Annotated in this window: 52 protein-coding genes (2 of these 52 running past the window's edge); 25 read left to right on the forward strand and 27 right to left on the reverse strand. The window is 72.6% G+C overall.

What is annotated here, in order from left to right; genetic code table 11:
* Positions 1–599, reverse strand: partial view of an ArsR/SmtB family transcription factor gene (locus tag ACGFI7_RS04545; RefSeq protein WP_393398983.1) — the 5' portion only. 190 nt of this gene lie to the left of the window's left edge; the window shows 599 of its 789 coding nt (coding positions 1–599); the start codon lies at positions 597–599; its stop codon lies off the left edge, out of view.
* Between the two features lie 146 nt (positions 600–745).
* On the opposite strand from ACGFI7_RS04545, the gene ACGFI7_RS04550 reads away from it, so the two are divergent.
* Both ACGFI7_RS04550 and ACGFI7_RS04555 read left to right on the forward strand, forming a co-directional pair.
* Positions 746–1324, forward strand: coding sequence for a TOPRIM nucleotidyl transferase/hydrolase domain-containing protein (locus ACGFI7_RS04550; protein WP_393398985.1), 579 nt, complete (start codon positions 746–748; stop codon positions 1322–1324).
* A gap of 113 nt (positions 1325–1437) precedes the next feature.
* The gene (locus ACGFI7_RS04555; protein ID WP_393398988.1) at positions 1438–2679 is read left to right on the forward strand and encodes an erythromycin esterase family protein; all 1242 of its coding nucleotides are present in this window, start codon (positions 1438–1440) and stop codon (positions 2677–2679) included.
* Between the two features lie 149 nt (positions 2680–2828).
* On the opposite strand, the gene ACGFI7_RS04560 is transcribed toward ACGFI7_RS04555, so the two are convergent.
* Positions 2829–3518, reverse strand: a complete 690-nt coding sequence (locus ACGFI7_RS04560; RefSeq protein WP_393398990.1) for a DUF899 domain-containing protein — start codon at positions 3516–3518, stop codon at positions 2829–2831.
* 199 nt (positions 3519–3717) lie between these two features.
* Here ACGFI7_RS04560 and ACGFI7_RS04565 point away from each other — a divergent pair, with 199 nt between their 5' ends.
* The 4 genes from ACGFI7_RS04565 (at position 3718) to ACGFI7_RS04580 (ending at position 12057) form a co-directional block, all read left to right on the forward strand.
* A complete protein-coding gene (locus tag ACGFI7_RS04565; RefSeq protein ID WP_393398992.1) occupies positions 3718–4863 on the forward strand; it encodes a serine hydrolase domain-containing protein in 1146 nt (381 codons plus the stop codon).
* A gap of 87 nt (positions 4864–4950) precedes the next feature.
* On the forward strand, positions 4951–7785 hold the full coding sequence (locus tag ACGFI7_RS04570; protein WP_393398994.1) for an AAA family ATPase: 2835 nt from the start codon (positions 4951–4953) through the stop codon (positions 7783–7785).
* Positions 7786–7859: 74 nt separating this feature from the next.
* Positions 7860–7985, forward strand: coding sequence for a hypothetical protein (locus ACGFI7_RS04575; protein WP_393398996.1), 126 nt, complete (start codon positions 7860–7862; stop codon positions 7983–7985).
* Between the two features lie 70 nt (positions 7986–8055).
* Complete coding sequence (locus tag ACGFI7_RS04580; protein WP_393398998.1) at positions 8056–12057, forward strand: S8 family serine peptidase; 4002 nt, start codon at positions 8056–8058, stop codon at positions 12055–12057.
* Between the two features lie 44 nt (positions 12058–12101).
* On the opposite strand, the gene ACGFI7_RS04585 is transcribed toward ACGFI7_RS04580, so the two are convergent.
* A complete protein-coding gene (locus tag ACGFI7_RS04585) occupies positions 12102–13505 on the reverse strand; it encodes a M1 family metallopeptidase (protein WP_393399000.1) in 1404 nt (467 codons plus the stop codon).
* 242 nt (positions 13506–13747) lie between these two features.
* On the opposite strand from ACGFI7_RS04585, the gene ACGFI7_RS04590 reads away from it, so the two are divergent.
* Complete coding sequence (locus ACGFI7_RS04590) at positions 13748–14758, forward strand: glycoside hydrolase family 11 protein (RefSeq protein ID WP_393399003.1); 1011 nt, start codon at positions 13748–13750, stop codon at positions 14756–14758.
* A gap of 58 nt (positions 14759–14816) precedes the next feature.
* Here ACGFI7_RS04590 and ACGFI7_RS04595 read toward each other — a convergent pair whose 3' ends face one another.
* Both ACGFI7_RS04595 and ACGFI7_RS04600 read right to left on the reverse strand, forming a co-directional pair.
* Positions 14817–15416 (reverse strand): dihydrofolate reductase family protein, encoded by a 600-nt coding sequence (locus ACGFI7_RS04595; RefSeq protein ID WP_393399005.1) that lies wholly within the window; start codon positions 15414–15416, stop codon positions 14817–14819.
* 36 nt (positions 15417–15452) lie between these two features.
* Entirely contained in the window at positions 15453–16013 is a 561-nt protein-coding gene (locus ACGFI7_RS04600; RefSeq protein WP_393399008.1) for a hypothetical protein, read from the reverse strand.
* A gap of 96 nt (positions 16014–16109) precedes the next feature.
* On the opposite strand from ACGFI7_RS04600, the gene ACGFI7_RS04605 reads away from it, so the two are divergent.
* From ACGFI7_RS04605 to ACGFI7_RS04620, 4 genes are all read left to right on the forward strand, one after another.
* Positions 16110–18827, forward strand: a complete 2718-nt coding sequence (locus tag ACGFI7_RS04605; RefSeq protein WP_393399010.1) for an AAA family ATPase — start codon at positions 16110–16112, stop codon at positions 18825–18827.
* 35 nt (positions 18828–18862) lie between these two features.
* Positions 18863–20218, forward strand: coding sequence for a DJ-1/PfpI family protein (locus ACGFI7_RS04610; RefSeq protein ID WP_393399012.1), 1356 nt, complete (start codon positions 18863–18865; stop codon positions 20216–20218).
* 104 nt (positions 20219–20322) lie between these two features.
* Entirely contained in the window at positions 20323–20817 is a 495-nt protein-coding gene (locus tag ACGFI7_RS04615) for a hypothetical protein (RefSeq protein ID WP_393399014.1), read from the forward strand.
* 32 nt (positions 20818–20849) lie between these two features.
* Positions 20850–21449 carry a TetR/AcrR family transcriptional regulator gene (locus tag ACGFI7_RS04620; RefSeq protein WP_393399017.1) on the forward strand — a complete coding sequence of 200 codons (600 nt, stop codon included), beginning with the start codon at positions 20850–20852 and terminating at the stop codon, positions 21447–21449.
* A 4-nt stretch (positions 21450–21453) separates the two neighbouring features.
* Here the strand turns inward: ACGFI7_RS04620 and ACGFI7_RS04625 are convergent, their stop codons facing one another.
* The 3 genes from ACGFI7_RS04625 to ACGFI7_RS04635 are packed head-to-tail and all read right to left on the reverse strand — an operon-like array spanning position 21454 to position 24675.
* Positions 21454–22644 (reverse strand): CoA transferase, encoded by a 1191-nt coding sequence (locus ACGFI7_RS04625; RefSeq protein ID WP_393399020.1) that lies wholly within the window; start codon positions 22642–22644, stop codon positions 21454–21456.
* Positions 22645–22696: 52 nt separating this feature from the next.
* Entirely contained in the window at positions 22697–23848 is a 1152-nt protein-coding gene (locus ACGFI7_RS04630; protein ID WP_393399023.1) for an acyl-CoA dehydrogenase family protein, read from the reverse strand.
* A 32-nt stretch (positions 23849–23880) separates the two neighbouring features.
* Positions 23881–24675 (reverse strand): enoyl-CoA hydratase/isomerase family protein, encoded by a 795-nt coding sequence (locus ACGFI7_RS04635; RefSeq protein ID WP_393399026.1) that lies wholly within the window; start codon positions 24673–24675, stop codon positions 23881–23883.
* Positions 24676–24770: 95 nt separating this feature from the next.
* On the opposite strand from ACGFI7_RS04635, the gene ACGFI7_RS04640 reads away from it, so the two are divergent.
* Positions 24771–25568 (forward strand): acyl-CoA thioesterase, encoded by a 798-nt coding sequence (locus tag ACGFI7_RS04640; protein ID WP_393399029.1) that lies wholly within the window; start codon positions 24771–24773, stop codon positions 25566–25568.
* Here ACGFI7_RS04640 and ACGFI7_RS04645 read toward each other — a convergent pair.
* On the reverse strand, positions 25552–26100 hold the full coding sequence (locus ACGFI7_RS04645) for a YceI family protein (RefSeq protein ID WP_393399032.1): 549 nt from the start codon (positions 26098–26100) through the stop codon (positions 25552–25554). The two genes, ACGFI7_RS04640 and ACGFI7_RS04645, sit on opposite strands and share 17 nt — an antisense overlap.
* A gap of 49 nt (positions 26101–26149) precedes the next feature.
* On the opposite strand from ACGFI7_RS04645, the gene ACGFI7_RS04650 reads away from it, so the two are divergent.
* The 4 genes from ACGFI7_RS04650 to ACGFI7_RS04665 all read left to right on the forward strand — a co-directional run bounded on the left by ACGFI7_RS04650 (position 26150) and on the right by ACGFI7_RS04665 (position 29026).
* Positions 26150–26575, forward strand: a complete 426-nt coding sequence (locus ACGFI7_RS04650) for a GNAT family N-acetyltransferase (RefSeq protein WP_393399034.1) — start codon at positions 26150–26152, stop codon at positions 26573–26575.
* A gap of 94 nt (positions 26576–26669) precedes the next feature.
* Positions 26670–27485 (forward strand): SDR family NAD(P)-dependent oxidoreductase, encoded by an 816-nt coding sequence (locus ACGFI7_RS04655; RefSeq protein WP_393399037.1) that lies wholly within the window; start codon positions 26670–26672, stop codon positions 27483–27485.
* Between the two features lie 18 nt (positions 27486–27503).
* Complete coding sequence (locus ACGFI7_RS04660) at positions 27504–27833, forward strand: hypothetical protein (RefSeq protein ID WP_393399039.1); 330 nt, start codon at positions 27504–27506, stop codon at positions 27831–27833.
* Between the two features lie 26 nt (positions 27834–27859).
* On the forward strand, positions 27860–29026 hold the full coding sequence (locus ACGFI7_RS04665) for an OmpA family protein (protein ID WP_393399041.1): 1167 nt from the start codon (positions 27860–27862) through the stop codon (positions 29024–29026).
* 10 nt (positions 29027–29036) lie between these two features.
* On the opposite strand, the gene ACGFI7_RS04670 is transcribed toward ACGFI7_RS04665, so the two are convergent.
* Together ACGFI7_RS04670 and ACGFI7_RS04675 are read right to left on the reverse strand one after the other, a co-directional pair.
* Positions 29037–29468 (reverse strand): hypothetical protein, encoded by a 432-nt coding sequence (locus ACGFI7_RS04670; protein ID WP_393399043.1) that lies wholly within the window; start codon positions 29466–29468, stop codon positions 29037–29039.
* Positions 29465–29917, reverse strand: coding sequence for a hypothetical protein (locus ACGFI7_RS04675; protein ID WP_393399046.1), 453 nt, complete (start codon positions 29915–29917; stop codon positions 29465–29467). Before ACGFI7_RS04675 ends, ACGFI7_RS04670 begins: the two co-directional genes overlap by 4 nt.
* A 116-nt stretch (positions 29918–30033) precedes the next feature.
* Between ACGFI7_RS04675 and ACGFI7_RS04680 the strand changes: the two genes are divergently transcribed.
* Positions 30034–30441, forward strand: coding sequence for a DUF2267 domain-containing protein (locus tag ACGFI7_RS04680; RefSeq protein WP_393399048.1), 408 nt, complete (start codon positions 30034–30036; stop codon positions 30439–30441).
* 94 nt (positions 30442–30535) lie between these two features.
* On the opposite strand, the gene ACGFI7_RS04685 is transcribed toward ACGFI7_RS04680, so the two are convergent.
* The 4 genes from ACGFI7_RS04685 to ACGFI7_RS04700 form a co-directional block, all read right to left on the reverse strand.
* The gene (locus ACGFI7_RS04685) at positions 30536–31669 is read right to left on the reverse strand and encodes a mandelate racemase/muconate lactonizing enzyme family protein (protein ID WP_393399050.1); all 1134 of its coding nucleotides are present in this window, start codon (positions 31667–31669) and stop codon (positions 30536–30538) included.
* A gap of 24 nt (positions 31670–31693) precedes the next feature.
* Positions 31694–32338: a class I SAM-dependent methyltransferase gene (locus ACGFI7_RS04690; protein ID WP_393399052.1), complete on the reverse strand. Its 645-nt coding sequence runs from the start codon at positions 32336–32338 to the stop codon at positions 31694–31696.
* A gap of 63 nt (positions 32339–32401) precedes the next feature.
* Positions 32402–33118 carry an NAD-dependent deacetylase gene (locus ACGFI7_RS04695; RefSeq protein WP_393399055.1) on the reverse strand — a complete coding sequence of 239 codons (717 nt, stop codon included), beginning with the start codon at positions 33116–33118 and terminating at the stop codon, positions 32402–32404.
* Positions 33119–33406: 288 nt separating this feature from the next.
* On the reverse strand, positions 33407–33970 hold the full coding sequence (locus ACGFI7_RS04700) for a hypothetical protein (protein WP_393399057.1): 564 nt from the start codon (positions 33968–33970) through the stop codon (positions 33407–33409).
* 159 nt (positions 33971–34129) lie between these two features.
* Between ACGFI7_RS04700 and ACGFI7_RS04705 the strand changes: the two genes are divergently transcribed.
* From ACGFI7_RS04705 to ACGFI7_RS04725, 5 genes are read left to right on the forward strand one after another with little or no spacing between them, the layout of a single operon-like run.
* Positions 34130–35218 (forward strand): serine hydrolase domain-containing protein, encoded by a 1089-nt coding sequence (locus ACGFI7_RS04705; RefSeq protein WP_393399060.1) that lies wholly within the window; start codon positions 34130–34132, stop codon positions 35216–35218.
* Between the two features lie 9 nt (positions 35219–35227).
* The gene (locus ACGFI7_RS04710; protein ID WP_393399062.1) at positions 35228–35593 is read left to right on the forward strand and encodes an iron chaperone; all 366 of its coding nucleotides are present in this window, start codon (positions 35228–35230) and stop codon (positions 35591–35593) included.
* Between the two features lie 3 nt (positions 35594–35596).
* Positions 35597–36328 (forward strand): class I SAM-dependent methyltransferase, encoded by a 732-nt coding sequence (locus tag ACGFI7_RS04715; RefSeq protein WP_393399065.1) that lies wholly within the window; start codon positions 35597–35599, stop codon positions 36326–36328.
* Positions 36329–36361: 33 nt separating this feature from the next.
* On the forward strand, positions 36362–37111 hold the full coding sequence (locus ACGFI7_RS04720; protein WP_393399067.1) for a MerR family transcriptional regulator: 750 nt from the start codon (positions 36362–36364) through the stop codon (positions 37109–37111).
* Entirely contained in the window at positions 37108–37713 is a 606-nt protein-coding gene (locus ACGFI7_RS04725) for a hypothetical protein (RefSeq protein ID WP_393399069.1), read from the forward strand. Before ACGFI7_RS04720 ends, ACGFI7_RS04725 begins: the two co-directional genes overlap by 4 nt.
* A gap of 72 nt (positions 37714–37785) precedes the next feature.
* Here ACGFI7_RS04725 and ACGFI7_RS04730 read toward each other — a convergent pair whose 3' ends face one another.
* The 10 genes from ACGFI7_RS04730 to ACGFI7_RS04775 form a co-directional block, all read right to left on the reverse strand.
* Positions 37786–40299 (reverse strand): glycoside hydrolase family 9 protein, encoded by a 2514-nt coding sequence (locus ACGFI7_RS04730; protein WP_393399071.1) that lies wholly within the window; start codon positions 40297–40299, stop codon positions 37786–37788.
* Positions 40300–40408: 109 nt separating this feature from the next.
* Positions 40409–41569, reverse strand: a complete 1161-nt coding sequence (locus ACGFI7_RS04735; protein WP_393399073.1) for a macrolide family glycosyltransferase — start codon at positions 41567–41569, stop codon at positions 40409–40411.
* Between the two features lie 9 nt (positions 41570–41578).
* Positions 41579–42193 carry a hypothetical protein gene (locus tag ACGFI7_RS04740; RefSeq protein ID WP_393399077.1) on the reverse strand — a complete coding sequence of 205 codons (615 nt, stop codon included), beginning with the start codon at positions 42191–42193 and terminating at the stop codon, positions 41579–41581.
* 32 nt (positions 42194–42225) lie between these two features.
* Positions 42226–43215: a hypothetical protein gene (locus ACGFI7_RS04745; RefSeq protein ID WP_393399079.1), complete on the reverse strand. Its 990-nt coding sequence runs from the start codon at positions 43213–43215 to the stop codon at positions 42226–42228.
* A 113-nt stretch (positions 43216–43328) separates the two neighbouring features.
* Complete coding sequence (locus tag ACGFI7_RS04750) at positions 43329–43736, reverse strand: NUDIX hydrolase (RefSeq protein ID WP_393399081.1); 408 nt, start codon at positions 43734–43736, stop codon at positions 43329–43331.
* A 151-nt stretch (positions 43737–43887) separates the two neighbouring features.
* Positions 43888–45111, reverse strand: a complete 1224-nt coding sequence (locus ACGFI7_RS04755) for an acyl-CoA dehydrogenase family protein (RefSeq protein ID WP_393399083.1) — start codon at positions 45109–45111, stop codon at positions 43888–43890.
* Between the two features lie 11 nt (positions 45112–45122).
* Positions 45123–46100, reverse strand: coding sequence for an ABC transporter ATP-binding protein (locus tag ACGFI7_RS04760; RefSeq protein ID WP_393399086.1), 978 nt, complete (start codon positions 46098–46100; stop codon positions 45123–45125).
* On the reverse strand, positions 46090–47973 hold the full coding sequence (locus ACGFI7_RS04765; protein ID WP_393399089.1) for a dipeptide/oligopeptide/nickel ABC transporter permease/ATP-binding protein: 1884 nt from the start codon (positions 47971–47973) through the stop codon (positions 46090–46092). The genes ACGFI7_RS04760 and ACGFI7_RS04765 overlap by 11 nt, the downstream gene beginning before the upstream one ends.
* On the reverse strand, positions 47966–48907 hold the full coding sequence (locus ACGFI7_RS04770; RefSeq protein ID WP_393399092.1) for an ABC transporter permease: 942 nt from the start codon (positions 48905–48907) through the stop codon (positions 47966–47968). Before ACGFI7_RS04770 ends, ACGFI7_RS04765 begins: the two co-directional genes overlap by 8 nt.
* Entirely contained in the window at positions 48904–50532 is a 1629-nt protein-coding gene (locus tag ACGFI7_RS04775; RefSeq protein ID WP_393399095.1) for an ABC transporter substrate-binding protein, read from the reverse strand. The genes ACGFI7_RS04770 and ACGFI7_RS04775 overlap by 4 nt, the downstream gene beginning before the upstream one ends.
* Before the next feature lie 140 nt (positions 50533–50672).
* Between ACGFI7_RS04775 and ACGFI7_RS04780 the strand changes: the two genes are divergently transcribed.
* Positions 50673–51311, forward strand: a complete 639-nt coding sequence (locus ACGFI7_RS04780) for a TetR family transcriptional regulator (protein ID WP_393399098.1) — start codon at positions 50673–50675, stop codon at positions 51309–51311.
* Here ACGFI7_RS04780 and ACGFI7_RS04785 read toward each other — a convergent pair whose 3' ends face one another.
* Both ACGFI7_RS04785 and ACGFI7_RS04790 read right to left on the reverse strand, forming a co-directional pair.
* Positions 51312–52835, reverse strand: a complete 1524-nt coding sequence (locus tag ACGFI7_RS04785) for a long-chain fatty acid--CoA ligase (protein ID WP_393399100.1) — start codon at positions 52833–52835, stop codon at positions 51312–51314.
* Positions 52832–54217, reverse strand: coding sequence for a PucR family transcriptional regulator (locus ACGFI7_RS04790; protein WP_393399103.1), 1386 nt, complete (start codon positions 54215–54217; stop codon positions 52832–52834). The genes ACGFI7_RS04785 and ACGFI7_RS04790 overlap by 4 nt, the downstream gene beginning before the upstream one ends.
* Before the next feature lie 191 nt (positions 54218–54408).
* Here ACGFI7_RS04790 and ACGFI7_RS04795 point away from each other — a divergent pair, with 191 nt between their 5' ends.
* Both ACGFI7_RS04795 and ACGFI7_RS04800 read left to right on the forward strand, forming a co-directional pair.
* Positions 54409–55167 carry an ABC transporter ATP-binding protein gene (locus tag ACGFI7_RS04795; RefSeq protein WP_393399105.1) on the forward strand — a complete coding sequence of 253 codons (759 nt, stop codon included), beginning with the start codon at positions 54409–54411 and terminating at the stop codon, positions 55165–55167.
* Positions 55164–55793 carry the 5' portion of an ABC transporter ATP-binding protein gene (locus tag ACGFI7_RS04800; RefSeq protein WP_393399108.1) on the forward strand. 81 nt of this gene lie beyond the right edge of the window, so only the first 630 of its 711 coding nucleotides appear in the window; it begins with the start codon at positions 55164–55166; its stop codon lies beyond the right edge, outside the window. The genes ACGFI7_RS04795 and ACGFI7_RS04800 overlap by 4 nt, the downstream gene beginning before the upstream one ends.

Genomic DNA, 55793 nt, shown 5'->3' on the forward strand with positions numbered 1-55793 from the left:
AGCCGGGTGCGGAGCTCCTCGTCCCAGTCGAAGCGCTTGGCGAGCTCGGGGGTGATCGCGTGCCAGCTGTAGGAGAGCCGGCTGTACGGGTCGGACTCCAGCACGACCTGCTCCGGGTCCTCGAGCACCACGCCGTGGTTGTCCCAGGTCATCGGGGAGCCGACGGACCAGTCCGTGGTGAGCTCCGTGGACCAGTAGCGGCGGGTGAAGGCGGGCTCGGTCAGCGCCTGCCAGAGCTTCTGCGGGGTGGTGCGGATATAGGTGGTGTAGACGAAGGTCGGCGCGTCCATCGGGGTCTCCTCCAGGGCGAGTTTCAGGTCCGCCAGGGCTTGGACCCTGGCCCGGTCGTAGCGGCTGATCCACCGGTGGGCGATCTCGTGCACCGGGGCGGCGTTGAGGTAGTGGAGCTTCTCCCGGCCCCGCCGCACGGTGGTGACGAGCCCGGCCTCCTCCAGCACGCCGAGGTGCTTGCTGACGGACTGCCTGGCCATGTCGAGGCCGGCGCAGAGCTCGCGCAGCGTCTGCCCGTTGCGGGCGTTGAGCGAGTCGAGCAGCGCGCGCCGGCTCGGATCGGCCAGCGCCTTGAACACCTCGTCCATGCTCGTCCTCAGGTCTCGGTTCCGGTGGTGATATGCAGCCTTCCGGCTGCCTTTTACGATAGGCAGCCGTATGGCTGCCTGTCAAGGAGTGAGCGGGCCGATCAAATAGGGATGATTCTTCGCGGCCCGGGTGCGAGGCTGGGCTGGTGAGTGACGTGCGAACCGTGGTCCTGGTCGAGGGCGCGAGTGACAAGTCGGCCGTGGAGGCGCTGGCCGAGCGCCGGGGCTGCGACCTGGCCGAGGAGGGCGTCGCCGTGCTGGCGATGGGCGGCGCCACGAACATCAGGGCGTACATCGGCCGGTTCGGCCCTGACGGCGGCGATCTGCGGCTGGCCGGGCTGTGCGACGCCGGCGAGGAGGAGGACTTCCGCAGGGAGCTCGAACGGGCCGGTCTCGGCTCCGACCTGCGCCGGAGCGACATGGAGGAACTCGGGTTCTTCGTGTGCGAGGCCGACCTGGAGGACGAGCTGATCCGCGCGCTCGGCACCGCCGAGGTCGAGGCCGTCGTCGACGCCGAAGGGGAGCTCGGCTCGTTCCGCACGCTGCAGAGGCAGCCCGCGTGGCGCGGGCGCGACACCCACGACCAGCTGCGCCGGTTCATGGGATCGGGGTCCGGTCGTAAGATCCGCTACTCCCGCCTGCTCGTCGAGGCGCTCGACCTGGCGCGCGTGCCGAGACCGCTGGACCTGTTGCTGACCCATCTGCGGGGCAGCCGCACCTGGTGATCACCGGCGCTACTCCGACGGGCGTAGCGCACGATGGGACGCCCGGCGGACGCGCCGGGGCCGGGCCGCGCGTGACTCTGGGCTCACCGTCACTACCAGAACGGGGAGCCATCATGATGCGTCTGTTCATGGCCGGAGTCCTGGCCACCACGACGATCGCCGACCCGCGGATCGTCGACTGGATCGAGAGGAACGCCCAGCCGCAGGTCACCAGGGAGATGATCGGCGACGCCGCCGTCGTCGGCCTGGGCGAGTCCAGCCACGGCACGCACGACGAGGCCGTGATCAAGTTCGGCGTGCTGCGGTTCCTCGTGGAGGAGATGGGGTTCCGCTCGATCGCGTGGGAGGAGGACTGGACGACGAGCGTGCGGGTCAACCGGTACGTCCTCACCGGCGAGGGCGACCTCGACGCGCTCATGGGCGAGCTGACGACGACGTGGCGGCACCGCGAGGTGCGCGACGTGCTCGCCTGGCTGCGGGCCTACAACGCGGGCCACGACGACAAGGTGCGGTTCGTCGGCGTGGAGTACTACGCCACCCGCTCACTCGCGTACGACGCCGTCTCCTCGTACGTGGCCGCGGCCGCCCCGGCGCGGCTCCGCGAGCTGCAGCGTCACCTGCGGCCCATCCGCCCCCGGCACGAGAACACCCGGGACAACCTGACCTGGTACATGGGCGTGACCGACAAGCGGCCCTTCGTCCGCCACGCCCGCGCGGTGCACGAGCTGGTCGGACGGCTGCCGCGGAACGACGCGCAGCGGCTCGCGCTGCACCACGCGCGCCAGATCCTCTCCTGGTACGAGGCCTTCAGCCTGCCGTACGAGGACATCCACGGCTACCGCGACGCCCGTGCGGCCGAGAACCTGCGCTGGTGGCAGCGGCGCACCGGCGACAAGGTGGCCTACTGGGCGGCGAGCGCGCACACGGCGGTCGCGCCGGGCCTGCGGCTGATGTTCGGCGACGAGCGGTTCGGCTTCGACAGCGCGGGCTCCTACCTGCGGCGCTGGTACGGCGACCGGTACCGCTCGATCGGCGTGCGGTTCGACCACGGGACGCTGAGCACCGGTGACGACTGCGGTGTGGCCCCGGCGCCGGTCCCGCGCCCGGACCCCGGCTTCGCCGGCCGCGTCTTCGGCGAGACCGGCCGGGCCCAGTACGTGGTGGACCTGCGCGCCAGGGCGCCGAAGGCCGTGCGGGAGTGGCTGCGCGCCCCGGCGAAGCTGCGCGCCTACGCCGGCTACGTCCCGGAGCTCGCGCAGCGGTCATACATGGAAGGCGGGTCACTGGCACAGTGGTTCGACGTGATCATCCACCGGCAGATGATCACGCCGTGCACGCCCCTCGGCGCGAACTGATCGACGGGGGTATTCGCCCCCGATCCCGCCCTGGGCCGGCCGGTCGGCGCCCCCGGGGGCCGACCGGAGGACCTGAGCGTGAACCGCCTCCTGCACAGCCTCTTCGCGGCCGCGGCGTTCCTGGAGCACCTCGGCCGATGCGGCAGGCTTCAGGCCTTCTCCGGGCCGTAGGCCGCCGCGATGTCCTGGGAGCTGGGCCACCGGGAGTAGGTGGGTGACTGCGGCCAGCCTTCTGGCGAGTCCTGCCACTCCTCCTGGCGTCCGTACGGCAGCAGGTCGATCAGCGGGAAGGTGTGGGTGAGCTGTTCGGTGCCCCGGCCGTTGGTGTGCCAGGTGCGGTACACCGTGTCGCCGTCGCGCAGGAACACGTTGACGGCGAAGCCCGCGCCGGGCGGTGCGTCGACGTCGGCGCCGAACGGGCTGTTGGCGGTGGAGTACCAGGTCATCTTGTTGCCCACCCGGCGCTTGTAGTCGAGCGCCTCGTCGATCGGGCCCTGGGTGACGATGACGAAGCGGGCGTCGTAGGCGTCCAGGAACTCCAGCCGGGTGAACTGGGAGGTGAACCCCGTGCATCCCGGGCAGTGCCATTCCTTGCCGGCGAACCACATGTGGTTGTAGACGATCAGCTGGCTCTTGCCCTCGAAGACGTCGGCCAGCCGGACCGGCCCGTCCGCGCCTTCCAGCGTGTAGTCGGGCATCCGGACCATCGGCAGGCGGCGGCGCTGGGCGGCGATGGCGTCGAGCTCCCGGGTCGCGGCCTTCTCGCGGACGCGCAGGGCGTCCAGCTCGCGGCGCCAGGTGTCGGCGTCGACGACGGGCGGGAGTGGGTTGGTGCTCATGGTCCCTCACAGGTGATGAGTGACGTTTCCTGTCCAGGGATAGACCTGCCCCGCACGCGGAAATCATCGGTCGGGCCACCGGCTCGGTAGTGCCTGCTGTACTGCAAGCCTCCAGCGTGCGGGATCGATCATCAGGGGCTCCCGGCGGGAGTCTTGCACCCGTCACCACGACCACCGATTCCGACGGGGAATGACCACCATGTTCACCAAGATCACCACCGGTGCGGTCGCCGCGCTGGCCGCGCTCACGCTGACCGCCACCGCCGCGCCCGCCGCCGCGCGGGAGGCCGCGGCCGGCCGCGCCGACGCCCTGCAGAAGGAGCTGGACCAGCTCGTCAAGAAGCACGGCTTCCCCGGCGCCCTCGGCACGGTGCGCGAGCGGAGCGGCCGGGTCCGCCACTACACGGCCGGGGTCGCCGACCTCAGGACCAAGGCGAAGATCCCGGCCGACGCGTACGTGCGCATCGCCAGCAACACCAAGACCTACACGGCGGTGGTCGCGCTGCAGCTCGCCGGCGAGGGCAAGATCGACCTGGACGCGCCGGTGGAGAAGTATCTCCCCAAGGTCATCCGCGGCAACGGCAACGACGGTCGCAAGATCACCACCCGGCAGCTGCTGAACCACACCAGCGGCCTGCCGAACTACACCCAGGACATGCCTTCCATCCTGGAGCTGCGCGACACGTACCAGGAGCCGTACGAGCTGCTCCACCAGGGGCTCAAGCGCAAGCGCACCTTCCCCCCGGGCAAGGGCTGGGCCTACAGCAACACCGGCTACGTCGCACTCGGCCTGCTCATCCAGAGGGTCACCGGCCGCCCGGTCCAGGAGGAGATCACCAAGCGCATCATCAAGCCGCTCGGGCTCAAGCACACCTACTGGCCCGGCCCCGGCGTGCAGACCATCCGCGACCCGCACCCGCAGGGCTACTACTTCGCCAAGCCCGGCGCGAAGCCGGTCGACGTCACGGAGCTGGACCCGAGCTGGGGCTGGGCGGCCGGGCAGCTCATCGCCACGCCGAGCGACGTCAACCGGTTCTTCCTCGCGCTCCTCGACGGCGAGCTGCTCAAGCCCGAGCAGCTCAAGGAGATGAAGACGACGGTCAAGCCGAAGAACTTCCTGCCGGGCTTCGAGTACGGGCTCGGCATGTTCCGGGTCAAGCTGTCCTGCGGCGGCTACGCCTGGGGCCACGGTGGCGACATCGACGGCTACGAGACCCGCAACGGCGTCACCGAGGACGGCCGCGCCGTCTCGTTCGCGGTCACCGCCCTGCCTCCGGCCGGGGACGAGAAGGCCGCGCTGGCCACGTTCGAGTCGCTCGGCCGCGTCATCTGCGCCACCAAGTGATTACTTGGGCCCTGACGTGCCGTTCTGCCCCTGATGTTTGATATGTGAATACGCGTGCAGTTGAATGATCGCGTGCAGGCGGGCCGTGTGATCTCTCCGGTTCTGGTGGGCCGGGAGAAGGAACTCGCCCGGCTCCTGGCCCTGATGGCCGGCGCGCCCGCCGTGGCGGTCATCGAGGGCGAGGCCGGCATCGGCAAGTCTCGCCTGGTCGCCGAGCTGCTCGCGGACCAGGCCGTGGCGGGGATGCGGGTGCTGAGCGGGGCCTGCGTCCAGATCAGGGAGCCGTTCCCGCTCGGGCCGATCGTCGAGGCGCTGCGCGGGCGCGCGCCCGAGCTGGCCGGGGCGGAGCTGACCCCCGTCGCCGGAGCCCTGCGTGACCTGCTGCCCGAGCTCGCCGGGGTGCTGCCGGAGACGCCGCGGCTGGCCGACGACCGGGCGGCCGAGCGTCACCGGCTCTTCCGCGGCCTGGCAGAGGTCCTGGGCGCCCTCGGCCCCGCCGTCCTGCTGGTGGAGGACCTGCACTGGGCGGACGGGCAGACTGTCGAGTTCCTCACGTACCTGATGTCCGTGCTGCCCGGCACGCTCCGCGTGGTGCTCACGTACCGGGGGGAGGAGGCGCCGGCGGCGGTGCGCGCGATCACCGCGCGGACCGGCGACGCGATCAGCGTCGCCCACCTGGATCTGCCCCCGCTCGACACCGCCCAGACCCAGGCCATGGCGTCGGCGATCCTCGAAGCCGACCATGTGACGGCCGAGTTCGCCGAGCACCTGCGCGCGCGGGCGTCCGGGCTGCCGCTCGCCGTGCAGGAGCTGCTGGCCCTGCTGCGCGGGCGGGGGACGCTCATCAGGTGGGAGGGTGGATGGGCGCGGCGCGCGCTCAACGAGCTGGACGTGCCGAGCGGCGTCCGCGTCACCGTGCGCGAACGGGTCGCGCAGCTCTCCGACGGGGCCAAGGAGGTCGCCGAGCGGGCCGCCGTGCTGCGGGCGCCGGTGCCCGTCGAGGCGCTCGCCGCGGGCGACCCGGGGGCGATCGACGAGGTGCTCGGCTCGGGGCTGCTCGCCGAGACGGGCGGCGCGGTCGGGTTCCGGCACGTGCTGGCGGCCCAGGCGGTCTACGAGGCGATCCCGCCCGGCCGACGCCGGGCGCTGCACGCCGCCGCCGCGGACGTCGTGCGCGGGCTGCGGCCGGTGCCGCTGGGCCGGCTGGCCCACCACCTGCGGCACGCGGGACGGGCCGAGCAGTGGGTGGAGACCGCCATCGAGGCGGCCGAGCAGGCGGCGCGGCTGGGCGACGACGCCGAGTCGGCCCGTCTGCTGGAGGACGTGCTGCGCGACACCGACCTGCCGGCGGCCCGGCGGGCCGAGCTCACGGTGCGGCTGGGCTGGGCCGCGCTGGAACTGCTGCACCCGCCGCCGGTCGCCGGCCTCATCACCGGCGCGCTGGACCAGGCGGCCGGCGAGCCGGGCGTGCCGCGCCTGCTCCGCGGCAAGCTCCTGCTGCTGCTCGCCCTGCATCTGGACCGTACGCGTACGGACATCGCCCGGATCGGGGACGCCTTCGCCGCCGCGGTCGAGGACCTGGCCGAGGAGCCGGGGCTGGCGGCCTGGGCCATGGTCGGGGTGGGCCGCCCGCCCAACGACCTGCCGCCTGGGGAGGGCACCCGCTGGCTGGAACGGGCGCTCGCCACCCTGCCCGCGGTCGACGACCCCGCGATGCGGATGCTGGTGCTCGGCAAGATCGCCATGATCTTCGTGGTGATCGGCGACCCGCGCTGGGCCGGTCTGGCGGAGGACCTGGTGCGGGAGACCGGCGGGCGTGGGCTGCTGCGCCGCGAGGTCAACGCCTACCGGTCGATCGGGGGCGCGGCCCTGTTCAGCGGCCATCACCGCGAGGCCCGCCGCCTGCTGCACGCGGCCATCGAGGACGGGGCAGAGCCTGATCTCCGCGGCCGGCTGGAGCTGCGCGGCCTGGTGAACCTGGCGCTCGCCGACTACGTCAGCGGCTCGTGGGACGGGCTGGCCGCGCGGCTGGACGAGCTGCGCGACCAGTTCGGCGAAGAGCCGAACGAGCGCATCCTGGTCGACATCGCCGCCGCCTGCCTGGGCGCGGTGCTCGGCCGTCCGGAGGCGGCGCTGCCGCCCCTGCTCGACGCCGTCGCCACGGCCCAGTCGCGCGGGCAGTTCGACGACCTCGTCCTGCCCAGCACCATGCTGCTCAGGCTGTCCACCGCCCGGGGAGAGCCGGGCCCGGCGATCGCGACGGCGGTCGAGGCGGCGGCCCACTGGGAGGCGAGCGGTCTGTGGCCGGTCGCCGTCCGCGCCCTGCCCGCGCTGACGGAGGCGCTGCTGGCGGACGGCCGCGCCGGTGAGGCCGCGGACGTGATCGAGAGGTACGCCTCGCGGCTGGCCGGGCTCGACGCGCCGCTGGCCGGGCCGGCTCTGGGCCACGCCCGCGGCCTGCTGGCCGCGAGCGCGGGACAGCTGAAGGAGGCCGCGCGGGAGTTCGCCGCGGCGGCCGAGGCGTTCGAGCGGATTCCCGCGCTGTACGAGGCCGCGCAGGCGAGCGAGCAGGCCGCGGCCTGCCTGTTCGCCCTGGACGACCCCGCCGCGGCCGCCCATCTGGGCCGGGCCGTCACTTGGTACGGCGGCCTGGGCGCGCGCTGGGACCTGGACCGCGCCGCGGGGCTCGGCCGCCGGTGGGGGATCCGCCCGTCCGTGCCCGCGCGGAACGGGAGCGACCAGGCGCTGTCGGCCCGCCAGGAGCAGGTGGCCCGGCTGGCGGCCGAGGGGCTGACCAACCAGGAGATCGCCAAGGAGCTGTTCCTGTCGCCGAAGACGGTGGACAAGCACGTCAGCGCCGCCATGCGGAAGGTCGGCGCACGGTCGCGGACCGAGCTGGCGCGGCACCTCCCCGGGAGCTGAATCCCCAGATTGGGGATTTTTCCCCATAGGGCTCCCCATACCCCCTCCCATGCGCTGTGGCGAACACTTACGGCATGTCCGAAACCGTGTCGGAACCCGAACAGCAGGACACGGGCACCGCCGACCCCGACGACCACCAGGAAGGGCCACCGGAACCGCCCGAGCCGCTCCCGCCCCCCGACGGCTTCGAGCCTGCTTAGCCCGCCTGACCACCCCGCCAGAAAGGCCACCATGGCACTGCCCCGCCCCCCGTTAGCCCGCCGCGCAGGCATGCTCCTGACCGCCGGCGCGATGCTGGCCGCCGCGCTCGCCGCCACCCCGGCCGCCGCCGATCCGGCCTCCCCCGCACCCGCCGCCACCCAGACCGCCCAGGCCACCCAGCCCGCCCAGGAGCGGAGCGTCGACCTGCGGGGCGTGCGCGCCGGCGAGGTCGTCATCACGCTGATCACCGGTGACAAGGTGCGGCTGAGCCGCGCCGAAGCCGGCAAGTACCGCGTGGAGACCGCGCCGGGGACGCGGCAGGAAGGCCGCCGCGTCAACCTGTTCACCCAGTTCACGCCCGACGGCGTGTTCGTGTTCCCGGACGACGCCGTCCCCGCCGTCCGGGCGGGGCTGCTCGACAAGCGGTTGTTCGACGTCAAGTACCTGGCCGAGAACGGCTACGCCGACGACGTGACCAAGCGGGTGCCGGTCATCGTCCAGTACGCGCCCGACCAGCCCGAGGCGTCGGTCAAGCGCTCGGCCGCGGCCATCCCCGCCAGTGAGCCGACCCAGACGCTGGAGAGCATCCACGCCTCCGCCCTCGACGTCACCAAGGACGAGACCGCCGCGTTCTGGCAGGCCGTGCGCGCCCAGCAGGGCGCCGAGCGGGGACTGGCCAAATCCGCCCCGCTGAGCGGCGGGATCGCCAGGATCTGGCTGGACGGCAAGGTCAAGGCCGACCTGTCCGAGAGCGTGCCGATGGTCGGCGCGCCCCAGGCGTGGGCCCGGGGCCATGACGGCACCGGCGTGAAGATCGCCGTGCTCGACACCGGCGCCGATCCCGCCCACCCCGACCTCGCCGGGCAGATCGCCGACAGCAGGTCGTTCGTCCCCGACGAGGCCGTCCAGGACGGTCACGGGCACGGCACCCACGTCGCCGCCACCATCTCCGGCACCGGCGCCGCCTCCGACGGCCGGCACAAGGGCGTCGCCCCCGGCGCGCGACTCGTCGTCGGCAAGGTGCTCGACAACACGGGCTCCGGCCAGGAGTCGTGGATCATCGAGGGCATGGAGTGGGCCGCGCGCAGCGGCGTCAAGGCCGTCAGCATGAGCCTCGGCGGCGCGCCCACCGACGGCACCGACCCGCTCAGCCAGGCCGTCGACGACCTGACCGCCGAGACCGGCACCCTGTTCGTGATCGCCGCGGGCAACCTGGGCGCCGAGGAGACCGTGAGCGCCCCCGGCGCGGCGACCGAGGCCCTGACCGTGGCCGCGGTCGACAAGAGCGACCGGCTCGCCGGCTTCTCCAGCCGCGGCCCCCGCGTCGGCGACGCGGGACTCAAGCCGGACATCGCGGCCCCCGGCGTGGACATCGTGGCCGCGCGGGCGGCGGGCACCATCATGGGCACTCCCGTCGACGAGCACTACACCAGCGCCAACGGCACCTCGATGGCCACGCCGCACGTGGCGGGCGCCGTCGCGATCATGGCGCAGCGGCACCCGGACTGGACGGGCAAGCAGCTCAAGGCCGCCCTGGTGTCGACCGCCAAGGACGACGGCTTCACCGTGTACGAGCAGGGCGCCGGCCGGCTCGACCTGGACCGCGCGACCGGCCAGCAGGTCTTCGCCACCGGCAGCGGCGTCGACTTCGGCGCCGTCGAGGAGGCCGGCGGGCCGAAGACCGGCGAGGTCGCGTACACCAACCTGGGCGACCAGCCGGTCACGCTCACCTTGAAGGCGGCGATGAGCGGCGGGGCGGAGCTGAGCCTCGCGGACGCGACGCTGACCGTGCCCGCAGGCGGCACGGCCGGCACCACCGTCACCTTCGACCCCGCCGGGCTGGCGCTGGGCAAGTACAGCGGGGCCGTGGTCGCCGAGGCCGACGGCGTCCGCCTCACCACCCCCGTGGGCGCGGTGCGCGAGGTGCCCAGGTTCGACCTCACGGTCCGCACCCTGGACCGGGACGGCAAGCCGCGCAACCCGACCGCCATGAGCCTCGTCGACGTCGACGGCGCCAAGGGAGAGATCAGCGGCACCTACACCCTGGTCGACACCGGCGTGGTCGTGGTCCGGGTGCCCGCGGGCACCCTCAGCCTGGCACAGGTGCTCGACTGGATCGACGGCGACGACCGCGCCAACCGCGCCTGGCTGTTCGACCCCGAGCTCACCGTCACCGGCGACACCGAGATCACCCTCGACGCCCGCAAGGCCACGCAGATCCGCTTCACCGCACCGAAGGCGGCGGAGCCGCTGAACAACTCGCACGAGGTCTTCTACCAGCGGACCCTCCCCAGCGGCCAGGTGTACGGCGGCAGCATGATCAACGGGGCGCCCTTGGGGGCGTGGGAGAAGATGTGGGCGCTGCCGACCAAGAAGGTCACCAAGGGCGGGTTCCGCTTCACCGGGCAGTGGGAGCTCGGCCAGTCCGAGGTCGCCATGACCATGCGGACGCCCAAGCGCACCACCCTGCACCCGGTCACCCGGGTCCACATCCTCGACAGGGCGGAGCTCCATCCCGGGTACGTCCGCTTCGAGGGCACCCGTGACCTGCGGGTCGTCGACGCCGGCAAGGGGCTGCCCGAGGACCTCGCGGGCAAGGACCTGCGCGGCGCCCTCGTCCTGATCGACGCCGAACCGGTGGAGGGGATGTTCGGCACCGCGTGCGGGCTCCAGATCGAGCGCGTCGGGCCGATCAGGGACGCCGGAGCCGCTGCCATCCTCGCCTTCAACGAGCGGCAGGGCGCCTGCCCGATGCCGCTGGCCATCACGCAGAAGCCGTTCACCGGACCGATGCTGCCGGTGAACATCCCGATCGCGTACGTCTCGTACGCCGAGGGCATGAAGGTGCGCGAGGCGGCCGGCCGCGGCCCCGTCACCATCCGGGTGGAGGGCACGCCGTTCACCCCGCACTCCTACGTGTTCCGGCCGTACGAGGACGGCCGCATTCCGAAGTCGATGCACTACAAGGTCACCGGAAGCCGGCTCCACCGCTTCGACCTCGAGGTGCCCGCCGGGAAGTACACGGGAACCTCGATCTGGCGGCACACGTGGCGTACCGACGACGTCACCTATGCGGCCACCGGCATCGACGCCGTGAACTGGTCCCTGTCGCTGCCCCAGCGCAGGTCGCAGTGGTTCTGGCCGGTCGACCCGACGCTGGTGCACTCCGTCGGCATGTCCGCGCTGACCACGCCGAACCCCGCCGACGAGATCCAGGAGACCCGCTACCGCGTCGGCGTCGTCGACAAGCCGGGCAGCACGCGCCAGCGGTGGTTCACCGCACCGAGCACGCCGGGCGCCGCGACCGCCTCCGACAAGCTGTTCGACCTCGCCGACAAGAAGGCCCCGCCGCTGGAGAAGCTGGTGGTCGGGGTGCCGTGCGCGATCTGCGTGCACCAGGGAAGCCTGTGGGTGACCCCGTCGATGGTGAGCGGGGTCGGGGAACGGCGTGACGCCGGCATCGGGTTCGGGGATCTGTTCCCGCAGTACGAGATCCACCTGTACCGCGACGGCGAGGAGGTCCCCAACTCGCCCGTCGAATACCTCCCCGACCTGCCGCGTTTCCGGCTGCCGGAGGGCCGGGCCGCCTACCGGCTGACGGCCAGGGACGACCTGCAGGACATCGAGTGGACGTTCTCCGCCCCGCCGGGGCCGGAGCACGCCCAACGCGGGCTCAGCTGCTTCGCCTGGGGGGTCGAGACCCCCGGTCCGCTGGAACACTGCCGCACCGTCCCGGCGGTGTACGTCAGCTACGACCTCACGGACAGCCTGTCCATCGAGAACAAGGTGGCCGCAGGCCGCAAGCACACCTTCCAGCTGGAGGCCTACCACGGGCCCTCGCCCGCGAAGATGCCCGCCATCGCCGGGGTCAAGCTCTGGACGAGCACCGACGACGGCGCCACCTGGAAGCCCGCGGACCTGCGGCGGGGCAGGGACGGCAGCTACACCGTCTCCGTCACCTACCCCGCCTACCGCGCCACCAAGGGCGCGGTCAGCCTGAAGGCGGAGGCGTGGGACGCGGCGGGCAACCGCGTCAAGCAGACCACGCTGCGCGCGTTCGAGCTGCGCTGACGGACACCGGCGCCCGCCCCGTCACCCGGCGGGGCGGGCGCCGCTCAGCTCTCGGGGCTCGTCCGCGAGTCCAGCCAGGCGTCGATCAGCTCCGTGAGGTCCTCACCGGTGTGCTCGTTGATCCAGGCGGTGAAGGACGCCCGGTCCTGGCTGGTGTGGCGGTGCTCCTGGGCCCAGGCGCGGGTCATGGCGAAGAACCGGTCGTCGCCGATGCGCTTCCTGATCTCGTGCAGCATCAGCGCGGGGCTGTAGTAGACGTTGCTCGCCGCGAAATAGTCCCGCCGGTAGTCGCCCGGCGGGCCCGCCTCCGCGCGGACGAGCCTCTCCTGCCGGCGCAGGTCGGCCATGAGGCTGTCCATGGTGCCGGGGCCGTGGTCGGCGCTCCACTGGATCTGGAAGTACATGGCGAAGCCCTCGTTCAGCCACACGTCCTTCCAGGTGCGCGGGCCGACGCTGTTGCCGAACCAGTGGTGGGCGAGCTCATGCAGCACCACCTCGGGGGTCAGGTACGGGCCGCCGAGGGTGATCATCTGCTGGGTCTCCATGCCGGAATCGCTGGTCGCCACCAGGCCGGCGCTGGGGAACGGGTACCGCCCGGCCTTCTTCTCCATCCAGCGGATCAGCTCGGGCATCCGGCGGACCGTCGGCAGGGCCCACCGGTCCCCGGGACGCACCCAGTAGGTGATCGGGATGCCGCGCGGGCCCTTCGCCCGGTGCATCCGGTACTTGTCGACGGTGAACAGCGTCAGGTAGCTGGCGACCGGATCGGTCGACTTCCAGCGGTAGGTGACCGCGCGGCCCCGCACGCTCTTCCCCTTGTACGTGCCGTGCGCGACGCCCGCCCAGCCCTTGGGCACGGTGATGGCGACGTCGTAGAGCGCCTCGTCCGACGGGTGGTCGTTCACCGGGAACCAGGTGAACGCGCCGAAGGGCTCCTGCAGTGCCCAGGCCGACCCGTCGGCGGCCGAGCGCAGGCCGAGCCGGGCGAGGTCGGGGCGGAGCTGGCCGGAGGAGTGCGGCTTCGGCACGCCGTGGTAGCGCACCACCAGCCTGACCTTCTTGTCGGCGGCGAGCGTGGCGGGGAGCGGGATCGTCAGGTCGTCGCCCTTGCGCCGGGGACGGGCGCGCTCGCCGCCGACGGTCACCCGGTCGATCTTCAGGGCCCGGCCGAAGTCGAGCCTGACCTCCTTGATCGGCTTCACGGCGCGGACCGTGAGGGTGGCGGTGCCCGCCAGGCTCCGGCGTTCCGGCCGCCAGGCCAGCTTCAGCCCGTAGTGGAGCACGTCGATCGACGGGTTGCCGTACGCGGGATAGACCGGGTCCTTGACCGGTTGCGACCGGCCCTTGGCGTACGAGGTCCGGGGTTCGTCGTGCGCGGCCGCCGAGGCGGCGCCGCAACAGGTGAGGGTGAGGGCCGCGACCAGGCCGACTAACGGCAATCTCCGCATTCGCGCCATCATAGTGATCTTTATCGGGATTCGGTGGTGAATTTGTGGATGAAACTTTCACTCCCGACTAAGGGCCAGCTGGAGCCGGTGTTCAGGCCATTTGTCACCGAAAGGCTTCCGATATATTTCGGGATTCGTTGACAACTTTCGGGGCCGGATGAACACTGTCGCCATCGACCTCCGGCCACCTGTCTCGCCGGGTCGAGTCACGCTGTCCGCCTTCGCGAGGAGGAAGCACGCACATGAACGGCGCCACCGCCCCACCGAAGACCCGCAGCCGCGGCCTCCGCTCGCTCGTCCGCCGCTCCTGCGCCGTAGTCGCCGCGCTCTTCATGGCCGTGGCGACGCCCGGCATCGCGCACGCCGTCCCCGTCAACTCCAACCAGACGGGCAACCACGACGGGTACTTCTACTCGTTCTGGACGGACAGCCAGGGCACGGTCTCCATGGACCTGGGCTCCGGCGGCAACTACAGCACCTCATGGCGCAACACCGGGAACTTCGTCGCCGGCAAGGGCTGGAACCCCGGCGGGCGCAGGACCGTGACCTACTCGGGCAGCTTCAACCCGTCGGGCAACGCGTACCTGACGCTCTACGGCTGGACCAGGAACCCGCTCATCGAGTACTACATCGTCGACAACTGGGGCACCTACCGGCCCACCGGCACGTACAAGGGCACGGTCACCAGCGACGGCGGCACGTACGACATCTACCAGACGACGCGTTACAACGCCCCCTCCATCGAGGGCACCAGGACCTTCCAGCAGTACTGGAGCGTCCGCCAGTCGAAGCGCACGGGCGGCACCATCACCGCCGGCAACCACTTCGACGCCTGGGCCCGCAACGGCATGAGCCTGGGCAACCACGACTACATGATCATGGCGACCGAGGGCTACCAGAGCAGCGGCAACTCCAACATCACTCTCGGCGGCAGCGGCGGAGACCCCGGCAACCCGGGCAATCCTGGCAACCCCGGTAACCCAGGCGGCGGCTGCACCGCGACCCTCTCCCAGGGCCAGCAGTGGGGCGACCGCTACAACCTCGGGGTCTCGGTCAGCGGATCGAACAACTGGACCGTGACCATGAACGTGCCGTCGCCGGCGAAGATCATCGCCACCTGGAACATCAGCGCCGGCTACCCGAACGCCCAGACGCTGACCGCCAGACCCAACGGCAACGGCAACAACTGGGGCGTGACGATCCAGCACAACGGCAACTGGACCTGGCCGACGGTTTCCTGCAGCGCGAGCTGACCGTAGAGGCCTCGTGGCGCGGCGGTCCGGGCCGCCGCGCCACACCGCTTCACCCGCCCTACCGGACGACGCGGTAGACGAGGTGGGTGACCATGGCGCTGCCCGTGGGCTCGCGGACGGGTTCGAGCGTGAAAGCGCCGGTGTCCTCGAAGAGCCGCTCGCCGCGGCCCAGGACCACCGGCGCGACGTGCAGGCGCAGCTCGTCGATCAGCCCCGCCGCGAGGAACTGGTTCACCGTCGAGGCCCCGCCCGCGACGGCCACCTCGCGCTCGCCGGCCGCCTCCCTGGCCAGGCGCATGGCCTCCTCGGGGCCGCCGGTCACGAAATGGAACGTGGTGCCGCCCTGTTTCACGACGGGCTCGCGCTCATGGTGGGTCAGGACGAAGACCGGCGCGTGGTACGGCGGCTCATCGCCCCACCAGCCCTCCCAGTCGAGGTCCCACGCGCCGCGGCCGGGGCCGAACATGTTGCGGCCCATGATGTAGGCGCCCGCGGCGGTGATGTCCGCGATCTCGGCCTTGTGCAGCTCCGCCTCGTCGATCATCCACTGGGTCAGGCGGTCGACGTCCCCCTCCCCGAACGGGTTCTCCAGGCTCTGGCCCGGCCCGGCCGTGAACCCGTCGATCGACATCGCCATGTCACAGGTGACCTTGTTCATCTCACTGCCTTCCGCTGACGGCGCTTCCCGCGCCTCTCACCGGTCAGTCGGAGCCCACCGGCCGTCCTTGACATCCGGGACGACATCCGGAGGAAGAAACTTCTCCGCGCAGCACAACCGGACGACGACCTCGGCCGCCCGGGGTCCCGGCTCGACGGTGTCGATCCGGATGCCGGTGCCCGCATGCTCCAGCGCCGCCGCCCGGGTGAGGTCCCGCACGGCCGGGGTGAGCGCCAGGTTGACGATGCGGCCGCCCCCGGTGCGCCGCATCGCCGCGATCTCGTACGCCATCACCGCCGCCATCCCGTCCCCGAGGTTGGCGGCCGCGTCGAGCCGGCCGAAGGCGCCGAGCGTCTGCTCGACCAGCCGCCGCACCGACACCGGATTGGCCAGGTCCGCCAGGACGGCGACCGCGCCGACCTCGGCGGCCAGCTCCGCGGAGGCGCGGCACCCGCACGCCGCCAGGACCACGGCCGCGCCCGCCCCGCTCAGCGCCCGCGAGGCGGCGGCGCCGACCCCGTGACCGGTCCCGTGGCCGATCACATGACAGGCGCCCGTGACGATGACCGTACGGCCGCGCATCTCGGCTGCTCTCACGGGCCCGACGCTAGGAGCCCGTCCGCTTACGGCGCATCAGGGAAACCACCAGTCGTGGGGATTCCCCCGGGACGCGGGGCTTTCTATGCTCGGCATGTGCTGGGGAGGGAGAAAGAGACCGCGCTGCTCGACGCGATGCTCGAGTCCGCCGTCGAAGGGCATGGCACCGGGTTCGTCGTGCACGGCGAGCCCGGCATCGGCAAGACCGCCCTGCTCTCGTACGCGGTGGAGCGCGCCGAGGGGTTCCGGGTGCTGCGCGCGGTCGGCGTGGAGCCGGAGGCCGAGCTCGCCTACGCCACCCTGCACCAGCTCCTGCTGCCCGTGCTCGGGCTGGTCGGCGAGCTGCCCGGGCCGCAGGCGCGGGCGCTGCGCATCCTGTTCGGCCAGGATCACGGCGAGCCGCCCGACCCGTTCCTGGTGGGGTTGTCCACGCTCTCGCTGCTGTCGCTGGCCGCGGGGAAGTCGCCGGTGCTGTGCGTGCTGGACGACGCGCACTGGGCCGACCAGCCGACGCTCAAGACGCTGGCGTTCGTGGCCCGGCGGCTGGACGACGAGCCGATCGTGCTGGCGCTGGCCGCGCGCGCAGACGAGGGGCACGGCACCGACCTGCCCCACCTGCGCCGCGTCCCGCTCATGGGGCTCGACCCCGAGGCGGCCGGGGCGCTGCTCGGCGCGCGGCCGCTCACCGACGGCGAGCGCGCCCGCCTGCTGGCTCTCACCTGCGGGAACCCGCTGGCGCTGATCGAGCTGGCGGGCGCCGACCTGCCGCCGGAGGCCACGCAGGAGCCGCCGGCCATGACCGACGAGCTGCGGCGCTCGTTCCTGGGCCGGATCCGGGCCCGGCACGCCGCCTCGCTGCCGCTGCTCCAGCTGATCGCCGCCGACGGCTCGGGCAGCCTCAAGACCGTCGAGAAGGCGGCCGCGTCCCTGCGGATCGCCACCGGCCCGCTGTCCCTCGCCGGGCTCGACGACCTGCTGACCTACGACGGGGCCCGGCTGGTGTTCCGGCACCCGCTGGTACGGTCCGCGATCTACCACAGCGCCACGGCCGACTGGCGGGCCGCGGTCCACCGGGCGCTCGCGGCGGCCTTCGACGACCCTGCCGACCAGCACCGCCGTGCCTGGCACCTGGGGCAGGCGGCCACGGGCCACGACGAGGAGGCCGCCGGGCAGCTCGAACGCTCGGCCGAGCAGGCGGCGCTGCGCGGCGGCCCGGCGGCGGCGATGGCCGCGCTGTCGAAGGCGGCCGAGCTGACCGCCGACGGGCCGCGCCGGGGGCGGCTGCTGTGGACGGCCGCGCGGGCCGCCATCAGGGGCGGGTTCACCGCCACGGCCGTCGACCTGATCGACCGGGCCGAGCGCGAGCCGCACCTGGAGGAGGCCGATCGCATCTCGCTCGCCGCGTTGCGCGCGGTCGCGACCGGGTTCGCCGGGTCGCCCGACGACGCGATGGACCTCGTCAGGCCGTGGATCCCGCGCGCGCTCCGGATCGACAGGGCGGGGTTCGCCCCGACCGTCGCGATGTACGGCGACCTCGGCGTCCGCACCAACCAGCCGGAGGCGTGGGCCGACCTCGCCCGCTGGCTCGACGAGACCGAGCCCGCGGACGACACCCCGCAGGACGCGGTCCTGCGCCTGCTGCGCGCCGCCGCCCGCGCCCGCACCGGCCGCGATCCCGGGCTCCCGGTACGCGGCGCCGACACGGTCGCCGAGCTGACCGACCCCGTCACGATGACGCTGGCCGGGGCGATCGCTCGCGGTCTCGGCGACCACGAACTGAGCAGGCGCCTGTACCGGGACGCCGCCCGGCTCGCCCGCAACAGCGGGGCGCTCGGCGCGCTCGCCTGGAACCTGGAATACCAGGCGGCCGACGAGCTGGCCCGCGGCAGGTTCGGGCTGGCGGAGGCGCACGCCGAGGAGGGCTGCCAGTTCGCCGCCGAGCTCGGCCAGCTCAACACGGCCTGCCGCCATCGCGGCCTGCTGGCCTGGTGCGCGGCGCTTCGCGGCCGGCCGGAGGCCGCCGAGCTGGCCGCCGGCGTGCTGGCCGAGGCGAGCGACCGAAAGCTGGCCGACGCGATGGCCTGTGCCAGGCGCGCGCTCGGGCTCCTCGACCTCGTCGCCGGGCGGCACGCCGAGGCCGCGCGGCACTTCGAGGCGGTCGGCGGCGGTGCGGCGGACCTCGCCATGGAGACCGTCCCCGACCTGGTGGAAGCCCTGGTCCGGGCCGGTGACCACGACGCCGCCGCCGAGGCCGCGGCCCGCTACGCCCGCTGGACCGCGTACACCTCCGAGCCCACGCCGCGCGCCCTCGCCGCCCGCTGCCTGGCCCTGGTCAGCGCCGACCCCGCGGAGCACTACGCCGAGAGCCTGCGCCTGCACGCCCTGGCCGACTCCCCGCTGGAGCGCGCCCGTACCGAACTGCTCTTCGGCGAGCAGTTGCGGCGCGACCGCAGACGCTCGGAGGCGCAGGGTCACCTGCGCGGCGCGGTGGAGGACTTCCGCCGCATCGGCGCGCTCGCCTGGGCCGACCGCGCGCTGGGCGAGCTGCGGGCCACGGGCGAGTCTGCCAGGACCCGCGCACCTGAGCCGGGCGCGCTGACCGCGCTCACCCCGCAGGAGCTGCGCATCACGCTGGCGGTGGGGGAGGGGCTCACCAACCGGGAGATCGCCGCGCAGCTGTTCCTCAGCCCGCGCACCGTCGAGTACCACCTGCGCAAGGTCTTCCAGAAGGCCGCCATCACCTCCCGGGCCGAGCTCATGCGCCTCGTCCTCGCCGAAGCGCCCGTGCTGACGGGAGACCGGCGACTTCCCTGATTCCGCGGCGGGCCCGCCTTCCTAGCGTGGGTGACATGACGACCCCCCATGTCGAGGAGCCCGCCATGACCGGAACAGAATCCCGCAAGAGCCGGTGGATCAGGAGAGCCGCCGTCGCGCTGGCCGCCTTGCTGCTGCCGGGTGTGGTCTCCGCGGTGAACACCGTCGGCAAGTTCGGCGATCTGTACGAGGCGCGCACGGACTCGGTGGCCGTGGCGCCCGCGCCGAGGAGCCACGACCCGGACAAGCCCACGGTGGCCTTCCTGACCAGCGTGAGCGGCACCAACGTGGCCGACCTGCTGGGACCGTACGAGGTGCTGGCGGGCACCGGCTGGGTGAACGTGTACACCGTCTCGGCGGACGCCCCCGTGGTGCCCCTGACCGGCGGCCTCGACCTGGTGACCGACCTGAGCATCGACGGGCTGGGGCGGCTGCTGGACGAGCGCGGCGACAAGCTCGACGCGGTGGTGATCCCGGCCCTGCACCGGCCGACCGGCGCCGAGGTGACCGCGATCAACGCCTGGCTGCGGCAGCAGTCGGCGGCCGGCACGCTGATCGTCAGCGTCTGTCACGGGGCCCGTACGTTCGCCGGGAGCGGGCTGCTGGAAGGCCGGCCCGCGACCTCGCACTGGTGGCGGATGGCGGCGCTGCGCAGGGACTTCCCCGGCGTCGACTGGCGGACCGGCCACCGGTACGTCGAGGACGGGAACGTGATCACCACCGCCGGCGTGCTGTCCGGCGTCGACGGCGGCCTGCGGATCGTCGAGCGGCTGCTCGACCCGGAGGCGGCGCGCGAGGCGGCGGACAGGGTGCACTGGCGCCACTACACGCCAGGCGCCCCCGCGCCGCTGCCCGAGTCCCGCCTGGAGCCGCGGGACGTGGTCGTGGCGATCAACTCCTCGTACCAGACCGGCCCGTCCGCCATCGGCGTCCAGCTCGTGGAAGGCACGGGTGAGCTGGAGCTCGCCGCGCCCTTCGTCTCGTACACCGAGGAGGCCATGGTCGGCCGCACGGTCGCGGTCGGCGACGGCCCGATCCGCTCCCGGCACGGGCTCACGTTCGTCCCCCGCGCGGCGGACGCGGCCGGGCTGGACCGCCTGATCGTCCCCGGCGTGGCCGCCGCCCTGCAGCGGGTGGCCGGTGACGAGGCCTTCTACCTGCACCAGAAGGAGGAGTTCGCGTTCGACCCGGTGCTGCGCGACATCGCCGGCACCTACGACGTGCGGACCGCGCGGTGGACGGCCAAGACCCTGGAGTACACGGCGCTCGACTTCGAGCTGACCGGCCGCTCCTGGCCGTGGACCGCGACCCTCGTCCCGGTGCTGCTGGCCCTGCTCGGCGCCGCCTGCGCCATCGTGGTCGCCCGCTTCCTGCGCCGCCGCACCCCGTGACCGTCTGGCTCCCGCGAGGGACCGCCTTCCCCCGCCCGGGGGAGGGCGGTCCGGTGCCGGGCCGCCGATCCTGGTGACCCGACCTCGATCCAAGGGAGCCCCGGATGACCGTCCGCCAAGCCCGCTCGCCCGCCTGGGCGACGGCCGTGCTGTTCCTCGGCTACGCCGCCGGGAAGGCCGTCTACGCCGCGCAGGGCAGACTCGGCTTCCCCGGCGGCCCTGCGGTCTCCGCGGCCGAGCACGAGCGTTACGCCCGCGAGATGCTGGATGTGGCGGCCACGCAGTGGCTGGCCGCGGCGAACGGCCTGCTGGGGGCGGTGCTGATGCTGGCGACCGTGACCTCGGTCGGCCGCCGCCTGCCCAGGACGCCGATGCTGGCCGTGCTGGGCCTCGCGTTCCTGGGCCTCGGCGCGGGCGCGGCGATCATGGTGGTGGACGGGTTCGTCGGGATCGGCGTCGGCTGGCGGTGGTACCACGGCGTACTCGGGATCGTCGCGGTCGTCCTGCTCGCGGCGACGATCCGGTCCTACGCCCGCGCGACCGCCCCCGGAGCCCCGCCCACGCGCCGACCAGGTGCGACATCATCGCCCCTGCCGTGAAGGTGAGGGGTTCATCACTTAGGGTGATGGGCATGGATGGGGAGACGGACCGGTTGGTCGGGGTGGCGACGCGGCTCTTCGCCGAGCTGGGGTACGACTGGACGTCGATGAGGATGATCGCCGAGGCGGCGGGGGTCGAGGTGGAGCAGCTGACCCGGCTGGTGGGCGACAAGACCGAGCTCTACCAAGAGGTGATGGTCCGCGCCATCAACGCCGAGCGGACGGCCATGGAGCCGGCGCTGAGATCCGCCACACCGGGCGTGCAGGGGGCGATCGACCTGGTCGACGCCTATCTGGACTTCAACGTCGCGCATCCCGAGTATCTCGCGCTGTGGCTGCACCGCTGGACCGGCGACGCCGCCGACACCCCCGACCTCGAAGACCTCTACTCCCGGCCGCTCGCCTCCGAGGTGGCGGAGTTCGTACGCGACATCATGCCCGGCGACGTGAACTGCCACCACCTCGTCTGGTCCATCGTGTGGTGCGTGTACGGGTTCCTGTCGGGCGGCATGCGGCACGTGTCGCCCGACTGGCCGCAGCGGCGCGGCGAGGAGCCCGACCCGGAGGTGCTGGAGGCCTTCCGGGCCTACCTGCACACCCTGATCCGCCGCATGACCATGCCTCTCGGGTGACGGGTCAGCCGATCGCGCCCCGGTCACGCAACGCCGCGACGTCGCCGGCCGAGTAGCCCAGCTCCTCCCGCAGCACCTCGTCGGTGTGCCCGCCCACGGACGGCGCCGGGCGGGGTGGCTCCTGCTCGCCGTCCACGACCATCGGCGAGCCCGCCGACAGGTGCGGGCCGACGCCCGGCTGGTCGAGCATGCCGAGCACGGGGTTCCCCGCCAGCAGCGCCTCGGGGTCGGCGGCCAGCTCCTCGAACGTCCGGTACGGCGCGTACAGCAGCCGCCCGTTCTCCAGCGCCGCCTCCACCTCCGCGTACGTCCGGGCCGCGAACCACGGCTCCAGCAGCCCGCCGATGACGGCCCGGTGCCGGTAGCGGTCGGCGTCGCGCCGGAAGTCGGCCCCGAGCGCCCGCTCCACCGCCTCGACCGCGGCGGCCAGGCCCGTCAGGGCGAGCAGGCCGGACCAGTGGCGTGAGGTGAGGACCACGAGCATGACGCGCCGGCCGTCGGAGGTGCGGAAGTCGCGCCCGTAGCCGCCGTAGAAGTGGTTGCCGTCCTTGACCCGCGGCTCCCCGCCGAGCTGCGCGTCGGCAAGGTAGCCGAGGTTGGCGACCATGGACAGGGCCACGTCGCCCAGCGCCACCGTGATGCGCCGCCCCTCGCCGGTCAGCAGCCGGTGCCGTTCGGCCGCCAGCAGCCCGGTGGCCAGGTAGAGCCCGGCGGCGATGTCCCAGGCGGGCAGCACATGGTTGACCGGCCCCTCGACCCCGGCCGGCCCGGTCACCGCGGGCAGCCCGGTCTCGGCGTTGACCGTGTAGTCGACCGCGATGCCGCCGTCGCGCCTGCCCGTGAGCAGCGCGTGGATCAGGTCCTTGCGACGCTCGCGCAGCTTCTCGTACGAGAGCCCGGGCAGATCGGCGTTGGCCACCACGACCCCGCGCCGCTCGACCAGGTCGGCGATGACCGCCCGGCCCTCGTCGGAGCGGAAGTCGACCGCGATGGCCCGCTTGCCCTTGTTGAGCCCGGTCCAGTAGAGGCTGGTGCCCGACGGGGCGAGCGGCCAGCGGGAGCGGTCGGCCTGGCCGCCGATCGGCTCCACCCGGACCACGTCGGCGCCGAGCTGCGCCAGCGTCATCCCGCACAGCGGCGTTGCCACGTACCCGGAAAGCTCGACGACGCGCAGCCCCTCCAGCGGTGCGGACATCAGCGGCCTGCCTTTCCCGCGCGGGCGGCGGACACCCGCTCCTCGCCCGGCGTCACGAGCGGGCCCCGCGCATCAGCTCGCGCCCGACGATCAGTTTCTGGATCTCGCTGGTGCCCTCGTACAGGCGCAGCAGGCGCACGTCGCGGTAGATCCGCTCGACCGGCACCCCGCGCATGTAGCCGCTGCCGCCGTGCACCTGGACGGCCAGGTCGGCGACGCGGCCGGCGGACTCGGTGCAGAACAGCTTGGTGGCGGACGGCGCGAGCCTGCGGTCCTCGCCGGTCAGCCAGAGCCTGGCGGCCTCGACGGCCATCGCCCGGCCCGCCATGCACAGGGACTTCTGCTCGGCGAGCATCGCCTGGACGAGCTGGTAGTCGCCGACCGGGCGGCCGCCCTGCCGGTTGTGCGCGGCGAACGCCACCGACTCGTCGAGCGCCCGCTCCATCAGGCCGACGGCCACCGCCGAGATGTGCAGCCGGCCCCGGGCGAGCACGGTCATGGCGGCCCGGAAGCCGGCGTCGACCTCGCCGCCGATCAGCGCCTCGGCGCCGAGGCGGACCCCGGTGAACGCGACCTCGGACGTCCAGGCGCCTTCCTGGCCCATCTTGGCGTCCTTCGGCCCGACGGTCACGCCGGGAGTGTCGGCTGGCACCAGAAACACCGCGATGCCGCTGCCCGCCGCGTCGGCGGGGCGGACCCGGGCGAACACCACGAACAACCCCGCGATCGGGGCGTTGGTGATGAACCGCTTGGTCCCGTCGATCACCCAGCCGTCGCCGTCGGGCGCCGCCGTGGTCTTCAGCCCCGACGGGTCGGAGCCCGCCTCCGGCTCCGTCAGCGCGAACGCCGCGGTGACCTCGCCGGACGCCAGCGACGGCAGCCAGCGCTCCTTCTGCGCCTCGGTGCCGAACCCGACCAGGACCTGGCCGGCGATGCCGTTGTTGGTGCCGAACATCGACCGGAAGGCGAGCGTCGTGTAGCCGAACTCGAAGCCGAGCCGGACGTCCTGGGCGATGTCGAGCCCGAGCCCGCCGTACTCGCCGGGGATGGCGTAGCCGAACAGGCCCATGCCGGCCGCCTGGCGGCGGAGGTCGTCGGGGATCGCGTCGGTGTCGGCGATCTCCTGCTCTCTGGGCACGACCCGGGTGTGGACGAACTGGCGTACCTGCTTGAGGATCTCATCGAACTCGTCGGCTGCGACCATGCTCCTGGCCTATCGAATAATGTTCTGCTGTGTCAACGGTTGCGGTAGGCGCCGGGACGCTTCTCACGGAAGGCGCTCATGGCCTCCGCGTAGTCGTCGGTGGCCTGCACGATCGCCATGTGGGACGAGATGAGGTCCAGGCTGGTGCGCAGATCGGTGCGCATCGACTGGTAGACCGCCCGCTTGATCATCGAGATCGCGATCGGCGGCTTGGCCGCGATGCCCCTGGCGAACTCCATGGTCTCGGCCATGAGCGCCTCGTCGTCGTAGACCCGGTTGACGATGCCGAGCCGCAGGGCCTCGTCGGCGTCGACGAAGTCGCCGGTCATCAGCAGCTCCATGGCCTTGGCCGGGCCGACCAGCCGGGGCAGGAAGTAGGCGCCGCCGTCGCCGGGGATCAGGCCGATGCGGATGTAACCCTCGGAGAAGCGGGCAGACCGGGCGGCGAACCGCATGTCACACATGAGCGCCATGTCCATCCCGGCGCCGACCGCGACCCCGTTGACCGCCGCGATCAGCGGCTTGTCCAGGTCCTCGACCGCCCGCGCCACCTTGTGCACCCGGTCGGTCAGCATGCGCTTGCGCTCGATCGGCGTGGCCTCGATCTCGTCGAGCGCCTTCAGGTCGACGCCGCTGCAGAAGCCCTCGCCGGTGCCGGTGAGCACCACCACCCGGACGTCCTCGTCGTCCTGCGCCGCACGCAGCGCCCCGGCCCAGGCGTTGATCATCGGCCAGGTGAACGCGCCCAGATAGCGGGGCCGGTTCAGCCGGATCACCGCCACGCCGCCGTCGACCTCGTAGATCAGCTCGTCCCCGGCCTCGGCCACCGGCCTCTCCTCTCGCCTCGAACACCGGCACGAGCTTCTCACAGCGGCCCACCCCGGCTCGCGGCCGCCCTGTCGCGTCCTCTACCGTCTGCCTCATGCCGACCTTCAGCCCCGTGGCCGCCCCCACCGTGCTCGACCTGCTGACGCTGGAGAAGATCGAAGAGGACCTCTACCGGGGCACGACCGTGTTCGAGGAGCCGTTCCCGCTGTACGGGGGACAGGTCGCCGCGCAGGCCCTGGCCGCCGCGGGCGACACGGTCGAGCCCGGCCGGTTGCCGCACTCGCTGCACGGCTACTACCTGCGCAGCGGCGACGCCGCCCGGCCGACCGTGTTCCGGGTCTACCGCGACAGGGACGGCCGGTCGTACTCCGCCCGGCGGGTGGTCGCCATCCAGAACGGCAAGGTCATCTTCAACATGTCGGCGTCCTTCCACGTCCCCGAGCCGGGCGTGGACGTGCAGATGCACCCCGCGCCCGACGCGCCCGGGCCCGACGGGCTCGAAGCGGCCCAGCTGCCCCGGTTGTTCTCCATGGAGAGCCGCCTGCCGCCGCAGCCGTACGCCGCCGCCGAATGGCCCACCCGGTTCTGGGCCCGCTGCGTCCAGGACCTGCCCGAGAGCCAGTTGCTGCACGCGTGCGTGCTCACGTACCTCTCCGACATCTCCAGCGGGCTGACCGGCATCCCCGACGGGGGCGGCGGGCGCTCCGGCTCCAGCCTGGACCACGCCGTCTGGTTCCACCGGCCTGCCGTCATGGACGAGTGGGTGCTCATGGACCTGGTGCCGCACACCGTGTCGGCCGGGCGCGGCTGGTACACCGGCACCATCCACACCCACGACGGCCGGCTCGCCGCCAGCATCACGCAGGAGACGTTGTTCAGGAAGCCGCGCTGACCAACGCCACGTCGAACCGCACCTCGACGTCGTCGTCCAGCTTGAGCGCCCCGAAGAACGCGGAGTACGGCTTGATGCCCCACCGGGTCTGCGTGATCGTCGCGCTTCCCCGTACCCGCTCGCCGTCGTGGACGCAGGCGAGGGTGAGCGGCCGCGTCACGCCCGCGAGCGTCAGCTCGCCCTCCACCTGGAACGACTCGCGCGTCCCGGTCACCTGACCGGACCGGAACGCGATGACGGGGGACCGGCCGGCGTGCAGCACCTTGTCACGGATGTTGCGCTCGATGTCGGCCCGGTCGGCATCGGTGAGCGGCTTCACCCCGCCCGTCCCCGACACCACCCGCAGCGACCCGGCGTCCACCTCGACGCTCACCCGGCTCGCCCCGGGATCGCCGAGGTCCACCACGGCCTCGCCGCGCCATCGGGTCGCCTCGATCGTCAGATCGTGCCCGGCCTTGGCCCCCAGCCCGGTGCGCCTCGTCTCGACCAGCAGCCGCCCGGTCTCGGGACCCAGCACATACGCGTCGCCCATGCCCGCACGCTACCCGCCGGGACCCATCGGGAACGCCTACGCTCGGTGGATGACTGTGGTGATCGAGATCGTGCGTGAGGCGGGCGACGAGGTCGTGGCGGCCTTCGGGCGCCTGTTGCCCCAGCTCTCGGCCGGGGCGGCGGTCGACGCGGACGCCGTGCGGCGGGTGGTGGCCGCGAACACGGTGCTCGCCGCGCGGGACGGGGACACCGTCGTGGGCCTGCTGACGCTGGTGACCTACCCGCTGGCGTCCGGCGTGCGGGCGCGCATCGAGGACGTCGTGGTGGACGAGGCGGCGCGGGGCCGTGGCGTCGGCGCGGCGCTGACGGAACGGGCTTTGGAGCTGTCCCGCGAGGCCGGGGCGCGGACGGTCGATCTCACGTCCCGGCCGGAGCGGGCGGCGGCCAACCGGCTGTACGAGCGAGCCGGGTTCCATCGGCGGGACACGGTGGTCTACCGGGTCGCCTTGCCCTGAGACGAGACGCCCCGTCTTGACAAGGACGGTCGCACTGCAGCAGGATGCTTGCACGAGACGAAACGTCTCGTCTTGTTGACGGAGGAGTGAGAGCATGACGCGCGTATGGTTCATCACCGGGGCGTCCCGGGGGCTGGGCAGGGCGTTCGCCGAGGCGGCGCTGGCCGCGGGAGACCGGGTCGTCGGCGCGGCCAGGAACATCGCGCCGCTGGAGGAGTTGGCCGCCGGACACGACGGGCGAATGGTCCCGGTGGCGCTGGACGTCTCCGACCGGGAGGCGGTCCGCGACGCGGTGGACGGCGCGGTGGCCGCGCTCGGGCGGATCGACGTCGTGGTCAACAACGCCGGCGGGCTGCTCATGGGCATGATCGAGGAGGCGTCCGAGAAGCAGATCCGGGCCCACCTCGACGTGAACGTGCTCGGCGCGGTCTGGGTCTGCCAGGCCGCCGTGCCCCACCTGCGCAGGCAGGGTGGCGGGCGGATCCTGCAGGTCACCTCGATGGCGTCCGGCGGCGGGTTCGCGTCCGTCGGGTTCTACGGGGCGGGCAAGGCCGCGCTCGACTCCATCACCCAGGCGCTGGCCATGGAGGTGGAGCCGTTCGGGATCAAGGTGACCAACCTGCAGATGGGCGGGTACGACACGGGCCTGTTCACGACGGGCACCACCGTGGCCGACCCGCTGGCGGTCTACGACCCCCTGCGGGAGAAGCTGGCCGAGATGTGGGGCGAGGACGCCGGCCCCGATCCGCGCACGGCCGCGCCTGTGGTCATGGAACTGGTCGACCTGCCCGATCCGCCCCGGCGGCTGATCGTGGGCGCGGCCTCGTACGACATGGTCCAGGATCTGGACCGGGCCCGGACGGAGGAGTACCGGGCGTGGGAGGGGCTGAGCCGCAAGGCGGCGGGATGATCGAAAGCCGGGACGGTTGTGACATGCGACCGCGCCGCCCAGCTCGCCTACTCGGCCAGAAACGGGAAGCTCAGGGCGGTCCAGCTCCTGCTGGCCTTCCCCACCGAGCGTTACGCCCAGGCCGCCGCCGTCGGTCTGTCCAGGCGGTCGGCGGAGGCGCTGCGATGGCGGCGGGGCGGCACGCACCCCCAGTACGCCTACGGCAAGGTCGGCGTCGCGGGTTCCGGCCCGTACGTGCTGGTCACCGTGGTCACCGCGACCGGGAAGGCGGCCGGACGGGGACCGGCGTTCCACCGCGCACTCCACGCGGACACCTTGAACCGCTTCGCGGTCCTATACGGATACTGAACCTTCATGTCCTAGCGTGGCGCACTGTGTGCGGGAAGAGAACCATCATCACGCGAGCCCTCGCTCCGCTTCTCCTGGTCCTGGTCGCCGCGTGCGGCGCGACCGGTGCCGGCGGCGCCGAGCGGCAGTCCCCGGCCGCTCAGACGGCCACCCCCGGCGGGCAGGCCACCCAGGAAAGCCAGGAGAGCACGCCCCCCGGCCCCGAGCCCACGAGCTGCCGCCACGGCGAGCTCATCCCCGCCGTCGACATCCCGGCCGTGCACGCGGACCCGGTGGTGATCCCGGCGGCGAAGGTGGGCGGTCAGGTCGTCCCCGAGGTCACCATCCCCGGGGTGGACATCGCCGCGCAGCGCGTCCCCGCCCAGTGCACCGAGATCAAGCCCGCCCCCGGCGGCTGCCTGGGCGGCGCGTCGATCCCGCCCGTGACGATCCCCGCCGTCGAGATCCCGCCGGTGGAGATCCCCGGCGTGAACGCGGGCGGCATCAAGCTCGACCCGGTACGCGCCGAGGGCGTCAGCGCGGCGGCCGTGCACGCCAAGGGCGTCTCCACGCCGGAGGTGTGCCAGGTCAAGCCGAAGGACGGGGGCTTCGTCCCGTTCGTCATCAGGCCGTTCATCATCCGCCCGTTCATCATCCGGCCCTTCCTGATCCGCCCGTACGTGATCAGGCCGTCCGCCTGCAACGAGCGGAACGAGTGCATCCCGGCCGCCGAGGTGCCCGCGGTGGAGGTGCCCGCCGTCGAGGTGCCGGCGGTCGAGATCCCCGCCACCGAACTGAAGGCGTACGAGGTCGGCAGGAGCAACGTGCTGGAAGGCGACGACACGATCGCGTTCAGCCTTGAGGCGGACGTGCTCTTCGACTTCGACAGCGCCACGGTCAAGCCGGCGGCCGCCGCCGAGCTGAGGCGGGTCGCCCGCGAGATCGCGAAGAAGGCCGAGGACGGCTCGGAGATCCGCGTCGACGGGCACACCGACGGCAAGGGGGGCGAGTCCCACAACCAGCCCCTGTCGGAGCGGCGCGCCCAGGCGGTCGTCGACTGGCTGGCCACCGACGGCGGGATCGACCGGTCACGGCTCAAGGCGGCGGGCTACGGCGAGTCGAAGCCGGTCGCCGCCGACACCAAGCCCGACGGCTCGGACAATCCGGCCGGCCGGGCGAAGAACCGCCGCGTGGTCATCTCCGCCGGGACCTGACGCGGGCGGGTCAGGCTTCGTCGGCTTCGGGGGTGTCGTGGCGGTCGAAGGGGCGGGCGGCCGGGGCGATGCCGGCCTCGATGAGCTGGCGGCGCAGCAGGACCACCGTCGACTCCAGGCCCTCGATCTGCGCCTGCATCGTACGGATGCGACGCTGTAATCCGTCGCGTTCGGCGGCCGAGTCGGCGCTGAGCTGGTCGAACTGGGTCTGCACCCGGGCGAGCTGCCGTTCGAGCAGGCTGATGCCGGAGTCGTAGATGGCGCGGGCGCGTTCGAACGCCTCCGAGTCGACCTTGCTCAGCTCCAGCAGGGCCTGGCGTTCGGCGGTCTCCGCCGTCCGCCTGTTGGCGTCGGTGCTGGCGCGGTAGGCGAACCAGGCGGCTCCCAGCGGGACGATCCCCACGGCGGTCTGGACGGCGATGGTGGCCAGGTCGGGCATCATGCCTCCCCGTGCGGTTCGGTGGGAGCGGGGCCGGTCTCCGGCCAGGTCGAGATCAGCGTGAGCCAGCCGCCGAAGCCGAGCCAGACGGCGCCGCCGATCCAGCCGGCGGGGTTGACGCCGGTGAGGGCCCCGGCGAGGTAGATGAGCCCCCACGCCAGCGTGAGCGCGGTCGCGGCGGCGAACGCCACCCGGTCGGACCGGAAGAACGCCTGCACGAGGCAGATCCCGGCGGTGATCGCCCAGAGGACGGCCCACACCCGCAGCGGCGCGATGGCGGCGAGCTGCGCGTGGGCCAGGTTGGGCCGGCCGAGGCGGGGCGGGGAGACCAGCGACCAGGCGATGACCGCGGAGACCAGCCCGACGAAGAGGAGGCTGGTGCCGCGTCGGCCGACCCGGCGGGCTAAGCGGCGGGCCTGCCGGCGCAGGGTGACGAGATCGCTGTGACGCACAGTTGTTAGGATATTACATATCGTAACCCGTGCGGAGCTTTACCCATTTCTTGTGTCAGGCGCTTGGTGACGCGGCGGCGACGGGGTAGCCGCTGGGAGGGATGAAGGGGGAAATCATGCGACATGACGACTTCATCGGCCAAGTACAGGCGCGAGCCCGCCTGAGCGACCGGGCGCACGCGGAGCGGGCCATCCGGGCGTCGCTGGAGACGCTCGGCGAGCGGCTGCCGGAGAGCCTCGCCGACAAGCTCGCCGCCCAGCTGCCGCACGAGATCGGCGAGAACCTCCGCCGCACCGAGGTGTACGGCGGTCTCGGCACCGGCGAGCACTTCAACCGCGAGGAGTTCATCCGGCGGGTGGCCTCCAGGGCGGGGTGCGACGAGCGCCGGGCGGTGTTCCTGGCCCGGGTCGTGTTCGAGGTCACGGACGAGGCCACCCAGGGCCGCATCATGACCAAGGTCCGCGAGAGCCTCACCCAGGAGCTGCGCGAGCTCGCGACCGTGGGCAGCCAGGGTCACCTCTGACGCCTCCGCGACACGCGGTCAGGTCGGGGCCTCGGGCATCCTGACCGCGTGTCCATCAGGTCGTACGCCGCGATGGGCCGGACGGCTGAGACGGTCAGGCCGGTCGGGCGAACTCGCGTCGTTCGGCCGTCCACTTGGCCGCCTGCTCGCTCAGCGTGAGGCCGAGCCCCGGCCGGTCGGGCACGAGCATGCGGCCGTCGCGGATCTCCAGCCGCTCCTCGAACAGCGGCTCCAGCCACTCGAAGTGCTCCACCCACGGCTCCTGCGCGTAGGCGGCCGCGAGATGCAGGTGGATCTCCATGGCGAAGTGCGGCGCGAGCTGCACCCGGTGGTGTTCGGCCAGCGCCGCCAGGCGCAGGAACGGGGTGATGCCGCCGATCCGCGGCGCGTCCGGCTGGAGGATGTCGGCGCCGCCCGCCCGCAGCAGCTCGGCGTGCTCGGCGACGCTGGTCAGCATCTCGCCGGTGGCGACGGGCGTGTCGAGCGCGGCGGCCAGCGCCGCGTGCCCGGCGTGGTCGTGCGCGTCGAGCGGCTCCTCGATCCACACCAGCCCGAACTCCTCCAGCGCCCGGCCCATCCGCGCCGCCGCCGGCCGGTCCCACTGCTGGTTGGCGTCGACCATCAGCGGCACCTCCTCGCCCAGCTGCTCGCGCGCCGCCCGGACCCTGGCCAGGTCGGCGCGCCCGTCGGGCTGGCCCACCTTGATCTTGATGCCGCCGATGCCGCGCTCCAGCGCCGCCGCGGCGTTGTCCAGCACCCGCTCGATCGGCGCGTGCAGGAAACCGCCGGAGGTGTTGTAGCAGCGCACCGAGTCACGGTGCGCGCCCAGCAGCTTGGCCAGCGGCAGCCCCGCCCGCCTGGCCTTCAGGTCCCACAGCGCGATGTCGAAGGCCGCGATGGCCTGGACGGACAGCCCGCCGCGGCCCACGGACGCGCCGGCCCACGCCAGTTTCTCCCACAGCCTGGGGATGTCGTTGGCGTCCTCGCCGATCAGGTCGGGCGCGATCTCGCAGGCGTGCGCGTACTGACCGGGACCGCCCGCCCGCTTGGAGTAGCAGAACCCGATCCCCTCCAGGCCGCCCTCCGTGGTGATCTCGGCGAACAGGAAGGCGACCTCGGTCATCGGCCGCTGCCGCCCGGTGAGCACCTTGGCATCGCTGACCGGCGTGTCGAGCGGCAGGTAGACGGATGACAGGCGGACCCGGGCGATGCGGTCGAGGGGATTCATGAGGTGATCATACGAACCCGTCGCTCACACGGGTCTGCTCGCGCGTATGAACGAGAGCATCGGCGGCAGGTCGCCCTCGGCCTCGATCGTGAAGCCGGCGCCGGGGACGAGCGTGCGGAGCATCTCGTACGGATCGCCGTGCATGGCGGGCCCCGTCAGCAGGGAGGCGAGCCGGCGGGCCAGCGGGTGCGCCGGCGGACGGTACTCGGCGACGACGAGCCTGCCGCCGGGCCGCAGCACCCGGAACATCTCCCGCATCGCCGCCGGCCGCGCGTCCTCGGGGATGTGGTGCACCGCCAGGCTGCTCACCACCGCGTCGAACGACCCGTCGGGGAACGGCAGCGCCTGCCCCTCGGCCACCTGGTAGTCGCAGTTGCCCGGGGCGCGCTCGCGGGCGTACCCGATCATCTCGGCGGACGGGTCGACGCCGGTGACGCCGCCCTTCGGCCCGACGACGGGGGCGACCACCCGGGTCAGATAACCGGTGCCGCAGCCCACGTCCAGGAACCGCTCGCCCGGCCGCGGCCGGGCCTGGATCGCCAGGCGGGTGAACACCTCCCGCCGCGCCCCCAGGAACCCGATCGCCGAAGTCAGCTCGTAGGCGCGCGGATGGTCCATGACGCCCGCGGCGCCGTGATGGTCATGATCATGGAGTGTGCGGAAACCCATGCCCAGCATCATGCGCAAGCCCCTTCGCGAAGGTCAACGACCGGTTGCCCTGCCCGGCCGTTCTCACCCGGCGAGCCGCGCCACCAGCCGGGGGACCGCCTCGCCGATCGGGTCCCTGATCACCTCGGCGGCCAGGTCGTCGTACGGGGTCGGCTCGGCGTTCACGACGATCAGCCGCGCGCCGCGCCGCACCGCCAGCGCGGCGAGCGACGCGGCGGGCATCACCTGCAGCGACGTCCCGATCGCGACGAACACCTCGGCCCGCTCCGTGGCCTCGACCGCCTCGGCGACGACCTCCTCGGGCAGGTTCTCGCCGAACATGACCGTGGTGGTCTTGAGGATCCCGCCGCACTCCCGGCAGGCGGGATCGTCCTCCCCGGCGTCGAGCCGGGCCAGCGCCTCGTCCAGCGTCGACCGGCCGCCGCACCCGACGCACACCACCCCGAACATGTTCCCGTGCAGCTCCAGCACCCGCTCCGGGTCCGACCCGGCCCGCTGGTGCAGCCCGTCGACGTTCTGCGTGATCAGCCGGTCGAGCCGTCCGGCCCGCTCCAGCTCCACCAGCGCCCGATGCGCCCCGTTCGGCGCCGCGTCCCTGGCGGGGTTGCCCCGGCGGAACTCCCACGACCTGCGCCGGATCTCGGGGTCGGCGAGGTAGTAGCCGATGGTGACGAGCTTCTCGTGGTCGGGATCGCGACGCCACAGCCCACGCGGACCCCGGTAGTCGGGTATCCCGGACTCGGTGGAGATCCCGGCCCCGGTCATGACGGTAATCAGCACGCCTCATTCTCTCCGGTCGCCGCACCAGCGGAGGGTGGTTGCCGCGTCACGGACGGCGAGGCATCATGGTGATGCCGCACCTCTGGGAGTGCGGAAGTGAGGCCGGGACCACCGAGGGATATCGGGCGCCCGGCCTTTGCACTGTCCGCTCACCCCACGCAGATCACCGTGACCCATGCGATTGTCCAGTCACGCTAGGTGAGATATACTGACGGAGCCGCGCCCTCGGTGGGTGTCGGAAGTGAGGCCGGGCCTCCCGATGGAATCGGGCGTCCGGCCTTTGCGTTCTCAGTCCACGCACACGACTCGCACCCGCTCTTCGAGGCGCTCGAAACCACCCCCGTGCCCGTCGATCCACCACGTGGTAGCGCTGACCACGGCATCGGCTGCCCAGAGCAGGGGTTCCTGGCAGGAAGGCCGCCAGTCCACCGCGATCGCTCGTGAGATGGCCTGCGACTTCCGCATGGCCATGACGAGCAGCAGGTCAAGATGGTCCTGGTGGGAAGAGCGGCTCTCGACGACGACTCTCGTCACGCCGGTGGCCTCCAACTCGAGCAGAAGTCGCTCAAGGCAGCGTCGGCGAGCCCGTTCCGTCCCGCACGCGCTGTCGTAGATGTGGACGGTGACGAGGGCGGCAACGGGGAGTGCGGCGATCGCGTCGGCGATGACGCGCTGTCTGGCGCTGGACTCGTCGCGCCAGTGCAGGCGCGGATTCTTGCCGATACGCAGAGACTCCAACGTCATGCGCGCGTCGTCATGCGCGACGGAGTGCAGGGCGATCGCGGCCATCGCGTAGATATTGTGATCATCGGGACGGCGGCGCATGCTCTCGTCGACGTAGGCCGTAAGCATAAAGTAAAGATATTGCTACGGAACGTGAACGCGTCACGGTTTCTCCGGAGTGGTAGGGCTGGCCCCCGTGTGAGAGCGGTGCTGGCGTGACTGATCTTCGGTGGGTGGTTCGGCAAGGTCGTGGGTGGCGAAGGACGCCTGCTGACGAAGGGATTGCCGATGGCTCGCAAGATGATCGCCGTGGTGGCCGCCGGGGCGGTGGCACTGGCGCCGGTGGCGCCGGCGTTCGCCGGGACCGGGTTGGAGGACCGGGTGGAGCGGCTGACCGGCGAGGGCGGGCTCGCCGGGGCGGTGGCGCGGGTGGACGACGGGCGAAGGGGGTTCACCGTCAAGGCCGGGACGGCGGAGCGCGGGACCGGCCGGCCCATGGTCGGGAGTGACGCGCGGTTCCGGGTGGGCAGCATGACCAAGCCGGTCGTGGCCGTGACCGTGATGCGGCTGGCCGAGCGGGGGAAGGTGCGGCTCGGCGCGCCGGTGGAGACCTACCTGCCCGGCGTGATCAGGGGGAAGGGCGGCGTGGACGGGCGGAAGATCAAGGTGCGTGACCTGTTGCGGCAGACCAGCGGGCTGGCCGACTTCACTCAGGCCGCCGACTGGTCGAAGATCCCGCAGGACTATCTGGCGATCGCGCTCGCCCAGAAGCCCACCCCGTACGGGCGGTTCGCCTACTCCAACACCAACTACCTGGTGCTGGGCATGGTCATCGACGCCGTCACCGGGAAGGACTTCCGGCAGGTCAGCCGCGAGCTGGTGCTGGAGCCGCTGCGGATGCGCGACACGTACTGGCCGAAGCGCGGCGAGCTGGGCATCCGGGGCGAGCACGCGCACACGTACGGGATCAACCCCGTCGATCCCGGGGCCGGGGTGGTCGACGTGACGCGGCTGCCGGGCTACGAGTTCGGGGCCAGTGGCGGGCTGGTGTCGACGCCGGAGGACCTCAACCGGTTCTGGCAGGGGGTGTTCGGCGGCCGGGCGGTGTCGGCGAAGAGCCTTCGGGCCATGACCGCCGACCCGGTCGCGGTGGGGGAGAAGGGCTGGCCGCCGCAGGCGCGCTACGGGTACGGGATGGCGCGGGTGCGGCTCGCGTGCGGGACCGTCTGGATGCACGGCGGTGGCGTGCCGGGCGTGTCCGTGCTGAGCGGGCGAAGCGCCACCGGGCGGCGGGCCACCGTCTACGTCACCGGCTCGGCCGAAGGCGAGCGGCACGAGCACCTGACCGACGCTTTCGAAGCGGCCGTATGCCGGTAGCGTGAGGCCATGGTGCAGAGTGCGGCGGCGAACGTGGACGCCTACTTGGAAGAGGTGCCGGAGGCACGCCGTGAGGCGCTGACCCGGCTGCGTGACCTGTGCCGGGCGGAGCTGGCCGGGTTCACCGAGGTCATGGCGCACGGGATGCCCGGTTACCGGCGCGAGGAGGGCATCGAGGTGGCGTTCGCCAGCCAGCGCAACCACATCTCGATCTACATCACCCGGACCGACGTCCGCGACGCGCACGCCGCCGAGCTCGCCGGTCACGACATGGGCAAGGGCTGCCTGCGGTTCAGGAAGCCGGAGCAGGTCGACTTCGAGCTCGTACGGTCCCTCCTGCGGACCACGGCGGCGGCCCCCGGGCCGGTCTGCTGACCCGTGCTCGACTACGACCGCGAGGCCGCCACGTACGACGAGACGCGCGGCGGTGACGCGCGTGCCGTGGCCGCCGCCGAGGCGGTGGAGCGGCTGCTGCCCGGCGGGGCGCGGCTGGTGGTGGACGTGGCGTGCGGCACCGGCAGCGTCACCGCCTACCTGCGCCCGCCCGGCCGCCGGGTGCTCGGGGTCGACCGGTCCGCGGGGATGGCGCGGGTGGCCGCGCGGCGGATGCCGGGAGCGGTGACGCTGGGCGACGCGACCCGGCTGCCGCTGCCCGGCCGGAGCGCCGACGCGGTCACCCTGATCTGGTTGCTGCACCTGCTGGACCCGGACGCGTCGGCCGCCACGCTGCGCGAGGCCGCCCGGGTGTTGCGGCCCGGCGGGGTCCTCGTCACCACCGTGCGCAAGAACGACGCCGCCTACCTCACCGGTGACCCGGCCGCCGCGCTGATCGCCCCGGTACGGGAGCCCTACCTGCGCCCGCACGCCGACGCGCCGGACCGGGTGGCCGCCCTGACCGGGCTCGCCGAGCTGGGCCGCGTCACGTTCGCCGGCGCCGGCCAGGGCCGCAGCCCCCGGTTCTGGCGCGAGCTGCTGGCCCGCCGCGACCACGGCTGGACCGCCGAGGCCGACCCCGCGGCGCTGGCCGAGCTCGACCGGCGGCTCGCCGCCCTCCCCGACCAGGACCACCCCGGCCCCGACCCGGTCTACACGCTCTGCGCGTTCGGTTGACCTTGACGTAGCGTCAACGTGTCTCATGGAGGCATGCGGATCGGCGAGCTCGCCGCGCTGGCCGGGGTGTCCACCCGGACCGTGCGGCACTATCACCATCTCGGGCTGCTGCCCGAGCCCGTCCGGCTGGCCAACGGCTATCGGGAGTACCGGTTGCGTGACGCGGTGCTGCTCGCCCGGATCCGCCGGCTGGCCGAGCTGGGGCTGTCGCTGGACGAGATCCGCGACGTGCTCGCCGACGACCGCGGCAAGGACCTGCGCGAGGTGCTCCTGGAGCTGGACGCCGACCTGGCCAGGCAGCAGGAGGCGATCGCGGCCCGGCGGGCCCGGCTGGCGGCGCTGCTGGAGGAGGAGACGCCGAACGCCGACTCGACGGTGTCGCCCGACATGGCCGAGGTGCTGCGCGGGCTCGGCCCGCAGGGGTCGCCGGCCGCGGCGTGGGACCGCGACATGCTCACGCTGATGGACTCGGTGGCCGACCCTGACCGCAGGGAGGCGGTCGCCCGGCTGATGCGGCCGCTGGCCGCGCCGGATGTGCGGGACCGCGGGCACGAGCTGTATCGGCGGCTGGACGAGCTGGCGGAGGCCGAGCCGGACGATCCGCGGGTCGCGGAGCTGGCCGCGGACATGGCCGCGCACCTGCCGGACGAGCTGGCGGAGACGATGGTGCGGCATCTGCCGCCGGCGGGCGGGCCGTGGTTCGACGCCATCCTCGACGAGCTGACGCCCGCGCAGGGAGAGGTCTTCCGGACGATGGTGACGATGGTGAAGGAGCGGGCGTGAGGGTGTTGCGCAGGATCGCGGGGTTCGACGCCGCCGGCATGGTGAGCCTGGTGCTGTGGGCGGCCCGCCGCAGGCACGGGGTGCCGCCCGGCGCGCTGGCCGCGTCCTACTCCAAGGCGCAGACGGCGACGATGGTCCTGTTCCTGGTCATGATGGCGGTGGAGCTGGTGGTGGTCGAGGTGGTGCTGCGGGCCTTCGACGTGGCCGAGTGGATCCGGGTGCCGATCCTGTTCCTCGACGCGTACGGGCTGCTCGTCGGGTTCGCGGTGGTGGCCGCGTGCGTCACGCGGCCGCACGTCGTCACCGGCCGAGAGCTGCGGATCCGGTACGGGGCCTTCTTCGACCTGCGCATCCCGCGGGAGCTGATCGCGTCGGTGCGGACGGTGCGCGCGTACAACGAGTCGGGCATGGTCGCGGTCCGCGACGGCCGGTTGAGCGTGGTGGTGGCGTCACAGGTGAACGTGGTGGTCGAGCTGTCGGAGCCGGTCACCGCGGTGCGCCCGCTGGGCGCCGAGGAGCGGGTGACGACGGTGCGGTTCTTCGCCGACGAGCCCGCCACGCTGGTGGCCGCGCTCCGCCCCGCCGAGGAGCGGGCCGCCTGACCGGCGGCGTCGAGCGGGGTGCGCCGGAACGCGGGGCGCCGACCGGGCAGGTCGGCCGGCGCCCCGCACCGGTCATCGGCAGCGGTCGCCGTTCAGGTGGAACACCTCAGGCGCCGGGTTCGGGCCGGCGGGCGCGGACCCGGCGAAGCCGAAGGTGACGGAGCCGCCCGGGCGCAGCTTGCGGTTGCTCTTGGCGGTCACGACCGGCCCCTCCTGGGAGACGGCCGCGCCCCAGGAGTCGCGGACGCGCTGCGCGCCGGTGAACGCCCAGCGCAGCGTCCACCCGTCGAGGTGCTTGCCGCCGGCGTTGCGTACGGTGACCTCGGCCGTGAAGTTCCGCCCGCCGTGCGACCTGTAGCGGACGTCGCAGCCGGAGTGCTCCGCCCGGTCGGCCAGGAAGGCGGAGACCCAGGCCAGCGGGGCGTTCCAGTTGATGGTCAGCTCGTTCGTGGACCAGGACTCGATGTGGTCGACGTAGCAGAACTGCGGCGCGCAGCCCTGCAGCAGCCGCTGCGCGACCGGGTCCTGGATGGCCGAGTTCGGACCGCCGGAGAGCGTGCCGCGCGGCGGGTTGGGCAGCGACGCGTCGAGCTGACGGGCGTACCAGCGGCTGTGCTGGTTCTGGGACGCCACCTCGCCGTAGCCGGTCACGTACGACTGGTTGAGCGCGTTGCGGCCGAGGATGTAGTCCATGCCCTCGCGCACGCCGGCCCGGTACTTCTCCTTGCCGCTCAGGTCGTGGGCGACGGCCATCACGACCATGTTGTTGAGCACCAGGTTGTTGGAGCCCCAGTCGTAGTCCGGCGGGCCGTACGGCACCCCGTACGGGTGTTCGCGCTGGGTGGCGAGGTACTTGTCGGCGCCTTCGAGCACCGAGCGGCGCACCCGATCGCGGTCGCGGATGGCGTTCGGCACCGTGGCCAGCTCCAGCCGGCCCAGCTGGGCGGTGTTGCCCCAGTCGAAGCCGCGCTCGCGCCAGATGTCGCCGGTGTGGTGCGGTGAGGCCAGCACGAAGTCGGCGAACGCCTTCTCGCCGGTGGTGATGTACAGCTCGGCGGCGGCCCAGTAGAACTCGTCGCTCACGTCGGTGTCGGGGTAGGCGCCGCCGCCCACGCCGTCGTTCGGGTCGGCGAGCCGGTCCGGGTTCGCCACCGCCGCGGCCCACGCCTCGCGGGCCGCCGCCAGGTTGCGGGCGGCGAACGCGGCGTCGTACGGGGCGAACACGCGGGCGGCCTGGGCGGCCGTCGCGGCGAGGTTGAGCGTGGCGGCGGTGGACGGCGGGTGCAGCTCACGCGGCTGCGGGTCCAGGTGCGGCATCAGCGGAAGCCCGGTCCACGCCCTGTCGTGGATCTTGTGGTGCGCCATGCCGGCCAGCGCCTCGCCCTCCGGGACCTGCATGCTCAGCAGGAACTCCTGCTCCCAGCGGGCCTCGTCCAGCACGTCGGGGACGCCGTTGCCGCTCTCCGGGATGCGCAGCTGCCCGTCCTTGTGGGCGGCCTTGTCGCGCTCGTACAGGCTCATGAGCTGGTGGACCGAGATGCCGCCGTTGACCACGTACTTGCCGTGGTCACCCGCGTCGTACCAGCCGCCGCTGACGTCGAGCGAGTAGTCGCAGACGCCGGGCTGGCAGGGGACGCTGATGTCACCCTGGTTGGGGGACACGCCGACGTGGCCGGCGGGGCGGCCGTAGCCGGGCCGCAGGTCGTCGCGGATCTCGATGCCGCTGCGCTGGGTGTAGTAGAACTTCAGCGCGTCCACCCGCATCTCGTCGTACAGGTTGGCGGAGATGTCGAACGGGCGGCTGGTCTCGCCGTCGGCGGTGAGCGTGTAGCCGGTGCCCGGTTTGCGGTAGGAGCTGAAGTCGATGCTCTGCACCCGCTGGCCCGAGCTCTCGTCGAGGCCGCGCGGGGTGCTCTTGCCGCGTGCGACGGTACGGCCGGACGCGTTCTTCAGCTCCCAGGCCAGCGGCGCTTCCGCCTCGGTGACCACGGTCGCGTTCTTGGGGCCGTCCGGCAGGTAGCCGACCATGTTGACGCGTACCCGGGGGCCGGTGTCCGGCTCGTACTCCTCGGGCTCCGCGCCGCCCCGCAGCGACACGTCGTCCATGCACAACCTCCAGGGCTCGGCGCTGCCGCCCATCTGGAAGGCGACCTGGGCGTTGGGCAGCGAGACGGGGGCGGTGAAGGTGTACCGGTAGACGTTGCCCGACACGCTCATCTCCGGCGCGGCCGACAGGTACTGGGTCCACGGGTCGACGGGCAGCTGCACCAGTGCCCTGCCGACCTTGGCCGGGGTGGCCGAGGCGTAGAACGAGAACGCGTACGTCTCGCCCTCGACCAGCGGCAGGTTGTCCTGGCCGATGATGACGTCCCACGGGTTGGCGGTGCCGCCGGGGACGTCCACGCAGAGCCGGCCGTCCTCGACGCCGAGCGTGACGTTGCCGGTGCCCCACCAGGGGGCGGTGCCGGCGTCGAAGGTGCCGTTGACGATCTGCTCCGGGCCCTCGTCGGCGGCGTGTGCCGGGACGGCGGGGGCGAGGGCGAACGCGGTGAGCAAGGCTAATGCCGCGGCCAGGCGTCTGGTCATGGATGATCCTCAAGGGAGGCGATTGGGAGCGCTCCCAGATCTTCCGGCCCCTGGTGCCGCCCCGTCAACGGGCTGGGCCATCAGCCCTGGTCGGCCGATGAAACTTTCATCACCGGGTTAGTTCGGCCTCGATGAGGTCGGCCGCCCGCGCCGTGCCGCCCTCGGTGCGGGCCTCCTTCCGCAGCCGCTCCACCCGCGCCGCCACCTGAGAGTCGCCGGTCAGGCCGAGCAGGGCGCTCCTGAGCGCCTCCGCCGTGGCGTCGGCCGTGTCGATGCGGCGGGCCACGCCCAGCTCCACCAGCCGATCGGCGTTCATGAACTGGTCGACCGCCTGCGGCACCGCGATCATCGGCACCCCGGCCAGCAGGCCCTCGCCGCAACCGCCCATGCCCGCGTGCGTGACGAACGCGTCGGCCCGCTCCAGGATCGCCTGCTGCGGCACCCAGGAATGGACCTCCACGTTGCCCGGGATCGGGCCCAGCTCGGCCGGGTCGACGTGCTTGCCGATCTGCAGCACCACGTGCCAGCCGGGCAGGTCGCCGAACGCGGCCAGGCACCGCCGGTAGAACTCCGGCTGCCGGGTGTAGGCCGAGCCGAGCGAGATCAGCAGCACGTTCGCCGCCCCGGCCGGGCGCTCCCAGGCCTCGGCGGGCTTCTTGCACGGGCCGACGAACGTCACCCCGTCGTCCACCCGGTCGGCGTGCGGCTGCATGGCCCGGGGGATCAGCGCCAGGCAGCGGGCCGGGCGGCCGGCGAAGGCGTCGGCGTCGGTCGTGGTGGCGCCGTTGCCCGCCAGCCACCCGGCGAACCGCTCCCGGTAGGAGTCGGCGCCGGGCAACCGCCAGAGCGGCGCCGCCACCTCCTCCGCGTAGCCGTCCCACGCCACCATGGACGGGGAGAGCTGCACGAGCGGCCGGCCCTGCCGCTCGGCCAGCGCCCGCGCCGCGTAGCCGCCGATGTCGTACAGGTAGAGATCGGCGGGCTCCTCCCCGTACGCCGCCTCCAGCTGCGGCAGCATCCGGATGTTGTCCTCCAGGAAGATCCGCATGGCCGCGATCGGGTCGTCAGGCCAGTCGTGGTCGGCGACGGGCAGCGTGGACGAGTACGGCACCAGCTCGGCGCCCGCGCCCGTCACCACCTCGGCCACGGCCGGGTCGTTGGCGTAGGTCACGCGGTGCCCGCGCGCCACCAGCTCCCCGATGACCTCGATGCCCGGCAGGACGTGGCTGATGGCGGGGATGCCGACCATCGCGATGTGGGCGTGGCTCATACGATGATCCTAACGAGGGCGCCTCCGTACGAACGCCCACGTCAGCACGGTCACCAGGGCGACCGCCGCCGCGACCGCCGTCAGCACGGCGAGCGCGACGGGGAACCCCGCGGACTCGGCGGCCCCGGGCTCCGCCTTCAGCGACGCGCCCGGGGCGGCCAGCGGCTTCGGCGCCTCGCCCGTGTCGGCCGCGACCAGGGGCTCGGGGATCTCCTGCCCGTCGGCCGTGACCAGGGCCCCCGCGCCCCGGGCCAGCACCTCGTTGCCCGAGCAGAGCGACGTGCTCAGCCCGTCATCCCCCTCGCGGGCGAACACCAGGTAGCGCCGCCCCTTCTCGAACGTGTAGCCGCAGGCGGCCCCCTCAGCCCTGGTGACCACCTCGAACTCGGCCCGTTCCCGGCCCTTGAACACGCGGTCGGCCCTCAGCGTCGCCGTCACCCGCCCGCCGTTCAGCATCGGCTCGTCCACCCGGACGCGCGTGGCTGTCGCGGTGAAGACGGCGTCCGCCTCGCGCACCCGCTCGGCCGGCTCCAGCGGCACGCACTTGCAGGCGTACGCGGTGCCCCCGCCCAGCACCAGGAACCCCGTCACCAGGGCGAGCACAGCCAGAAATCGGATCATCATGCTTTCCGACACGTATGCCACACGAGATCGGTTCATCGGACGAAGCCGACCCGCTCGATGTGGGGTTCGTGCTCGGCGACGCCGACGACCAGCTTCTCCTTGACGAGGTCCAGGGTGGCGCCGCCGGAGATGGCCACCCTCTGGAAGGTCTGCGTACGGCCGCGCGCCCGCTTCACGATGACGTGCCGGTCGTCGTACCAGCCGGCGAAGGCGCGGGCGCCCTTGGCGAGCCGGTGCACGATCTTCCCGGTCCGCGTGTCGACGATGCCGATCGGGCCCCTGCCGACGGCGTCCTCGCCGAGGAACGTGGCGAACAGGCGGCCGGAAGGCGAGACGACGGACACCGCGGCCCGCTCGTCGAACCGGCCCACGCCCTGGTAGAAGCGCTGCCGCCGGCCGTCCATGCCGTAGACGCCGATCTTGCCCCGGTCGTCGTGGCGGGCCATCATCCGGCCGGGACCGGCGAAGAAGAAGCGGTGGTCGTGGCCGACGGCCCAGTCGGACACCCGGCGCCGGGGGCCGGCCTCGACCAGGCGGGGGACGCGGTCGTCCGGGTTCAGCGTGACGAACCCGATGACGGTGTGCTCGTTCTCGCGGTGCCTCTCGAAGGCGGTGAACAGCAGCGTGCGGCCGTCCGCCGACCACTCCGGCGAGCTCACCGGGGCGGGCATCTCGACGGTGTGGGCGCGGCCGGTCCTGCGGTCGATCAGATCGATCTTCTTGGCCGGGATCCACAGGCGGACGTCGGGGACCGCGGCCACCCACCGGCGGCCGGGCGCGACCAGGGTGTCGCGGTACTCGGTCCGGACGAACTTGTCACCCTTGCGCAGGTAGGCACGGTGAGCCTGGGCCCCGTCCCAGACCACCGAGTACGACTCCAGCCGCACCCCGGCCGAGTCGTTCACCGTCCCCACGGTCCCCGCGAGTTTCAGCCACGGCCGGTCGCCGGCGACCGCCGGCGACGCCCCGGCCACCCCGACCGCCAGCGCGGCGAGCACCGCGGCGATGGATCTCGTCAGCATGATGTCCCCTTTTCGATCACCTCCTTAGACACGTGATCAAGAAAGGCGGTTCGGGGCCGGCGGCTGCTCATCATGACCTACCCGGGCCGGGGCCAGGAGCGGGTGGTGCACCGTCAGCCGGGCGCGACCTCGTAGCGGGCGTCCGGGGTCAGGCCGAGGACGTGGGCCGTCGCGGGGAAGAGCGGTGACGGGAGCCGGTCCGGCGGGAACCACTTCCAGGACCGGAAGACCCGCGGCTCGGTCACTTGGGGCGCGTCGTCGCCCAGGCTCACCGCCACCGCCGCCGTCACCCGCGCCGTCCCGTCCGGGTGGTCGAGCGTCACGGTCAGCACGCGGGGCGGCCCGGCGTCCGCGATGCCGGTCTCCTCGCGCAGCTCCCGTACGGCGGCGTCCTCGAAGCTCTCCCCGGCCTCGACCGCGCCGCCGGGCAGGCACCACGACGGCTCCTCGCCGTCCTTGACCCGCCGCCCGAGCAGCACCCGCCCCTCGGCATCCGTCACCACCACACCGACCCCGATCACCGGTCACGTCCTTCCTGCTCGCCGACACCAGCATTATCGAAGCCGCGCCGTCACAGGAGGCGCCCGGGCGGTGTCCCCGCGCTGAACCCGGGTGACGGCCGCCGCCCGGTGGCAGGTGGGGCGGCGGCCGTCCCGGCCCCGGGACGGGGGGTCAGAGGGGCAGGTCGCCGGTGGCGGTGGTGGTGGAGCCGGTGGCCTGGTAGGCGGCGATGGTGCGTTCGGCGATGCGCATCTGGTGGATCTCGTCGGCGCCGTCGGCGAAGCGGGCCCAGCGGGCGTGCTGGAACATGTGGGCCAGCGGCGTGTCGGTGGAGTAGCCGAGGGCGCCGTGGACCTGGATGGCCCGGTCGATGATGCGGTTGAGGCTGTTGGCCACGAAGTGCTTGGCCATCGACACCTCGGTGCGGAAGTCCTCGCCACGGTCGATCTTGTAGGCGGCGTGCAGCACCATCAGCTTGCACTGGTACAGCTCCATCGCCGAGTCGGCGATCAGCCACTGGACGCCCTGCTTCTCGGCCAGCAGGGAGCCGTGGCTGTAGCGGTTGAGCGCCCGGTCGACCATCATGTCCAGGGCCGTCTCCGCCTGGGAGATCCAGCGCATGCAGTGGGCGAGCCGGGCCGGGCCGAGTCGATACTGGCCGAGCCGGTGGCCGTTGCCGCGCCCGCCGAGCACCTGGCTGTCGGCGACCCGCAGGTCCTTGATGACGATCTCGCTGTGGCCGGTCGAGCCGTGCATGGTCTCGACCTCGCGCACGTCGTTCCAGCCCTGCTGGGGCAGGTCGACGAGGAAGGCCGTGTTGGCGCCCCGGCTGCCTTCGGGGACGTCGTCCTCGGTCCTGGCGATGAGGATGGCGAAGCTCGCCCGGCGGGCGTTGGAGATGAACCACTTGTGCCCGTTGATCACCCACTCGTCGCCGTCCTTGACCGCCCGGGTGCGGATCAGGGTGGGGTCGGACCCGGCCACCTCGGGCTCGGTCATGGCGAAGCAGGACATCGCCCGGCCTTCCAGCAGCGGCCGGAGGTACTTCTCCTTCTGCTCGTCGTCCGCCCAGTGCAGCAGCGTGTGCATGTTGCCCTCGTCGGGGGCCTGGCAGTTGAGCACCCACGGGCCGAGCCGGGTCTTGGCCGCCTCCGACTGGACCATCGCCAGCTCGACGTGGCCGAGCCCCATGCCGCCCCACTCCTTCGGCATGTGCGGCAGCCACAGCCCCTCGGCCTTGGCCTTCTCGCGCAGCGCGAAGATGCCGCGCAGGTAGGCGTCCCGGTCGCGCTCGCTCAGTTCCTCGCTCGCGGGGATCACGACCTCCTGGATGAAGGCGCGTACCCGCTTGCGGATCTCCTCGTGCTCGGGGGCGAGGGTGAAATCGATGGCCATGAGGCGCTCTCCTAGCTGTCGGGGAAGTGGCAGGCGACGTAGTGGTCGCCGCCGTTCACCGGGCGGATCTCGGGCTCCTCGCGCGCGCACTTCTCGGCGGCGCGCGGGCAGCGGGTACGGAAGCGGCAGCCGGAGGGCGGGTCGACCGGCGACGGCGGCTCGCCGCTGATGAGCCGGTCCGCCGGGGGCAGGTCGAGCCCGCTACCGGGGATGGCGGCGAGCAGCGCCTTGGTGTACGGGTGGGCGGGGCGGGCGATGAGCTCCTCACTGGGCGCCAGCTCGCACGTCTTGCCCAGATACATCACCATGATCCGGTCACTGACGTTCTTCACCACGGCCAGGTCGTGGGCGATGAACACCAGGGTCAGCCGGTAGCGCTCCTTGAGATCCTCCAGCAGGGCGAGGATCTGCGCCTGCACCGACACGTCCAGCGCCGACACCGGCTCGTCGCAGATCACCACCTCGGGATCCAGCACCAGCGCCCGCGCGATCGAGACGCGCTGGCACTGGCCGCCGGAGAACTCGTGCGGCCGGCGCACCGCCGCCGTCGCCGGGTCCAGGCCCACGGCCTCCAGCACCTCGTCGACCTTGTCGGTGCCGGATCCCCACACCAGCGGGCCCTCTTCGACGATCTCCCGGACGCGGCGGCGCGGGTTCAGCGACGAGATCGGGTCCTGGAAGATCATCTGGAGCCGCCGCCTGACCCGGCGCAGCGCCTCGCCGCGCAGCGCGGTCAGGTCGAGCCCGTCCAGCCGCACCGCGCCGGCCTGCGGGCGGGGGAGCTGGATGAGCGCCTTGGCGGTGCTCGACTTGCCGCAGCCGGACTCGCCGACGATGCCCAGCGTCTCGCCCTTGACCAGGTCGAAGCTCACGCCGGAGACCGCTCTGACCGTGCGGCCGCGTCCGGCGGGGAACTCCACGTACAGATTCTCGACCTGAAGCAGCACCTCGTCACGCGGGCGCAGGTGCGCCGTCCCGCTACCGGCCATGGGTCTCAGCTCCTTCGGGTGCCTCGCTGACGGCCGTGCCGGTCGGGTACCAGCAGGCGTAGTGGTGCTCGCCGGCCTCCGCCACCAGCGGGGGCGCCTCCTCGGCGCACCGGTCCTGGGCGTACGCGCAGCGCGGCCGGAACGGGCAGCCGGGCGGCACGTCGGACAGGTCCGGCGGGCGGCCGGGGATGACGCGCAGCCGGTGGTGCGAGGGGTCGGTGAGCCGGGGCGCGGCCTGCAGCAGGGCCTCGGTGTACGGCATCCGGGGCCGGGCGAAGACCTGTTCGGCGGGGCCGTGTTCGACGACCTTGCCCGCGTACATGACGATCACCTCGTCGGCCCACTGCCGCACCACGGACAGGTCGTGGCTGACCAGCACCACGGCCATGTCGCGTTCCTCGCGCATCCGGTGGATGAGGCGGAGCACCTGGTCCTGGATGGTGACGTCGAGCGCGGTCGTGGGCTCGTCGGCGAAGAGCACGTCGGGGCCGCAGGACAGGGCCATGGCGATGGTGACCCGCTGGCGCATCCCGCCGGAGAGCTGGTGCGGGTAGCGGCGCAGCATGCGGGCCGGGTCGGGGATGCCGACCGAGGCGAGCAGCCGCACGGCCTCCTCCCTGGCCTGTTTGCGGCTCATGCCGAGGTGCACCCGGAGCGGCTCGGTCACCTGGGTGCCGATGGTGCGGACCGGGTTGAGCGCGGTCATCGGGTCCTGGAAGACGGTGCCGAGCCGGCGGCCGAGCACCTGGCGCATCTCCCCGGGGGTGAACGCCGTCAGGTCGTCGCCCTCCAGGTGGACGTGCCCGCCCCGGGACACGTCGGTGGCGGGCAGCAGGCCGAGGATGGTACGGATCAGCATCGACTTGCCGGACCCGGACTCGCCCACGATGGCCAGGGTCTTGCCGCGCTCCAGGGTGAAGGACACCCCGTCGACCGCCTTGACGGTGCCGCGTGGCGTGTGGATGTGCGTGCGCAGGTGGTCGGCCTGGAGCAGGGCGCCGTTCACCGGGCGCGGGGCCGGTCCGGCGGGCAGCGGGGCGGCCTGCCTGGCCGGCTCCAGCCCGCTCTGCCGCACGTCGGTCAGCGCCCGGAGGCGGTCGCCGACCAGGTTGAACGCGAGCACGGTGAGGAACATGACGATCGACGGCGCCAGCACCACGTGCGGGGCGTCCTCCATCAGGGTGCGGCCCTCGTTGATGAGCCCGCCCCAGGTCGGGGTGGGCGCCTGCACCGACAGGCCGAGGAAGGCCAGGCTGCCTTCGGCCACGATGACCACGGCCATCCCGATGAAGGCGTAGGAGGCGGCCGGGACCGCCACGTTCGGCATGATCTCCCGCCACAGGATGCGGCGGTCGCGTACCCCGAGCACCCGGGCGGCGAGCACGAATTCCCGCTCGGCGAAGGTGAGCGTGGTGCCGCGGATCAGCCGGACCCAGGCGGGGATGCCGAGCACGCCGAGCACGATGAGCACGTTGCGCAGGCTGGCCCCGGCGAACGCCACCACGGCCAGCGCGAACACCAGCGACGGGAAGGCCAGCGCGATGTCGTTGGCCGCCATGATCACCGCGTCCGCGAGACCCTTGCGGTATCCGGCCAGGATGCCGAGCGGCGCGCCCAGCCCCAGGCCGAGCACCACCGCGCCGATGCCCACGCCCAGGGAGACCCGGGCGCCGTGCACGACCCGGCTGAACACGTCGCGGCCGAGCCCGTCGGTGCCGAACGGGTGCTCCGCGCTGGGGCCGGACCGGGGCGGGCCGACCAGCGTCTCGTCGTAGCCGGGGATCGGCAGCAGGTCGGCCAGCGCCGCGGCGGCCACGACCAGCCCGATCCACGCGGTCGCGATCCAGAATCCGGGTCCGAGGCGCCTACGCACGACGAATCCTCGGGTCGACGACCGCGTACACGACGTCCACCAGGAAGTTGACCAGCACGTAGCCGACCGAGATCAGCACGACGCCTCCCTGCACGGTCAGATAGTCGCGGGAGAAGATGGAGTCGACGATGAGCCGCCCGATGCCGGGCAGCCCGAAGAGCGTCTCGATGATCACCGTGCCGCCGATGAGGGCGCCGAGGTTGAGCCCCACGGCGGTGATCAGCGAGATCGCCGACGGACGCAGCGCGTGCCGCCACAGGATGCGGCGCGGCGACAGGCCGCGGGCCCTGGCCAGCGTGATGTAGTCCTCCTGGAGGGTGGCGATCAGGTCGGCGCGCAGCAGCCGCGCGTAGACGGCGAGCTGCCCGCAGCCGAGCGTGATGGCGGGCAGCAGCACCGAGGTGATGTTCCAGCCCAGGTCCACCGAGATGGGCGTCCACCCGGTGGCGGGCACGATCTGCCAGGTGACGGCGAAGACCAGGATGAGCAGCACGCCGAGCACGAACACCGGCGTCGACAGCAGCGCGAAGCTCATCGCGGTGAGCGCCTGGTCGAGCGCGCCCCCGGCCCGGCGGGCGGCGGCCACGCCCACCGGGATCGCCAGGCCGAGCGCCACGATCTGCGCGGCGACGAGCAGTTCCAGCGTGACCGGCAGCCGCTCGACCAGCTCGTCGGCGACCGGCACCCGGGAGATGTAGGAGGTGCCCCAGTCGCCGGTGGCCAGGCCGCCCAGCCAGTCCGCGTAGCGGACCACCAGCGGCTGGTCCAGCCCCATGTCCAGACGGAGCTGGGCCCGCGCCTCCTCCGTCGCCGAGATGCCGAGGATCTGCGTGGTGGGGTCACCCGGCAGGAGGTTGAGCAGCACGTAGGACAGGAACGTCACCACGAGCAGCACCACCACCAGCCGGATGAGCCGGTTGACCGCGAGACTCACTGCGTGCTGACCCAGATCTGGGAGAACGGGTGGTACGGGATCGGCGAGCCGGTCAGCGGCAGGCCCTTCTCCCCGTCGGGCAGCACCTGCTCGCCGATGCCGCGGACCTTGGCCTTGGTGATGATCGCCCCCGTGGTGAGGTGGTCGAGGAACACGTACGGCACCTGGTCGCGCATCCGCTCCTGGACCGTCGCGTACGCCTTCTTGCGGGTGGCCTCGTCAGGCGACATCCGGCCGATGTCCAGAGCTTTGCTGAGCTGCTCGTCCTTGAGCCGGGAGAAGTTGAGCGAGACCTTGCCGACGGGCTGGGCGTAGGCCTGGTGCAGCCAGATGTACTCGCCGTCGGGGTCGGAGGAGGAGAACGCGACCCACACGGTGGCGTTGTAGTTGCCGATGACCGCGCGGTTGATCAGGTCGGGCTGGTCGGCCTGCTTGATCGTCACCTCGATGCCGGCCTTGCGCCACATGTCCTGGGCCAGTTCGACGCCCTGCATGGTGTTGGGGTCGGGGGTGGAGATCACCTCGAACTTGATCGGGCCCTTCTCCGCCTCGACCTCCTTCACCAGGGCGGTGGCCTTGGCCAGGTCGTACTCGGGGTAGGCGCCCTGGTCGGAGAACCACTTGGTCTCCTTGGACCACGGCCCGTCGGCGGGTTCGGTCAGCCCGCCGCGCAGGGTCGAGACGACGGCCTTGCGGTCGGTCGCGTGGGCCAGCGCCCGGCGCACCCGCACGTCGTCGAGCGGCGAGACGGCGGTGTTGAGCATGAACGTGTACTCGGGCACCGGCATGCCCTGGGCGCGGTGCACCGCGTAGGCGTCCTTCTGCTCGCCGTACTTGAGGATGTCCTCGTCGCGGGTGGTGCCCATGGCGTCGATGCCGCCGGCCTCCAGCGTCTGGGCCCTGGTCTGGCTGTCAGGGAGGATGCGGAACTCGATCTCGTCCAGGTGGGGCAGGCCGTCGCGCCAGTAGCGGGGGTTCTTGGTCACCACCATCCGGCTGTCCGGCACGTACTCCTTGAACATGAACGGGCCGGTGCCGACCGGCTTGAGGCTGGCGGTCTTGGGGTCGGTCAGCGACGCGGGCGGCACGATCATGCCGACCTGCGCGGACAGGTAGTAGGGGAACGCCACCCAGGGCTGCTTGAGCTTGACCGTGACCGTCATCGGGTCCGTGAGCTCGACGGATTCGAGCGGCTGGAAGACGGCCGTGTTGAGCGGGGACGCCTTCTGCGCCTCCAGGTTGGCCTTGACCACGTCGCCGGTCAGCGCGATGCCGTCGTGGAAGGAGATGCCCTCCCTGACCTTGATCGCCCACTCGTCGTACTTGTCGTTGGGGGTGAGCGATTCCGCCAGATACGGCTTCCAGTCGCCGTTGGCGTCCATGCTCACCAGTGGTTCGATGATCGTGGTGACCATGCTGTAGCTCTGCGCCGCGAACTGGTCGGTCACCGGGTTGAGCCCGTTGGCGTCGGCGCTGAGCCCGTAGACCAGCCGCCCGCCCGACTTGGGCGACGACGAATCCGTCGTCGCCTCGCCCGCCGGGCTGGCGGTGGGCCGCTCACCGCTGCACGCCACCAATGTCATAACCGCCAGCGCGAGCACCAACGGCCTCTTCCAGCGTTTCATCAACGCCTCCTCCCGGTCATCCCCCCGAGAGCAATTTCACCGATAGTACTATCGGTGAAAATCCGCACAAGCGCTAGAGGGCGATCGTTACCCGGGGACTCGGTCGAACTACAGTTATCGGTGGACGAGAGAGGGTGCCCGTGACCAACACACCGCTCACCAGGAGCGAGGCCAAGGATCTGACCCGGCGCAGGCTCATCAAGGCCGCCCTGCGGATCCTCGACGAAGAAGGCGAGGCCGGCCTGACCACGGTCAAGGTCGCCAAGGCCGCGGGCATCGCGCAGTCCAGCTTCTACGTCCACTTCAAGGACAAGCAGGACCTGCTGCGCGCTCTCGGCGACGAGGGCGGTGAGCGGCTGCGCCGGGCCATGCGCGAGGCCCGCCGCCAGGCCCGTGAGGCGCCCAGCGAGCTGGAGAGCCACCGTGACACCTTCCGCATCCCGCTGGAGGCCATCTCCCGCCACCCCGAGCTGCTGCGCATCCAGCTGCGCGCCCGCCACGACCCGTCCTCGCCGCTGCGCGAGTTCGCGCTGGAGAGCGCCAAGGCCTACCGCGACCACCACGCCGCCGACCTGGCCGCGCTCGGCTACACCGCCGACAACGAGCACGACAGGCGGCGGCTGGAGATGATCGCCGAGGGCATCAACGCGGCCACCAACGCGCTGGCGCTCGGCCACCTGGAAGGCCGCTACCCCGAGATCGAGGAGGCCGTCGACGTCCTGGTGGCGCTGTCGAGAGGCGCCCTGCGGTGGCTGCGCGCCACCCAGCCGGGTTCCTGATCAGATCAGGCCGCGCTCGGCCCGCCCGCCGCCGGCTCCGGCCGGCGGGGGGAGCGAGGTGAGCCCGATCGCGCGTTTGAGTATCTTGCCGGTCGGGCTCACCGGGAGCTCGTCGCAGACCGAGAGGTGCCGGGGATACTTGTAGGCCGCCACCCGATCCTTGACGAAGGCGCGCAGCTCGTCGAGGCTGACCGGCTCGCGCAGCGCCACCACGGCGGCGATCTCCTCGCCCAGCTCCGGGTGCGGCACCCCGACGACCGCGGCCTGCCGCACCGCCGGGTGCTCGTAGAGCACCTCCTCCACCTCGCGCGGGTAGACCGTGTAGCCGCCGCGCAGGATCACGTCCCTGCGCCGGTCGACGAGGAAGAAGAACCCGTCATCGTCCACCCGGCCCAGGTCGCCGGTGTGGAACCAGCCGTCCTTGATGGCCTCGGCGGTGGCGTCGGGGTTGTTCCAGTAGCCCTTCATCACGTTCGGGCCGCGCACCACGATCTCGCCGATCTCGCCGCACGGCACCGGGCGGCCGTCCTCGCCGACCACGCGCATCTCGATGCCGCGCACCGGCCAGCCGATCGAGCCGGGCCGGCGGCCCGCGCCGGCGCGGTTGGTGGCGGCCACCGCGGACGTCTCGCTGAGCCCGTACCCCTCGACGATCGCGCAGCCGAACCGCTCCTCGAAGGCGCGCAGCACGTCCAGCGGCAGCGGCGCGCCGCCGGAGACGCAGATGCGCAGCAGCGACAGGTCGGACGCGCCCGGGTGGTCGAGCAGCGCGATGTACATGGTCGGCACGCCCTGGAAGACGGTCACCCCGTCGCGGCGGATCACCTCCAGCGCCCGGCCCGCGTCGAAGCGGCTCATCAGCGTGAGCCGCGCCCCGGCGTGCACGGTGGCGTTGAGCGAGCACGTCTGGCCGAAGGAGTGGTAGAGCGGCAGCGCGCCGAGCACCACGTCGTCCACGCCGAGCGCGTGCATGCGGGCCACGAGCGCCGCGTTGCCGCCCAGGTTGCCGTGGGTCAGCTCGATGCCCTTGGCCCGGCCCGTGGTGCCCGCGGTGTAGTGGATCACCGCGGTGTCGTCGTCGTCCCGCGCGGTCACCTCGGTGTCGGCGGGCAGCCCGCGCAGCAGCCGGCGGAACTCGTCGGGGACCACGAAGAAGCAGTCGGTCCCAGTGGCGGCCGTGCCGGCCTCGGCGGTCTCGGCGAACGCGTGCCAGGCGACCAGCAGCCGCGGCCCGCAGTCGCTCACGTACGCGGCGATCTCACGCTTGCGCAGCAGCGGGTCGAGCGGCACCACGACGGCGCCCATCCGCAGCACGCCGTAGTAGACGGCGGCGAACTCGGGCACGTTCGGCAGCATGATCGCCACCCGGTCGCCGATCCCGATGCCGCGGCGGCGCAGCAGCGTCGCCACCCGCGCGGACATCAGGTCGAGCGCCATGTAGCTGAGCACCGCGTCGTCCAGCGTGATGGCCGCCCGGTCGCCGAGTCGCTCGGCGCAGGTGTGGAGCCGGTCGGCGAGGTTCATGGAGAAGACCGTACGTCGGAGATCCCCCGGTCCTCATTGGTCGCGGTGGCCAGTCTTTTCCGCTCGGGATTGGTGGGAGGCAGCGAGTCCTGCAACGCGATCGCGACGAGCAGCTCGACGAGATCGTTGATGCGGCGCAGGCTCCGGCCGGTGCGCTCCTGGATGCGGCGCAGCCGGTACTGCGCGGTGTTGGGGTGGATCTGCAGGTCTTCGGCGGCGCTGCGCAGGTTGAGGTCGGCGGCGGCGAACGCGCGGATCGTGGCGGTCAGCACCCCGCCCCTGGCCCGGTCCTCGTCGAGCAGCGCGGTGATCCGCGGGTCGACGAGGTTGCGCGCGGTGTCGTCGGCGCCCAGGGCGAGGTACTGGAAGGGCGTGATGCGCGGCAGCGCGGCCACCCCGCCGTCCTCCGGCAGGAATTCGAGGACCGCCCGCGCCTCCTGGTAGGCCTGGGGGATCTGCGCGATGCCCGCGCCCACGGTGCTGATGCCCATCGCGAGCACGATACCTTCGGCCAGCAGCGACTCCCGCAGCGCCTGCAGCCGATCACACAGCTCCTCCGGGTCGCCGTTCTGACCGAGCACCGGGACGGCCACGATCTCCGACTGGCGGACCACCGACAGCGTGCGTCCCCCGGTCCTGTCGGTCATCCGGGCCAGGGCCGCGCACGCGGCGTGCCGGGCGTCCGCGCCCCGGTCGGGGCCGCGCGGCACCACGCCCTGCGGGCTGAGCACCACCGCGACCACCACCAGCAGCGGCGTGCGGGTGTCCGGGCAGAGGCCGTGCGCCTGCGCGGCGGCGAGCTGCGGGCCGCGTGTCGGCACCGCCCCGGCCAGCAGCGTCTCCAGCAGGTCCCGTGTCTCGCGCACCGCCTCCGCGGCCGCGTACTGCTGGAACTCCATGTACGCGTTGGCGGCGTGCGTGCTGGCGAAGTCGCAGTAGCGCATGAGCGGGGCCGCCAGCGACAGCGCCGCCTCGCGCCCGGCGTAGGTGTGGCCGGCCCTGGCCAGCACCGACTCCCAGAACACCTGCTGACCCACCCGGAAGGCGTTGATGTAGTCGGCCAGCGCCACCCCGGCCCTGGCCCGGCGCATCGCGGCCTGACGCACGTAGGCGATGTCCTCCGGCCTCACCGTCCGGTCCTCGAACAGCACGGCGAGCTTGCCCCGGTAGTGGCGCACCACCTGGTCGCGCACGTCGGCCAGGAACGCCTCGCTCTGGGCGGCGTAGGCGGGGATCTCGGCGCGCATCGTGGCCACCGCGATCTCGGCCAGCCTGTCGAGGTCGGAGAGCAGTTCGGAGAGGATCCGGGCACGCTGCGTCCGGACCGGCTCCGTACCAGTGAACGTTTCCGCGCCGGCGCGACCGCCGGTACCACTGGACATGTCCGGGATGATCCTCGCCGGTTGCGGGGAGGTCAACGGCTCGTAACCGCTCCGAGACAGTCGCTGTGTCCCGTGGACAACCTTCCGCGCGCATGTTGGGTCGCCGTGCCCAATGCGGTCACGGAGGGGCCGAACCTACGCTGACCCCAACTTCAGAACATTCTTCCGCTCGCAGTGCCCCAGGAGGCCGGATGCTGGAAGTACACGATCTCACCGTCCGGTTCGGCGGCATCACGGCGCTCGACGGCGTCGGGTTCTCCGTGGCGAACGGCGAGATGGTGGGCCTGATCGGTCCGAACGGCGCCGGCAAGACCACCCTGTTCAACTGCCTGACCCGTCGCTACCGGGCCGACGAAGGGCGGGTCCGCTACGAGGGCGAGGACCTGCTCGCGGCGCCGCCGCACGCCATCGCGGGGCTCGGCATCGCCCGTACGTTCCAGAACCTCGGCCTGTTCCCGCGCGTCTCCGTCCGGGACAACGTGCTGGTCGGGGCGCACCACCGGGGCCGGGCCGGGTTCCTCACGGCGGCGCTGCGGCTGCCCGGGGTGCGCGGCGAGGAGCGGCGGCTGCGCGCCGAGGCCGACGCCCTGCTGGAGCGGCTCGGCCTGTCCGCGGTCGCCGACCATCCGGCGGCCGGGCTGCCGTTCGGCACGCTCAAACGGGTGGAGCTGGCCAGGGCGCTGGCCGCGGAGCCGCGCCTGCTGCTGCTGGACGAGCCGGTCAACGGGCTCAACTCGGCCGAGGTGGAGGAGTTCGCCGGCACCCTGCGCGCCCTCCGCGAGGACCTGGACCTGACCGTGGTGGTGGTCGAGCACCACATGGGCTTCGTCATGAGCACCTGCGACCGGATCGTGTGCCTGGACTTCGGCAAGAAGATCGCCGAAGGCCCGCCGGCGGAGATCCAGCGCGATCCCGGCGTCATCGAGGCCTACCTGGGGACGGCGGTATGAGCGAGCTGGTGGTCACCGGGCTGAACGCCGGATACGGCGGCGCCCAGGTGCTGCACGACGTCACCTTCACCGTGGGCGAGGGCGAGATCTGCGCCATCCTCGGCCCCAACGGGGCGGGCAAGACGACCCTGCTGCGGGCGTTGTCCGGCATGGTCAAGGGGCGCGGCGGCGTCCGGCTCGGCGACGCCGAACTGCTCGGCCGCTCGCCCGACGCGCTGGCCAGGATGGGCGTCGCGCACGTCCCCGAGGGCCGGGGCACGTTCATGCCGCTCACCGTCGAGGAGAACCTGCGCCTGGGCGCCTTCACCCGGCGCGACCGCCTGGAGCAGGACCTCGACCGCATCTACAGCTACTTCCCCGCGCTGAAGCCCCGGCTCAAGCAGGCGGCGGGCAGCCTCAGCGGCGGCGAGCAGCAGATGCTCGCCCTCGGCCGGGCGCTCATGCTGCGCCCACGGCTGCTCCTGCTGGACGAGCCGTCGCTCGGCCTCGCCCCGCTGATCACCCGGGAGCTGTTCCGGATCGTGCGGACCATCAACGAACAGGAGCGCACCACCGTGGTCGTCGTCGAGCAGAACGCCCATCTCGCCCTGGGCGTCGCCCAGCAGGCGCACGTCCTGGAAACCGGG

Origin of the sequence: Nonomuraea sp. NPDC048826, from assembly GCF_043198225.1 — a bacterium.
Lineage (GTDB): Bacteria > Actinomycetota > Actinomycetes > Streptosporangiales > Streptosporangiaceae > Nonomuraea.

What these genes read in the sequence shown, in the direction of transcription:
- ACGFI7_RS04555 (WP_393398988.1), top strand. Translation starts at nt 1,438, where the DNA reads ATGATGCGTCTGTTCATGGCCGGAGTCCTGGCCACCACGACGATCGCC.
- ACGFI7_RS04560 (WP_393398990.1), bottom strand. Translation starts at nt 3,518, where the DNA reads ATGAGCACCAACCCACTCCCGCCCGTCGTCGACGCCGACACCTGGCGC.
- ACGFI7_RS04565 (WP_393398992.1), top strand. Translation starts at nt 3,718, where the DNA reads ATGTTCACCAAGATCACCACCGGTGCGGTCGCCGCGCTGGCCGCGCTC.
- ACGFI7_RS04575 (WP_393398996.1), top strand. Translation starts at nt 7,860, where the DNA reads ATGTCCGAAACCGTGTCGGAACCCGAACAGCAGGACACGGGCACCGCC.
- ACGFI7_RS04580 (WP_393398998.1), top strand. Translation starts at nt 8,056, where the DNA reads ATGCTCCTGACCGCCGGCGCGATGCTGGCCGCCGCGCTCGCCGCCACC.
- ACGFI7_RS04585 (WP_393399000.1), bottom strand. Translation starts at nt 13,505, where the DNA reads ATGCGGAGATTGCCGTTAGTCGGCCTGGTCGCGGCCCTCACCCTCACC.
- ACGFI7_RS04590 (WP_393399003.1), top strand. Translation starts at nt 13,748, where the DNA reads ATGAACGGCGCCACCGCCCCACCGAAGACCCGCAGCCGCGGCCTCCGC.
- ACGFI7_RS04595 (WP_393399005.1), bottom strand. Translation starts at nt 15,416, where the DNA reads ATGAACAAGGTCACCTGTGACATGGCGATGTCGATCGACGGGTTCACG.
- ACGFI7_RS04610 (WP_393399012.1), top strand. Translation starts at nt 18,863, where the DNA reads ATGACGACCCCCCATGTCGAGGAGCCCGCCATGACCGGAACAGAATCC.
- ACGFI7_RS04615 (WP_393399014.1), top strand. Translation starts at nt 20,323, where the DNA reads ATGACCGTCCGCCAAGCCCGCTCGCCCGCCTGGGCGACGGCCGTGCTG.
- ACGFI7_RS04620 (WP_393399017.1), top strand. Translation starts at nt 20,850, where the DNA reads ATGGATGGGGAGACGGACCGGTTGGTCGGGGTGGCGACGCGGCTCTTC.
- ACGFI7_RS04625 (WP_393399020.1), bottom strand. Translation starts at nt 22,644, where the DNA reads ATGTCCGCACCGCTGGAGGGGCTGCGCGTCGTCGAGCTTTCCGGGTAC.
- ACGFI7_RS04630 (WP_393399023.1), bottom strand. Translation starts at nt 23,848, where the DNA reads ATGGTCGCAGCCGACGAGTTCGATGAGATCCTCAAGCAGGTACGCCAG.
- ACGFI7_RS04640 (WP_393399029.1), top strand. Translation starts at nt 24,771, where the DNA reads ATGCCGACCTTCAGCCCCGTGGCCGCCCCCACCGTGCTCGACCTGCTG.
- ACGFI7_RS04645 (WP_393399032.1), bottom strand. Translation starts at nt 26,100, where the DNA reads ATGGGCGACGCGTATGTGCTGGGTCCCGAGACCGGGCGGCTGCTGGTC.
- ACGFI7_RS04650 (WP_393399034.1), top strand. Translation starts at nt 26,150, where the DNA reads ATGACTGTGGTGATCGAGATCGTGCGTGAGGCGGGCGACGAGGTCGTG.
- ACGFI7_RS04655 (WP_393399037.1), top strand. Translation starts at nt 26,670, where the DNA reads ATGACGCGCGTATGGTTCATCACCGGGGCGTCCCGGGGGCTGGGCAGG.
- ACGFI7_RS04670 (WP_393399043.1), bottom strand. Translation starts at nt 29,468, where the DNA reads ATGATGCCCGACCTGGCCACCATCGCCGTCCAGACCGCCGTGGGGATC.
- ACGFI7_RS04680 (WP_393399048.1), top strand. Translation starts at nt 30,034, where the DNA reads ATGCGACATGACGACTTCATCGGCCAAGTACAGGCGCGAGCCCGCCTG.
- ACGFI7_RS04685 (WP_393399050.1), bottom strand. Translation starts at nt 31,669, where the DNA reads ATGAATCCCCTCGACCGCATCGCCCGGGTCCGCCTGTCATCCGTCTAC.
- ACGFI7_RS04690 (WP_393399052.1), bottom strand. Translation starts at nt 32,338, where the DNA reads ATGGGTTTCCGCACACTCCATGATCATGACCATCACGGCGCCGCGGGC.
- ACGFI7_RS04700 (WP_393399057.1), bottom strand. Translation starts at nt 33,970, where the DNA reads ATGCTTACGGCCTACGTCGACGAGAGCATGCGCCGCCGTCCCGATGAT.
- ACGFI7_RS04705 (WP_393399060.1), top strand. Translation starts at nt 34,130, where the DNA reads ATGGCTCGCAAGATGATCGCCGTGGTGGCCGCCGGGGCGGTGGCACTG.
- ACGFI7_RS04710 (WP_393399062.1), top strand. Translation starts at nt 35,228, where the DNA reads ATGGTGCAGAGTGCGGCGGCGAACGTGGACGCCTACTTGGAAGAGGTG.
- ACGFI7_RS04720 (WP_393399067.1), top strand. Translation starts at nt 36,362, where the DNA reads ATGCGGATCGGCGAGCTCGCCGCGCTGGCCGGGGTGTCCACCCGGACC.
- ACGFI7_RS04730 (WP_393399071.1), bottom strand. Translation starts at nt 40,299, where the DNA reads ATGACCAGACGCCTGGCCGCGGCATTAGCCTTGCTCACCGCGTTCGCC.
- ACGFI7_RS04735 (WP_393399073.1), bottom strand. Translation starts at nt 41,569, where the DNA reads ATGAGCCACGCCCACATCGCGATGGTCGGCATCCCCGCCATCAGCCAC.
- ACGFI7_RS04740 (WP_393399077.1), bottom strand. Translation starts at nt 42,193, where the DNA reads ATGATGATCCGATTTCTGGCTGTGCTCGCCCTGGTGACGGGGTTCCTG.
- ACGFI7_RS04745 (WP_393399079.1), bottom strand. Translation starts at nt 43,215, where the DNA reads ATGCTGACGAGATCCATCGCCGCGGTGCTCGCCGCGCTGGCGGTCGGG.
- ACGFI7_RS04755 (WP_393399083.1), bottom strand. Translation starts at nt 45,111, where the DNA reads ATGGCCATCGATTTCACCCTCGCCCCCGAGCACGAGGAGATCCGCAAG.
- ACGFI7_RS04760 (WP_393399086.1), bottom strand. Translation starts at nt 46,100, where the DNA reads ATGGCCGGTAGCGGGACGGCGCACCTGCGCCCGCGTGACGAGGTGCTG.
- ACGFI7_RS04775 (WP_393399095.1), bottom strand. Translation starts at nt 50,532, where the DNA reads ATGAAACGCTGGAAGAGGCCGTTGGTGCTCGCGCTGGCGGTTATGACA.
- ACGFI7_RS04785 (WP_393399100.1), bottom strand. Translation starts at nt 52,835, where the DNA reads ATGAACCTCGCCGACCGGCTCCACACCTGCGCCGAGCGACTCGGCGAC.
- ACGFI7_RS04790 (WP_393399103.1), bottom strand. Translation starts at nt 54,217, where the DNA reads ATGTCCAGTGGTACCGGCGGTCGCGCCGGCGCGGAAACGTTCACTGGT.
- ACGFI7_RS04795 (WP_393399105.1), top strand. Translation starts at nt 54,409, where the DNA reads ATGCTGGAAGTACACGATCTCACCGTCCGGTTCGGCGGCATCACGGCG.